General features: G+C 61.3%; 53 protein-coding genes and 1 tRNA gene (2 of these 54 running past the window's edge). 21 read left to right on the forward strand and 33 right to left on the reverse strand.

The window, feature by feature from the left end; translation table 11 throughout:
• The 3 genes from Q8K08_RS17400 to Q8K08_RS17410 all read right to left on the reverse strand — a co-directional run.
• Window positions 1–1,085 carry the 5' portion of a carbohydrate ABC transporter permease gene (locus tag Q8K08_RS17400; RefSeq protein WP_305250952.1) on the reverse strand. Its footprint begins 58 nt before the window's first position, so 1,085 of the gene's 1,143 nt are visible here — the first part of the coding sequence; the start codon lies at window positions 1,083–1,085; its stop codon lies off the left edge, out of view.
• A 1-nt stretch (window position 1,086) separates the two neighbouring features.
• Window positions 1,087–2,325 (reverse strand): carbohydrate ABC transporter permease, encoded by a 1,239-nt coding sequence (locus Q8K08_RS17405; protein WP_305250954.1) that lies wholly within the window; start codon window positions 2,323–2,325, stop codon window positions 1,087–1,089.
• 126 nt (window positions 2,326–2,451) lie between these two features.
• The gene (locus Q8K08_RS17410; protein WP_304803241.1) at window positions 2,452–3,804 is read right to left on the reverse strand and encodes an ABC transporter substrate-binding protein; all 1,353 of its coding nucleotides are present in this window, start codon (window positions 3,802–3,804) and stop codon (window positions 2,452–2,454) included.
• 286 nt (window positions 3,805–4,090) lie between these two features.
• On the opposite strand from Q8K08_RS17410, the gene Q8K08_RS17415 reads away from it, so the two are divergent.
• From Q8K08_RS17415 to Q8K08_RS17425, 3 genes are read left to right on the forward strand one after another with little or no spacing between them, the layout of a single operon-like run.
• Window positions 4,091–5,119: a substrate-binding domain-containing protein gene (locus tag Q8K08_RS17415; protein ID WP_304803243.1), complete on the forward strand. Its 1,029-nt coding sequence runs from the start codon at window positions 4,091–4,093 to the stop codon at window positions 5,117–5,119.
• Between the two features lie 29 nt (window positions 5,120–5,148).
• Entirely contained in the window at window positions 5,149–6,504 is a 1,356-nt protein-coding gene (locus Q8K08_RS17420) for a GH1 family beta-glucosidase (RefSeq protein WP_305250955.1), read from the forward strand.
• A complete protein-coding gene (locus Q8K08_RS17425) occupies window positions 6,501–7,475 on the forward strand; it encodes an ROK family protein (RefSeq protein WP_304803248.1) in 975 nt (324 codons plus the stop codon). Before Q8K08_RS17420 ends, Q8K08_RS17425 begins: the two co-directional genes overlap by 4 nt.
• A gap of 144 nt (window positions 7,476–7,619) precedes the next feature.
• On the opposite strand, the gene Q8K08_RS17430 is transcribed toward Q8K08_RS17425, so the two are convergent.
• Both Q8K08_RS17430 and Q8K08_RS17435 read right to left on the reverse strand, forming a co-directional pair.
• On the reverse strand, window positions 7,620–8,279 hold the full coding sequence (locus Q8K08_RS17430; RefSeq protein ID WP_304803250.1) for an alpha/beta hydrolase: 660 nt from the start codon (window positions 8,277–8,279) through the stop codon (window positions 7,620–7,622).
• The gene (locus Q8K08_RS17435) at window positions 8,279–8,908 is read right to left on the reverse strand and encodes a DNA-3-methyladenine glycosylase (RefSeq protein ID WP_305250956.1); all 630 of its coding nucleotides are present in this window, start codon (window positions 8,906–8,908) and stop codon (window positions 8,279–8,281) included. The genes Q8K08_RS17430 and Q8K08_RS17435 overlap by 1 nt, the downstream gene beginning before the upstream one ends.
• A gap of 99 nt (window positions 8,909–9,007) precedes the next feature.
• Between Q8K08_RS17435 and Q8K08_RS17440 the strand changes: the two genes are divergently transcribed.
• Window positions 9,008–10,213 (forward strand): MFS transporter, encoded by a 1,206-nt coding sequence (locus tag Q8K08_RS17440; protein WP_304803254.1) that lies wholly within the window; start codon window positions 9,008–9,010, stop codon window positions 10,211–10,213.
• A gap of 65 nt (window positions 10,214–10,278) precedes the next feature.
• Here Q8K08_RS17440 and Q8K08_RS17445 read toward each other — a convergent pair whose 3' ends face one another.
• The 4 genes from Q8K08_RS17445 to cysS form a co-directional block, all read right to left on the reverse strand.
• Window positions 10,279–11,040 carry a squalene/phytoene synthase family protein gene (locus tag Q8K08_RS17445; protein ID WP_304803256.1) on the reverse strand — a complete coding sequence of 254 codons (762 nt, stop codon included), beginning with the start codon at window positions 11,038–11,040 and terminating at the stop codon, window positions 10,279–10,281.
• Window positions 11,037–11,741, reverse strand: coding sequence for a trans-aconitate 2-methyltransferase (locus Q8K08_RS17450; protein WP_305250957.1), 705 nt, complete (start codon window positions 11,739–11,741; stop codon window positions 11,037–11,039). Before Q8K08_RS17450 ends, Q8K08_RS17445 begins: the two co-directional genes overlap by 4 nt.
• Entirely contained in the window at window positions 11,738–13,372 is a 1,635-nt protein-coding gene (gene cimA / locus Q8K08_RS17455; RefSeq protein ID WP_304803260.1) for a citramalate synthase, read from the reverse strand. Before cimA ends, Q8K08_RS17450 begins: the two co-directional genes overlap by 4 nt.
• 78 nt (window positions 13,373–13,450) lie before the next feature.
• Complete coding sequence (gene cysS, locus Q8K08_RS17460) at window positions 13,451–14,881, reverse strand: cysteine--tRNA ligase (protein ID WP_304803262.1); 1,431 nt, start codon at window positions 14,879–14,881, stop codon at window positions 13,451–13,453.
• Between the two features lie 245 nt (window positions 14,882–15,126).
• Between cysS and Q8K08_RS17465 the strand changes: the two genes are divergently transcribed.
• On the forward strand, window positions 15,127–15,978 hold the full coding sequence (locus tag Q8K08_RS17465; RefSeq protein ID WP_305250959.1) for a YgcG family protein: 852 nt from the start codon (window positions 15,127–15,129) through the stop codon (window positions 15,976–15,978).
• Between the two features lie 17 nt (window positions 15,979–15,995).
• On the opposite strand, the gene Q8K08_RS17470 is transcribed toward Q8K08_RS17465, so the two are convergent.
• The 8 genes from Q8K08_RS17470 to Q8K08_RS17505 form a co-directional block, all read right to left on the reverse strand.
• Entirely contained in the window at window positions 15,996–17,795 is a 1,800-nt protein-coding gene (locus tag Q8K08_RS17470) for an ABC-F family ATP-binding cassette domain-containing protein (RefSeq protein WP_305250960.1), read from the reverse strand.
• Between the two features lie 130 nt (window positions 17,796–17,925).
• On the reverse strand, window positions 17,926–18,714 hold the full coding sequence (locus tag Q8K08_RS17475) for an SseB family protein (protein ID WP_304797671.1): 789 nt from the start codon (window positions 18,712–18,714) through the stop codon (window positions 17,926–17,928).
• A 1-nt stretch (window position 18,715) separates the two neighbouring features.
• Window positions 18,716–19,330, reverse strand: a complete 615-nt coding sequence (locus Q8K08_RS17480; protein ID WP_305250961.1) for a uracil-DNA glycosylase family protein — start codon at window positions 19,328–19,330, stop codon at window positions 18,716–18,718.
• Window positions 19,297–20,370, reverse strand: coding sequence for an ABC transporter ATP-binding protein (locus Q8K08_RS17485; RefSeq protein WP_304797692.1), 1,074 nt, complete (start codon window positions 20,368–20,370; stop codon window positions 19,297–19,299). The genes Q8K08_RS17480 and Q8K08_RS17485 overlap by 34 nt, the downstream gene beginning before the upstream one ends.
• A gap of 29 nt (window positions 20,371–20,399) precedes the next feature.
• Entirely contained in the window at window positions 20,400–21,206 is an 807-nt protein-coding gene (locus tag Q8K08_RS17490; protein ID WP_305250962.1) for an ABC transporter permease, read from the reverse strand.
• Between the two features lie 10 nt (window positions 21,207–21,216).
• Window positions 21,217–22,098: an ABC transporter permease gene (locus Q8K08_RS17495; protein ID WP_304797678.1), complete on the reverse strand. Its 882-nt coding sequence runs from the start codon at window positions 22,096–22,098 to the stop codon at window positions 21,217–21,219.
• Between the two features lie 151 nt (window positions 22,099–22,249).
• Complete coding sequence (locus Q8K08_RS17500; protein WP_304797680.1) at window positions 22,250–22,504, reverse strand: hypothetical protein; 255 nt, start codon at window positions 22,502–22,504, stop codon at window positions 22,250–22,252.
• 221 nt (window positions 22,505–22,725) lie between these two features.
• Window positions 22,726–24,129, reverse strand: a complete 1,404-nt coding sequence (locus Q8K08_RS17505) for a PLP-dependent aminotransferase family protein (protein WP_304797682.1) — start codon at window positions 24,127–24,129, stop codon at window positions 22,726–22,728.
• 104 nt (window positions 24,130–24,233) lie between these two features.
• On the opposite strand from Q8K08_RS17505, the gene Q8K08_RS17510 reads away from it, so the two are divergent.
• Window positions 24,234–24,446: a DUF1127 domain-containing protein gene (locus Q8K08_RS17510; protein WP_304797684.1), complete on the forward strand. Its 213-nt coding sequence runs from the start codon at window positions 24,234–24,236 to the stop codon at window positions 24,444–24,446.
• 131 nt (window positions 24,447–24,577) lie between these two features.
• Here Q8K08_RS17510 and rpsI read toward each other — a convergent pair whose 3' ends face one another.
• The 3 genes from rpsI to Q8K08_RS17525 form a co-directional block, all read right to left on the reverse strand.
• Window positions 24,578–25,069, reverse strand: coding sequence for a 30S ribosomal protein S9 (gene rpsI / locus Q8K08_RS17515; RefSeq protein WP_304797686.1), 492 nt, complete (start codon window positions 25,067–25,069; stop codon window positions 24,578–24,580).
• 2 nt (window positions 25,070–25,071) lie between these two features.
• Window positions 25,072–25,536, reverse strand: a complete 465-nt coding sequence (gene rplM, locus Q8K08_RS17520) for a 50S ribosomal protein L13 (protein ID WP_304797688.1) — start codon at window positions 25,534–25,536, stop codon at window positions 25,072–25,074.
• A 142-nt stretch (window positions 25,537–25,678) separates the two neighbouring features.
• A complete protein-coding gene (locus Q8K08_RS17525; RefSeq protein ID WP_305250964.1) occupies window positions 25,679–26,416 on the reverse strand; it encodes a GNAT family N-acetyltransferase in 738 nt (245 codons plus the stop codon).
• 105 nt (window positions 26,417–26,521) lie between these two features.
• Between Q8K08_RS17525 and msrB the strand changes: the two genes are divergently transcribed.
• Window positions 26,522–26,917, forward strand: a complete 396-nt coding sequence (gene msrB, locus Q8K08_RS17530) for a peptide-methionine (R)-S-oxide reductase MsrB (RefSeq protein ID WP_304804696.1) — start codon at window positions 26,522–26,524, stop codon at window positions 26,915–26,917.
• 18 nt (window positions 26,918–26,935) lie between these two features.
• Here the strand turns inward: msrB and Q8K08_RS17535 are convergent, their stop codons facing one another.
• A complete protein-coding gene (locus Q8K08_RS17535; protein WP_322573537.1) occupies window positions 26,936–27,433 on the reverse strand; it encodes an outer membrane protein assembly factor BamE in 498 nt (165 codons plus the stop codon).
• A 231-nt stretch (window positions 27,434–27,664) separates the two neighbouring features.
• Here Q8K08_RS17535 and Q8K08_RS17540 point away from each other — a divergent pair, with 231 nt between their 5' ends.
• The 8 genes from Q8K08_RS17540 to Q8K08_RS17575 all read left to right on the forward strand — a co-directional run bounded on the left by Q8K08_RS17540 (window position 27,665) and on the right by Q8K08_RS17575 (window position 33,489).
• Window positions 27,665–28,270, forward strand: coding sequence for a DUF177 domain-containing protein (locus Q8K08_RS17540; RefSeq protein WP_305250965.1), 606 nt, complete (start codon window positions 27,665–27,667; stop codon window positions 28,268–28,270).
• A 157-nt stretch (window positions 28,271–28,427) separates the two neighbouring features.
• Window positions 28,428–28,634: a 50S ribosomal protein L32 gene (gene rpmF, locus Q8K08_RS17545; RefSeq protein WP_103333526.1), complete on the forward strand. Its 207-nt coding sequence runs from the start codon at window positions 28,428–28,430 to the stop codon at window positions 28,632–28,634.
• A 27-nt stretch (window positions 28,635–28,661) separates the two neighbouring features.
• Window positions 28,662–29,789, forward strand: coding sequence for a phosphate acyltransferase PlsX (plsX, locus tag Q8K08_RS17550; RefSeq protein ID WP_304803934.1), 1,128 nt, complete (start codon window positions 28,662–28,664; stop codon window positions 29,787–29,789).
• Complete coding sequence (locus Q8K08_RS17555) at window positions 29,786–30,757, forward strand: beta-ketoacyl-ACP synthase III (RefSeq protein WP_305250966.1); 972 nt, start codon at window positions 29,786–29,788, stop codon at window positions 30,755–30,757. The genes plsX and Q8K08_RS17555 overlap by 4 nt, the downstream gene beginning before the upstream one ends.
• A gap of 92 nt (window positions 30,758–30,849) precedes the next feature.
• Complete coding sequence (gene ihfA / locus Q8K08_RS17560) at window positions 30,850–31,152, forward strand: integration host factor subunit alpha (RefSeq protein WP_304803938.1); 303 nt, start codon at window positions 30,850–30,852, stop codon at window positions 31,150–31,152.
• A gap of 36 nt (window positions 31,153–31,188) precedes the next feature.
• Window positions 31,189–32,175, forward strand: coding sequence for a MerR family transcriptional regulator (locus Q8K08_RS17565; RefSeq protein ID WP_305250967.1), 987 nt, complete (start codon window positions 31,189–31,191; stop codon window positions 32,173–32,175).
• A gap of 77 nt (window positions 32,176–32,252) precedes the next feature.
• Window positions 32,253–32,330 (forward strand) — tRNA-Pro (locus Q8K08_RS17570).
• 82 nt (window positions 32,331–32,412) lie between these two features.
• Entirely contained in the window at window positions 32,413–33,489 is a 1,077-nt protein-coding gene (locus tag Q8K08_RS17575) for a 2'-deoxycytidine 5'-triphosphate deaminase (protein WP_305250968.1), read from the forward strand.
• Here Q8K08_RS17575 and Q8K08_RS17580 read toward each other — a convergent pair.
• From Q8K08_RS17580 to Q8K08_RS17620, 9 genes are all read right to left on the reverse strand, one after another.
• Window positions 33,486–35,048: a trimethylamine methyltransferase family protein gene (locus Q8K08_RS17580; RefSeq protein ID WP_305250969.1), complete on the reverse strand. Its 1,563-nt coding sequence runs from the start codon at window positions 35,046–35,048 to the stop codon at window positions 33,486–33,488. The two genes, Q8K08_RS17575 and Q8K08_RS17580, sit on opposite strands and share 4 nt — an antisense overlap.
• 191 nt (window positions 35,049–35,239) lie before the next feature.
• A complete protein-coding gene (locus tag Q8K08_RS17585; RefSeq protein WP_305250970.1) occupies window positions 35,240–36,889 on the reverse strand; it encodes an alpha-D-glucose phosphate-specific phosphoglucomutase in 1,650 nt (549 codons plus the stop codon).
• The gene (gene glgX / locus Q8K08_RS17590) at window positions 36,886–39,012 is read right to left on the reverse strand and encodes a glycogen debranching protein GlgX (protein ID WP_305250971.1); all 2,127 of its coding nucleotides are present in this window, start codon (window positions 39,010–39,012) and stop codon (window positions 36,886–36,888) included. Before glgX ends, Q8K08_RS17585 begins: the two co-directional genes overlap by 4 nt.
• The gene (gene glgA / locus Q8K08_RS17595; protein WP_305250972.1) at window positions 39,009–40,433 is read right to left on the reverse strand and encodes a glycogen synthase GlgA; all 1,425 of its coding nucleotides are present in this window, start codon (window positions 40,431–40,433) and stop codon (window positions 39,009–39,011) included. The genes glgX and glgA overlap by 4 nt, the downstream gene beginning before the upstream one ends.
• A gap of 81 nt (window positions 40,434–40,514) precedes the next feature.
• Window positions 40,515–41,786 carry a glucose-1-phosphate adenylyltransferase gene (glgC, locus tag Q8K08_RS17600; RefSeq protein WP_304797015.1) on the reverse strand — a complete coding sequence of 424 codons (1,272 nt, stop codon included), beginning with the start codon at window positions 41,784–41,786 and terminating at the stop codon, window positions 40,515–40,517.
• 78 nt (window positions 41,787–41,864) lie between these two features.
• Window positions 41,865–44,045 (reverse strand): 1,4-alpha-glucan branching protein GlgB, encoded by a 2,181-nt coding sequence (gene glgB / locus Q8K08_RS17605; protein WP_305250973.1) that lies wholly within the window; start codon window positions 44,043–44,045, stop codon window positions 41,865–41,867.
• A 43-nt stretch (window positions 44,046–44,088) separates the two neighbouring features.
• Window positions 44,089–46,482, reverse strand: coding sequence for a glycogen/starch/alpha-glucan phosphorylase (locus Q8K08_RS17610; protein WP_305251091.1), 2,394 nt, complete (start codon window positions 46,480–46,482; stop codon window positions 44,089–44,091).
• A 278-nt stretch (window positions 46,483–46,760) separates the two neighbouring features.
• Window positions 46,761–47,108, reverse strand: a complete 348-nt coding sequence (locus Q8K08_RS17615; RefSeq protein ID WP_304803326.1) for a DUF5368 domain-containing protein — start codon at window positions 47,106–47,108, stop codon at window positions 46,761–46,763.
• A gap of 12 nt (window positions 47,109–47,120) precedes the next feature.
• On the reverse strand, window positions 47,121–48,488 hold the full coding sequence (locus Q8K08_RS17620) for an FAD/NAD(P)-binding oxidoreductase (RefSeq protein ID WP_305250974.1): 1,368 nt from the start codon (window positions 48,486–48,488) through the stop codon (window positions 47,121–47,123).
• 208 nt (window positions 48,489–48,696) lie between these two features.
• Between Q8K08_RS17620 and Q8K08_RS17625 the strand changes: the two genes are divergently transcribed.
• From Q8K08_RS17625 to Q8K08_RS17650, 6 genes are all read left to right on the forward strand, one after another.
• Entirely contained in the window at window positions 48,697–49,131 is a 435-nt protein-coding gene (locus Q8K08_RS17625) for an Rrf2 family transcriptional regulator (RefSeq protein WP_304803321.1), read from the forward strand.
• A gap of 159 nt (window positions 49,132–49,290) precedes the next feature.
• The gene (gene gap, locus Q8K08_RS17630) at window positions 49,291–50,292 is read left to right on the forward strand and encodes a type I glyceraldehyde-3-phosphate dehydrogenase (protein ID WP_304803319.1); all 1,002 of its coding nucleotides are present in this window, start codon (window positions 49,291–49,293) and stop codon (window positions 50,290–50,292) included.
• A 28-nt stretch (window positions 50,293–50,320) separates the two neighbouring features.
• Window positions 50,321–50,464 (forward strand): hypothetical protein, encoded by a 144-nt coding sequence (locus Q8K08_RS17635; protein WP_304803317.1) that lies wholly within the window; start codon window positions 50,321–50,323, stop codon window positions 50,462–50,464.
• Between the two features lie 87 nt (window positions 50,465–50,551).
• Window positions 50,552–51,553 carry a type I glyceraldehyde-3-phosphate dehydrogenase gene (gene gap / locus Q8K08_RS17640; protein ID WP_304803315.1) on the forward strand — a complete coding sequence of 334 codons (1,002 nt, stop codon included), beginning with the start codon at window positions 50,552–50,554 and terminating at the stop codon, window positions 51,551–51,553.
• Window positions 51,554–51,646: 93 nt separating this feature from the next.
• Complete coding sequence (locus Q8K08_RS17645) at window positions 51,647–54,208, forward strand: cation:proton antiporter (RefSeq protein WP_305250975.1); 2,562 nt, start codon at window positions 51,647–51,649, stop codon at window positions 54,206–54,208.
• Between the two features lie 136 nt (window positions 54,209–54,344).
• A complete protein-coding gene (locus Q8K08_RS17650) occupies window positions 54,345–54,515 on the forward strand; it encodes a hypothetical protein (RefSeq protein ID WP_304804122.1) in 171 nt (56 codons plus the stop codon).
• Between the two features lie 55 nt (window positions 54,516–54,570).
• Here the strand turns inward: Q8K08_RS17650 and coaD are convergent, their stop codons facing one another.
• The 3 genes from coaD to Q8K08_RS17665 all read right to left on the reverse strand — a co-directional run.
• On the reverse strand, window positions 54,571–55,071 hold the full coding sequence (gene coaD, locus Q8K08_RS17655; RefSeq protein ID WP_304804125.1) for a pantetheine-phosphate adenylyltransferase: 501 nt from the start codon (window positions 55,069–55,071) through the stop codon (window positions 54,571–54,573).
• 160 nt (window positions 55,072–55,231) lie between these two features.
• Window positions 55,232–55,672, reverse strand: coding sequence for a CBS domain-containing protein (locus tag Q8K08_RS17660; RefSeq protein ID WP_304804127.1), 441 nt, complete (start codon window positions 55,670–55,672; stop codon window positions 55,232–55,234).
• A 53-nt stretch (window positions 55,673–55,725) separates the two neighbouring features.
• On the reverse strand, window positions 55,726–56,283 hold the 3' portion of the coding sequence (locus tag Q8K08_RS17665) for a LysR family transcriptional regulator (protein WP_304804129.1). 363 nt of this gene lie beyond the right edge of the window; only the last 558 of its 921 coding nucleotides appear in the window; the start codon falls outside the window, past its right edge; it ends in the stop codon at window positions 55,726–55,728.

A 56,283-nucleotide genomic window follows, 5' to 3' on the forward strand; every position in this document is an offset into this window, starting at 1 on the left:
ACCAGCAGCGGTACCGCGATGCTGATAAACGCCGCCGTTGCCAGAATTTCCCAGTTGCCGCCGCGCGTGCCTAACAGCTCTACAATCTGCTTGGTCATCACCGTGGTTTGGCCCGATGAATCGATCAGGAACACCAGCGACACCAACAAATCATTCCACGTCCACAGGAACTGGAAGATCGCAAAAGAGGCGAGCGCCGGGAAAGACAGAGGCAGGATGATCTTGGTAAAGATCTGGAAATCCGACGCACCATCGACCTTTGCACATTCGATGATGTCACGCGGCAAACCAACCATGTAATTTCGCAACAAATAGATCGCCAACGGTAACCCGAACCCGGTATGGGCCAGCCATGTACCAAGGTATCCCTTGCCGATGCCAATCTCGTTGTGCAGCTTCAGCAGCGGAATCAACGCCAGTTGCAGCGGCACCACCAACAGGCCGACGATGGCCGCAATCAACAGCGCACGGCCCGGAAAATCCATCCATGCCAAGGCATAAGCGGCAAAAGCTGCGACAAGGATCGGGATGATGGTGGCCGGGATCGTCACCGTCAGCGTGTTGAAAAACGCCTTAGACATGCCATCGGTGTTGCTCGGCTCAAACAGGATCGCGCGGTAATTCTGAAAGGTGAACTCTGGCGGGGTGGCGGCGGTGCTGAAAATCCGCGGCAGACGCGCACCGGCGGTCGTCTGGGGGCTCGACAGCACATAGGCGCCATCGGGAGCCACGGTCAGCGTGACCCCATCGCCCAACTCTACCACATCGCCGGGTGCATTCGCCTCTGGCGCAGTGGATGTGGTGCCCCATGCAGACACCTCGGCATTGGTGGCCGTAAACAGCCGCCCCTCAATCACGAAGCGCCCGTCCACCTCTAGTTCGGTGCCGCCCACGCGAATGGCGGGCACCTGACGTTCCTGTGTCGACAGAGCCGACCACCAGCCCGAAGTTGCGATCTGATCCGCCGTGCGGAAAGACGACACGAACAGCCCCAGCGTTGGGAACAGCCACAGCGCCACGAGCACCGCCATCGAGATATGCACGGCCCATGTCAGGCCCGATTTCTTGCCGACAACGTTATCCATATTAACGCATCTCCTTGCGGGCGTTGTAGACGTTCCAGATCAGGATCGGCGTCACCAAAAGCATGATGATCATGGCCGATGCGGATCCCACGCCCCAGTCATTGGCGCGGAACAGCTTGTCATACATGTAATTGGCCAGCACTTGGGTTTCCCACTGGCCGTTGCTCATCGCAAAGACGATATCGAAGACCTTCAGCACAACGATGGTGATGGTGGTCCAGACCACAACGATGGTGCCCATGATCTGCGGCACCTTGATCTTGAAGAAGATCTGAAACGGGTTTGCGCCATCGACAATCGCGGCCTCGATCGTGTCTTCGGGCACACCGCGCAACGCTGCCGACAGGATCACCATGGCAAAACCGGTCTGAATCCAAACCAGTACGATCATCAGGAAAAAGCTGTTCCAGAACGGAATGGTCAGCCATGTTTGCGGCACACCATAGGGCAGATCGGTCCCCGCCAGCCCGATGGCCGAGCGGACAGACATAAAGATCAGCCACAGCGCCGCCGCACCAACCAACAAGCGCAGCGGAATGGTGCCGCCGCCAACCGGGCCAGATGGCTTTATCATCGGGCGCACGAACACCCACGCCACAAGCCCAACCGCTGCGGCAAAGGCCAGAAGACCCAGAATCGGCACGATTTTCAGGAACAGAACCGACATCGGCCCCCCCTGAAACGCCAGCCAGACTGCGTTCATGATGCCGATTTGCTCCTGATCGACCGGGCGGGTGTCATAGACCAGTTTCCAGATCACCGCCGCACCGACAAAGGAAATCGCCATCGGCATGAAGATCAGAGATTTGGCCAGATTGCCCCAGCGAATGCGGTCAGACAGTTGCGCCGCGAGCAGGCCGAACGCGGTCGACATTGCAGGCACCACAATCAGCCAAAGCATGTTGTTTTTCAAGGCTTCCCAGAACTTCGGCTCGCCAAACATCTTGGTGTAGTTGTCAAAGCCGACCCATTGATAACCGCCGCCCGGCACCCGTTGCGTCAGCGACAAGCGCAGCGTTTCCACCACCGGATAGGCAAGATACACCGACAGCGCGATCAGGGCGGGCATAAGGAACAGCCAGGGCCGGATCATGTTGGCGCGGTTGATGTTGCGCCCCGCATTCGGACCGGAGGGCGGAAACAGCACCTTGTCCAGAAACAGATTCGAGAAATAGAAGTAGCTGACGCAACCGCCAACGCCGATGATAATGGTGATCAATCCCTGAAGTGCCGGTGACATGGCGCCTCATCCCCCCTTTGTGGTTCCCCCGTCTGTGGCCAGTGTGTCCCGGCTCTCGTTTTTGCACTCACCGCCCCAAGGGCGGAAGAAAATCCCCGGCGGCAAGCGTGCCACCGGGGGGAAGTCTTACTTCAGGCCATCCCAGGATTGCTGGATCGCATCGGCCACGTCTTGCGCCGATTTGCCGCCTGCGTAATCAACCATACCGGTCCAGAACGCCCCGGCACCCACGCCACCCGGCATCAGGTCCGATCCGTCAAAGCGGAAGGTGTCGGCGCTCAGAAGGATTTCGCCCATGCCTTTCAGGGTTTCATCGCCGTAAAGATCGACGTTCACGCCCTTATGTGGTGTCAGGAAGCCCGATTGCGCCATCCACACCTCATGTGCGGCAGGCACTTTCAGCCAGTCAATGAACGCCCGTGCGGCCGGGCTGTCCTTGGTGATACCAAAGAGAGTGCCAGCACCCAGAACCGGCTTGCCGAGGTCTTTTCCAGCATAGGCCGGGAAGTAGAAGAAATCGGCGTCTACGCCCATTTCCGTGCCCTCAGGGAAGAAGGACGGGATGAACGATGCCTGGCGGTGCATCATGCACTGTGGCGGTGACGAGAACAGACCCTTCGGGCTGTCGCGGAAGTCGGTAGTGGCAACGGCCCCACGACCCCCGGCCACGCGGCCGTCTTCGATGAACCAGCCGAATTCTTCGATTGCGGCCACAACTTTCGGATCGTTGAATTTCAGGTCATTGCTGACCCAGGCATCATAATCCGCTGGGGTGTTCACGCGTAGCATCATGTCTTCGACCCAGTCGGTCGCTGGCCAACCGGTCGCGCCGCCCGACCCCAGACCCACGCACCATGGCGTCACGCCATCGGCGACCATCTGCTCGGTCAGGGCCTTGAGGTCCTCCATGGTTTCGGGCACGGCGTAGCCCGCGTCATCAAAGTTCTCGGGCGAGAACCAGACCAGCGATTTCAGGTCGACCTTGTAGAAAAAGCCGAACAGCGCCGGGTTGCCATCGGGGCCGGGGAATGACGCAAGGTCAACCCAGGACTGGCCTGCGGCATAGTTCTCGCTCAACCATGCCGCATCGGCATCGGTCAACGCCGCCACTTGGCCAAGGCGCGCCAGATCAGCGGTCAGGCCGGGTTGCGGGAACACCGAGATGTTCGCGGCAGACCCTGCTTCGGCATCGATGCGCACCTGTGTCTCGAAGCTGTCAGAGCCGACGTATTTCACGTCAATGCCCGTTGCCGCCTCGAAATAGGCCAACATTGATACGACCAAGTCCTGGTCTGGGCCAAGCCATGGGCCTGCGATGGTCAGTTCTTGTCCGGCAAGGTCGCCATGCGCGGCTTTGAATTCTTCAAAGGACGCCCAGTTAAAGGCTCCCTCACCGATCGGAAACTTAAGGTCTTGCGCAAAAGCGCCACCCGCCGTCAAGGCCAGCGCGGCAACGCTGACAGTCATTTTCAAATTCATATGCAGTCCTCCCGGATGACCCCGCCCATCTTGGTGGGGCGCTGTGCCAACAGCGGCCCTCGGGCGACCTATAAGAATCGCCCTCAAACCGCTTTGGATGGCTCACCTTTGCCGATGACCCGCCACCTGTCAATCCAAAGCGCCTTCAACCGGGGCAAATCGCCACTTTTGCAGGCGCAGCATTGACCTATAACGATTACGCGGATGTCGCTTTACCTTTGACCTCATGGCGCGGGCTGGCTAAGGTCGGCTCCGATTGAAACCGTTTTGGGCACATGCCGATACAATGAACCTCAAGGAGCTTGCCTCGCGTCTGGGCCTGTCGCCCACAACCGTCAGCCGCGCGCTGAACGGCTACCCCGAGGTGAACGAAGCCACCCGCGAACGGGTCATGGCGGCTGCCAAGCGGCACAACTACCATCCCAATACCCGTGCGATTCGCTTGGCCACGGGGCGCGCCATGGCTATCGGGCATGTGATCCCAGTGGCCACACGGCATGAGATCGTGAACCCGGTATTTGCCGATTTCATCGCCGGTGCAGGCGAGACCTACAGTCGCAATGATTACGACATGGTGCTGTCCGTGGTTCCCGATGAACAGGAAGAAGCCGCCTATCGTGGCATGAAATCCAAGGGCAATGTCGATGGCGTCATTGTCCACGCGCCCAAAATGAACGACGCGCGCATTGGCCTTTTGCACGACATTGGCCTGCCCTTCGTGGTGCACGGTCGCGCGACGGGCACCACCCTGCCGTATAGCTGGCTTGATGTGAACAACCGCCGCGCCTTTCAGCGCGCGACCGAATTTTTGCTGGATCTGGGCCATACCCGCATAGCCCTGGTCAACGGGCTGGAGTTCATGGATTTCGCCATCCGCCGCCGCACTGGCTATATCGACGCATTGTCCACCCGCGGCATTGCGCCAGAGCCCGCGTTGATGTCATCGGATGAAATGACGGAAATAGCGGGCCACCGCACGGCACGCCGCATGCTGGCGCTCTCCACCCCTCCCACAGCCTTTCTGGTCGCCTCGATGATTTCGGGCATGGGTGTGCGGCGCGCATTGGAAGAGCAAGGCTTGCAGATGGGGCGCGATATAAGTGTCATCATTCACGACGACGACCTGAGCTATATGAAAAACGGGGATGACGTCCCGATCTTTACCGCCACCCGGTCTTCGGTGCGTGATGCCGGACGACTGGCAGCGGAAATGCTGCTCGACATGATCGCCAGTCCCGGCCCCGGCCCGCAGCAGCGCCTTCTGGAGGCAGAGCTGATCATGGGTCAGTCCACCGGTCCTTGTTTGAAGCCCTGATCCCAAGACCAGAAACGAAAGCCCTTTCCATGTCCTTGACGCCTCCTCTGTCGCGTTTCGACTTTCCGCCCGGATTCCTGTTCGGTGCCGCCACCGCCGCCTATCAGATAGAGGGCGCGGGTTTTGGTGGTTGTGGCCCCTGCCATTGGGATACCTTTGCCGCCACCCCTGGCAATGTGGTGCGCTGCGAAGATGGTGCGCGGGCCTGCGACCATTATCACCAATGGCCCGCCGACCTTGATCTGCTGGCTGCCGCCAACATGGACGCCTACCGTTTTTCCACCTCGTGGGCGCGGGTGATGCCTGATGGCGTCACGGTGAACCCCGAGGGCATGGATTTCTACGACCGTCTGGTCGATGGCATGCTCGCGCGCGGTCTGCGCCCGTTTCAGACGCTGTATCATTGGGAAATGCCCTCGGCGCTTGCTGACAAAGGCGGCTGGACCAACCGCGATACTGCCGCGCGCTTTGCCGATTTTGCGCAAAAGATCACCGAACGCCTTGGCGACCGCGTGGCCAGCATAGCGACAATCAACGAGCCATGGTGTGTCGCATGGCTGTCGCATTTCATCGGCGCCCACGCGCCCGGCCTGCGCGATATTCGCGCCACCGCTCGCGCCATGCACCACATCCTGCTGGCGCACGGCATGGCGGTAGAGCGTCTGCGCGATGCGGGTCAAAAAAACCTTGGCATCGTCCTGAACTTTGACTACGCCCAACCCGCCACCGACAGCGCCGCAGACAAGCAGGCCGCCGCCCGATGGGACGGTATCTTCAACCGCTGGTACATCGAGGGCATCACCAAACAAACCTATCCCGACACTGTAATGGAGGGGCTGGCCCCTCATATGCCGGAAGGCTGGCAGGATGACATGCCCCTGATCGGGCAAGAGCTCGACTGGCTTGGCGTAAATTACTACACCCGGCACCTGCACGCCCATGATCCCGCCGCCGCTTGGCCACATCTGCGCGACGTGCCCGGCCCCCTGCCGAAAACCCAGATGGGCTGGGAGATCTACCCCGACGGTCTGCAACATTTCCTGACCCGGATGGCGCGCGACTATGTCGGCGATCTGCCGATCTATGTGACCGAAAACGGCATGGCAAATGCGGACCAGATCACCGGCACCACTGTCACCGATCAGGTCCGTGAAGATTTCCTGTTTGCCCATCTCGCCGCCACCAAACGCGCGATTGCAGACGGGGCCAATGTGCAGGGCTTTTTCTATTGGTCGCTCCTCGACAACTACGAATGGGCCGAGGGGTATGAAAAACGCTTTGGCCTCGTGCATGTCGATTTCGAGAGCTTGCAGCGCACGCCCAAATCCTCGTATCACGCATTGGCACGGGCTCTGGCCCGCAACGACCAAGGACACCTGCGATGACCCTGTCCATCCTTGCCGATATCGGTGGCACCAATACCCGCGTGGCACTGGCTGAAGGTATGCATGTCATAGAGGCCAGCGTGGCCCGCTTTGCTAATGCCGAGTACAAAGCACGCGGTCAGGATATCGCGGCGATCCTTGCAGATTACTTGCTCACCAGCGGCCAGACTGTGTCGGGTGTCTGCGTCGCGGCGGCTGGCCCGGTGCAGGATGGCGTGGCCACCATGACCAACCTCGATTGGGTGATCGACGCGGACAAGCTGCGCGCAGCGACGGGCGCTGTCCATGTGGCGATCCTCAACGATCTGCAAGCCCAGGGTCAGGCCCTTGGCCATATTGCGCCCTCCAAACTGCGCAAGGTGATTGACGGCCCGCACGCCCCCGGCGCGATGCTGGTGGTGGGCCTGGGCACCGGTGTGAACGCAGCCCCGGTGCATGGGGCGGGGGCCTCACGCGTGGTGCCGCCCTCGGAATGTGGCCATGTCAACATGCCGGTCCGGTCTGAAGAAGACCTCTCCCTGATGCGCTTTGTCGAAACCCTGTTGGCAGGGCGCGGCGAGGTCGCGCATTGCGGCGTCGAAGAGGTGCTGTCGGGCCGCGGCCTGATCAACCTGCATGCCTTTGCCGCCGAGCAAATCGGCGACTCCGCCGCGACCACGTCGGCGCAGGTCTTCACCGATCTGGAAAAGGGCCACCCGGCTGCCATTCACGCAGCCACACTCTACACCCGCATCCTAGCGCAAACCCTTGCCGATCTGGCGCTGATCCACCTGCCTTATGGCGGCATCTACCTGATTGGCGGGATGGCCCGCGCCATGACCCCGCATTTCGCAAGACTGGGCCTGACCGACCATTTCCGCGAAACCCGCCGTGTGGACCTATTGGAAAAAGACTTCTCGGTCACCGTGGTCGAAGATGATTTCGCCGCTCTCACCGGCTGCGCCGCCTACCTCGCGGCGCAAACGGCCTGAAACCTGCCGCTTTCATCTTGCAAAGATATTCACGGGGGTGGGGCGCCACAAGCGACCAAAGGGGGCTGACATCCCCCTTCTATCTTCGCAAATAAACAATGCGGCCCCACTTGGGGGCCGCTCAACAAGATCAGGTTGGCCAGATCAGGTTGGCAGACGTTCGCGCAAGAACTGCAAGGCCACGCCCAATCCGTCCGGCGCAATGCCATGCCCGGTGCCCTGCATCACATGGCCAAACACCTCAAACCCGGCCCCTATCAGCGCGTTTCCGGCCAATGACATATCGGCAAAGGGCACAACCGGGTCTTCGTCGCCATGGATCAGCAGCACCGGTGGCTTCACAACCGCCTCGGACCCCAGCAGATCCGGCACCAGCAACCGGCCCGAAATCGCCACAACCCCGGCAACGGGACGCGTCCGGCGCGGGGCAATATGCAGGCTCATCATCGCGCCTTGGGAAAAGCCAACCAAGGCCAGCGCCTCTGGTCCCACGCCCTCATCCGCCATGATCGCATCCAGATAGCCGTTCAGATCTTCGGCCGCGCGCAATAGCCCCGCGCGGCTGTCCGCCTCGCTTGATCCGTCCAGCCAGGGAATCGAAAACCACTGCCGCCCGAACGGGTTCCCGCTGCAAGGCTCTGGCGCATCGGGCGCGTAAAACGCCGTATCCGGCAAATGCGGCGCCAGCGGATCGGCCAGCCCCAACAGGTCCGCCCCATCGGCCCCATAGCCATGCACAAACACCACCACGCTTTTCGCGCGGCCCTGTGCCACCCCTTGCCGTGCCGATTGCAATGTCCGCATCACCGTATTCCTTCGCGCTCTTTTGCGACCCGGTAATAGGCCCAAAGCACCCGTGCCGCAACCGACCGCCACGGCATCCACGTCTGCGCCATCACGCGAAGGGCTTTTTCCGTGGGCCGCGCCTCCAGCCCATACAACAACCGCGCCGCCTCTTGCAGCGCCAGATCGCCGGGCGCGAACACATCCGCACGTCCCAGAGCAAACATTGCATAGATCTCGGCCGTCCATGCCCCGATGCCCGGCACCGCAACCAGTGTGGCGATGACCTGAGCATCCGGCTGCGCGCGAAGCGCGTCAAAATCGATCCCCGCCCGCGCGAGCGCCTGACCATAGCGCGCCTTTTGCCGCGACAGCCCAACCGCCCGCAACGTCTCATCACTGGCCACAGCCATGGCATCGGCCCCGGTCAGCCCTGCCGCCTCAAGCCGCGACCAGATCGCGCGGGCCGAGGCGACAGAAACCTGCTGCGACACAATCGCTGACAGCAGGGCCGCAAACCCGTCCGCCTGCCGCCGCAGCGGCAAGGGACCGCACAGCGCGACGGCCTCTGCCATCCGCGCATCGCGTGACGCCAGCCACTCAGCCCCCTCGCTGACGCACATGTCTGTCTGAATGATCCGTCCCACCATGCCGCCACCCTGCCCCGGCCTGCCCACACTCGCAACCCGAAGCTTGCGCCAAAACGCCTCTTGCCGACGCCTGCCAAACCCCCTACCGCTAGGGCCATCATGACCACAGACGCACTTGCCAAACGCAATGTCTTTGTCCTTGTCGCGGCGCAGGCCGTGCTGGGCGCACAGATGCCGATGATCTTCACCATCGCAGGATTGGCGGGCCAAAGCCTTGCGCCCAATGCCTGTTGGGCCACGTTGCCGATCTCGCTCACCGTGATCGGCTCGATGCTGACTGCCACCCCGATCTCGGCCTTCATGCAGCGCTATGGCCGCCGTGCGGGCTTTGTCGCGGGCGCCATCGGTGGGGCGATCGGGGCCGCGATCGGGGCGTATGGGCTGATGACCGGCAGTTTCCTTTTGTTCTGCATCGGTGGCCTTTTCACCGGCATTTATATGAGCGCGCAAGGCTTTTACCGCTTTGCCGCCGCCGACACCGCATCAGATGCTTTCCGGCCCAAGGCAATCTCGTGGGTGATGGCCGGGGGGCTGCTTTCTGCGGTGCTTGGCCCGCAACTGGTCAAGGCCACTGCCGAGGTGATGGTGGTGCCCTTCCTCGCGACCTATCTGGCGGTGATCGGGCTTAATCTTGTGGGGATGTTCCTGTTTCTTGGCCTGTCGATCCCAAAACCCAAACCCCCTGCTGTCGGCGCGCCCGTCGGGCGCACGCGGGGCGAGTTGATGCGCAACCCGACCATAGCGGTTGCGATGATCTGCGCCACCGTTTCCTATGCGCTGATGAACCTTGTGATGACCTCGTCGCCGCTGGCCGTTGTGGGGTGTGGGTTTGAAACCAACGACGCCGCCGATGTGGTGACCGCCCATGTGCTGGCAATGTATGCCCCCAGCTTCATCACCGGCCATATCATCGCACGCTTCGGGGTAGAGCGGGTGATCGCCCTTGGTCTGATCATCCTTGCAGGATCAGGCGCTGTGGCGATGGCCGGAGTAGAGCTGGAGAACTTCTTCATCGCCCTGATCCTGTTGGGGGTTGGTTGGAACTTTGGCTTCATCGGTGCCACCACCATGCTGACCTCTGCCCAACGGCCCGAAGAGCGCGGGCGACTGCAAGGGTTGAACGATCTGATCATCTTTGGCGGGGTGTCTGTCGCCAGCTTCTCATCAGGCGGATTGATGAATTGCTCGGGCGGCTCGGTCGAGGCCGGTTGGCAGCTGGTCAATATGGCAATGTTGCCGTTTCTGGTGGCGGCAGGCGGTGCGTTGATCTGGCTGTGGATGCGCCCGCGCGAGATGCGGGGCTGACAGCGCTCGTGGCCGGGTTGGGGAGCCTCCGGCGGGAGTATTGGGAAAGCAGCAATGCGCAGGTGTCAGAACAGACCGGTAGTGGCTTGCCAGAGCAGGCGGCCGCGCCGCGCAAAATCTGACAAGATCAGCTGGCCTTCGGCCACTGCCGCCGGGTCACGCGCGGCTTGCTTCAAAAGGCCCTCGGCCTGCCAGCCCGGCAGCAGCGCCGGGCGCAGCGCGCGGGGAACACCCGCATGACGCGCCGCATTCAGCCGGATCAGGCCACGCAGCGCCAGTTGCGCCACGGCTTCCGGGCGACCGTCGAGCAGGGGAATGCGTCCGCGCGCCGCAAGGTCCGGGATCGCACGCAGGTAGGCCGCAAGCCCCGCCGCCCAGCCATAGGCGCGCACCGCCGCTTCGGCCCCTGGCCCGGCACCCAAGGCACGGGCCGACGACCACATCAGCCCCGCAGCAGTATCCTCCAGATAAGCGTCCATCGCCGCCTGATCCTCAAACGGATCGCGGTAGATATCCCAGCGCCGTGCCTCGATCATCCGGTCCAGCACATCGCGCGGCAAAGAGGCCTCAACGATCAGGGCATGCAGCGGGGCCGCCACCTCATGCGCACGGGGGGTGGTGGGCTCTGCCACCACATCACGCCACCATTGCAGCCGCATTTCGGCAATCATCGGCTCTTTGCTTACCCATGGCGCGCGCGCCACCTCAAGGTTCAGCGCATAAAGCGGCAACAGCCGCGCCCGCGCGGCCACAGGGGCGGCCAGCAAAGCGGCAAAGCGATCAGGGTCACCGCGTTGCACAAGGGCTGCGCAAGCATCAAGGCTCATGCCGGGGCCACCACGCTGAGGTAATAGCCATAATCGCCGCCATGGGCGCGCCACAGCTCGATCTCGGCCTGAGTTTCATTCAGCACTTGTGCCATCTCGGCATCTGCGTCATGGCGCAATGCCGCCACACGGTCCGACAGCGGGCCGTAATATGCCTCCCATGCCGCTGCGCCCAACCAGCGCGCGCCAAGGATACGGTAGCCTGCGCCTTCGATCCGCGCGATATGGCCGGGAAGGTCCATCATGCCGGGATAGTCCTGCTGCCAGAACGCACGTGCCGCCGGGGCCGGACGCGGCGTGCGCCACAGGCAATCGGAGAACGCCACAACACCACCGGGGTCGACATGATCACGCCAGGCAGTCAGTGCTGCCGACACGCCGGGACCATAGGCAGCCCCCGCCGACCAAATCAGGTCATAGACCCCGTCCGGCGCCAGCATATCGCCAACCCCGGCTGTGACATCGGGCTGTTCCCGACGGATACGCTCGATAAACGGGGCGTGCAGGTCCAGCCCCTCCAGCCGCGCCGCCGGGCGTTTGGCGCGCAACAGCGCCAGATCTGCCCCCGGCCCGCAGCCCGCATCAAGGATCCGCGCCCGTGCAGGGGTTTTCGCCAGATCCAGCGCCCAGGCCAGCGAGTCTGCGTCACCGGGCGCTTCCCGGGGCAGACCCGAATGCAGAGCGAAAAACGCAGCCTTCATTCTGCCGCGTCCTGTGCGGGCTGGCCCAGATCGCGGATCAGTTTCCACTGGATCGCATCCAGAAGCGCCTCAAACGATGCGTCGACTATATTGGGGCTGACCCCAACGGTTGACCAGCGCCGCCCCTGCTCATCCTCGGAATCGATGATCACCCGCGTCACCGCTTCAGTACCGCCTTGGGTGATACGCACCTTGAAATCGACCAGCTTCATTGTGTCAATGCAGTGCTGATACGGTCCCAGATCTTTCGCAAGCGCCTTTGCAAGGGCGTTGACCGGGCCGCGATCGGTGCCGGTCTCATCCATCGACTCGCTGACCGACAGCATCTTGCGCCCACCGATCTTGACCACCACCACCGCCTCGGACAGGCTGATCATGCGGTCATATTTGTTTTTTCGGCGCTCCACCGTCACCCGGTAGCGCTTGACCTCGAAAAACGTGGGGCACTGGCTTAACTCGCGCCGCGCCAGAAGCTCAAAGCTGGCTTGCGCCCCGTCATAGGCATAGCCCTGATCCTCGCGCTCTTTCACCACCTCCAGAATACGCCCCAGTGCCGCGTTCTTTGGGTCCACCACCAGCCCCGCCTGCGCCAGACGGGCGCGCAGGTTCGACTGGCCCGCCTGATTGCTCATCGGGATGATCCGGTCGTTGCCTACCACGACGGGCGGCACATGCTCATAGGTGGTGGGGTCCTTCAGGATGGCACTCGCATGCAGCCCTGCCTTATGGGCAAAGGCAGATGCCCCCACATAGGGCGCGGCCCGCAGCGGCACCCGGTTCAGGATATCATCCAGCATCCGGCTGGTTTTAAGCAAATCCCCCAGCGCCTTTTGGCTCACCCCGGTTTCAAACCGGCTGGCATAGGGCTCTTTGAGCAGCAAGGTCGGGATCAGCGTCACCAGATTGGCATTTCCGCAGCGCTCGCCCAACCCGTTCAGCGTGCCCTGCACCTGCCGCACGCCCGCATCAATCGCAGCCAGAGAGCAGGCCACCGCATTGCCGGTGTCGTCATGGCAATGAATGCCCAAGCGATCCCCCGGAATGCCGCTTGCGATCACCTCAGCCACCACCCGCCCCACCTCGGCAGGCAGCGTGCCGCCATTGGTGTCACACAGCACCAGCCAGCGCGCGCCCGCCTCATGCGCCGCGCGCAGGCATGCCAGCGCATAGGCCGGATTGGCGCGGTAGCCGTCAAAGAAATGCTCGGCGTCAAACAGCGCCTCGCGCCCGCGGGCGCACAGGTGCGCCACACTGGCCCTGATCGCCTCAAGGTTTTCGTCGAGCGTGCAACCCAATGCGGTTCTCACATGAAACTCATGGGTTTTACCGACCAGACACACCGCCCGCGTGCCCGCATCCAGAACCATCGCCAGCACATCATCATTCTCGGCCGAGCGCCCGACCCGCTTGGTCATGCCAAACGCCGTCATCACCGCCCGCATCGGCGGCGCCGCGTTGAAAAACTCTGAATCCGTCGGATTGGCCCCCGGCCAGCCGCCCTCGACATAGTCCACACCAAGCGCGTCCAAAGCCTGCGCGATCAACACCTTCTCCGCGACCGAGAACTGCACCCCTTGGGTCTGCTGCCCATCGCGCAAGGTGGTGTCATAAAGATACAACCGCTCACGCATCCCCGGCTCCATTTTCTGTTTTCAAATATCCTCGGGGGGCGCGGGGGGCAGAAAGCCCCCCGTCTCCTGCCAGTGACGTCATCGCAACGCCTCCAGCTTGGCGGGATCGAAGTCAGGGCCGGGAACAAGCTCTACCCCAGCCTTGGACATGCGAACCTCAACTCCAGCAGCAATGAGCGCGACTTTTAGCGCATCGACTTGCGTAAAGTTTTTCTTAATCTGAGCTTCAGTTCTCAACTCGGCAAACTGCTGCACCAACCGACCAAGGATATCCACCGCAGAAACGCGTGCATTGCCATCGACTGATCCGGTGATGCTGACATAATCATTCCCAGATTCACGGGCAGACATTGACCCCAAAATTGGCAAAAAATCAAAACCGAGGAAGGCAGCAGATGCTTTCAAGCTGGAGCTATCTTTTGCTTTTGCCAACTCATGCAAAGCTGTGATCGCCCCCGCTGTGTTCAAATCGTCCGCCAGTGCCTCAATTACCTTTTCTGATACTTTCCCGCCCTCGGCGTTTTGAACAAGCGCCCGCCATTTCCACAAAATGTCCTCCGCCTCCCGCGCCTTCTCCGCCGTCCAGTCCATCGGTTTCCGGTAATGCGTGCTCAGTAGCACAAACCGGATCACCTCGCCCGGAACGCCCTGTTCCAGCAAATCCCGCACCGTAAAGAAGTTGCCCAGGCTTTTGGACATCTTCTTGCCCTCCACCAGCAGCATCTCGTTGTGCATCCAGACCTGCGCGAACGATCCGTGGTCATGGGCGCAGGCGCTTTGAGCAATCTCGTTCTCATGGTGCGGGAATTGTAGATCCAACCCGCCGCCATGAATGTCGAAACTCTCACCCAACAACTCATAAGCCATGGCCGAGCATTCGATGTGCCAGCCCGGACGCCCAAACCCCCATGGCGACTCCCAGCCCGGCACGCCCTCACCCGATGGCTTCCACAGCACGAAATCCATCGGGTCTTCCTTGAACGGCGCCACCTCGACCCGCGCGCCTGCGATCATGTCATCGACAGACCGCCCCGACAGCGCACCATATTCGGCATAAGACCGCACCCGGAACAGCACATGGCCATTCGCGGCATAGGCATGGCCCTTGGAAACCAGCGTCTCAATCATCGCGATCATCGCGCCGATGAACTCGGTTGCGCGTGGCTCGTGATCCGGGCGCAGCGCGCCAAGCGCATCCATATCCGCGTGATACCAGCCGATCGTCTCGTCGGTGATGTCGCGGATGTCGCGCCCCGCATCGGCCGCCTTGGCGTTGATCTTGTCATCCACATCGGTGAAATTGCGGGCGTAAGTGACACGATCCGCGCCGTAAACATGGCGCAGCAAGCGGTACAGCACATCAAACACCACGACAGGCCGTGCATTGCCCAGATGCGCCCGGTCATAGACCGTCGGCCCACAGACATACATCCGCACGCGCTTTTCGTCCAAAGGCGTAAACACCTCCTTGCGGTGGGTCTTTGAATTGGTCAGCTTGATCGTCACCATATCCGGTCCCTTCAGGCGAAACGGCATCCCGGCGCGGGGTCTAGCAATTTCCGTAAGCTTTGGAAATGTGGACAAGCACCCGCGCGACCAAAGGTCAGCAGGTAATGCAGCAGCAAATGATGCCTTGCGTTGTCATGCGATATCTTTAGCGCGCCCCCCGCCCCGCGCCAAGCCCCAATTGCATCCCCGTTTGCAGACTCGACCAAAGCTGACATGATGCGCCAACCCATACCGGAGTCTTTCCCATGCTGCGCGCCCTGCTTGCCCTGTTTCTGCTCTGGCCGCTCAGCCTGACTGCGCAAACCCTGCCCGAGCCGCTGTCCGACACCATCAGCGATTACGCCACCATATTGCCCCCCGAGGTCGCGGCCCGCGTGACCCAGACCCTGACCAAAGGCCGGACCGATACAGGGGTTCATGTCGTGCTGGTGACGATGGAGCGGATTGCCGACTATGGCGGCGCAGGTCAGCGTATCGAGGATTACGCCAAGAAGTTGTTAAACCAATGGGGCGTGGGGGATGCCGCGCGCGACGATGGCATCCTTATCCTTGTCGCCCGAACCGACCGCGAAATGCGCATCGCTTTGGGCGCGGGCTATGAGGTGATGTGGGACAACGCCGCACAGCGCGTGATCGACCGACACTTCCTGCCCGCCTTTCGCGCCGATGATTACGCGGGTGGCATCGAGGCAGGCGTCGCCGCCACATTCGATCTGATCGCGACGCCGTTTGTTGCCGGAAATCCACCCCCACCCGATCCCCAAAAGACATGGGAAGACATTCTGCCCCTTGCCGTCTTCGGCCTGTTCGCCACCGCCATCATCGGAATTTTCGCCCGCTCAGCCCTTGGTGATGCCTTGATGCGGTTCAAATCCTGCCCAAGCTGCGGTCAACGCGGCCTGTCCAGAACCCGCGACATCCTCAGCCGGGCCACACGGTCCAGCTCTGGCCATGGCATGATGCACACCCGCTGCTCATCTTGCGGCTGGGACAGGTCTGAACCTTATACCATCGCGCAACAGTCCCGCAGCTCCGGCTCATCGAGTGGCTTTGGTGGCGGGTCGTCTTCGGGGGGCGGTGCGTCAGGGCGCTGGTAGGCGCCCTGATCCGACCCTCAGGCGCGTTCTTCCAGTGCCAGCCATTCGGCCTCGGCGGCCTGCAATGCGATCTGGCGTTCGGTCAACGCCTCGGTACCCTTCTTGAACTTCACCGGGTCCTTGGAATAAAGATCGGGCACCGCAAGGAATTCCTCCAGCTTCACGATCTCGGCCTCCAGCCGCGCGATGATGGGGGGCAGATCATCCAGCCGCTTGCGCTCGGTGAATGACAGTCCGGTGTTCTTTGACGGCTTTGGCTGATCCTTGACCGGGGCCGATTTGGCAGCCTTTGCGGCAGCCGCCAACGCCTCGGGCCGCTGAGACGCATAATCCGACCAGCCACCGGGATACGCGGTCGCTCGCCCGTTGCCCTCCATCGCCACCGTCGCTGTCGCAATCCGGTCGATGAAATCGCGGTCGTGGCTGACCAGCAGCACCGTGCCGTCATATTCGCCCAGCACGTCTTGCAACAGATCCAACGTTTCCACATCCAGATCGTTGGTCGGTTCGTCCAAAATCAACAAGTTCGATGGCCGCGCCATCAGCTTGGCCAGCAACAACCGCGCCTTCTCGCCACCCGACAAACTGCGCACGGGGGCACGCACCTGCCGCTCGTCAAACAGAAAATCCTTCAGATAGGCGACCACATGCTTCGGCGTGCCGCGCACCATCACCTGATCGGAAGCCCCCGACACCGCCATCAGAGGATCGCCCGTCAGGTTCTCCCACAGAGTGGCATCCGGGGCAAGTTGCGCGCGGGTCTGATCAAACACCGCGATCTCCAGATTGGTGCCAAGGATCACCGACCCCGCATCCGGCGCCACCTCCCCGGTCAGCATCTTCAGCAACGTGGTCTTGCCCACCCCGTTCGGGCCAACAAAAGCCACCCGGTCGCCACGCAGCACCCGCAGATCAAAGCCTTCCAGAATGGTCTTGTCGCCAAACCACTTGCCTATGCCGCGGGCCTCGATCACCCGCTTGCCGCTGGTGGTGCCCGATTCCATCTCCAGCGCCGCCGTGCCCTGACGGCGGATTTGGCTCCCGCGCTCCTCGCGCAGCGCGGCAAGGGCCCGCACCCGGCCCTGGTTGCGCTTGCGCCGGGCTGAGATGCCCTCAACCGCCCATTTCGCCTCGGCCTTGATCTTGCGGTCAAGCTTGTGACGGGCGTCGTCTTCTTCGGCCCAGACGGTTTCGCGCCACTCCTCGAACCCGTCAAACCCGCTTTCGCGTCTACGCACCTCGCCCCGGTCAATCCACAGCGTCGCCTTGGTCAGCGCGCGCAAAAACGCCCGATCGTGCGAAATCAGCACAAATCCGGTGCGGGTCGACAAAAGTTCCGCCTCCAGCCACTCAATCGCCTGAATGTCCAGATGGTTGGTCGGCTCGTCCAGCAGCATCAACTCCGGCGCCTCAGCCAACAGCTTGGCCAGTGCCGCGCGCCGCCGCTCGCCCCCCGAAGCGGTTGCAACCGGCGTCTCGGGGTTGAACTTCAACCCTTCGGCCACCATCACCACCCGGTATTCCTCGCCCTCCGCCAGGGCACTTGCCGCAAAATCGCCAAGTGTCTCAAACCCGGACAGATCAGGGTCCTGTTCCATATAGCCGACGCTCACGCCGGGCGAGACAACCCTGATCCCGCGATCCACCTCAACCAACCCGGCCATCACCTTCATCAAGGTCGATTTGCCAGATCCATTGCGCCCGACCAGCGCCACCCGGTCACCGGGCTGAACCACCAGCGACAGGTCGTCAAATACAGGGTTCCCGCCAAAGGTCAGCGAGATGTCGGAGAGTTGTAAAAGGGGTGCGCGTGCCATGCGCCGTCAGGTATGCGGGCGCAGCATCCGCGTCAAGCCACCACTTGCCGAAGGTGCCCGCCCTGAAAGGCCCTTTACCATTTTCTGTTCCTAAATATCCCACGGGGGTGCGGGGGTGTGAAACCCCCGCTTACACCAGCCGAGGCGGGCGCTTCGGGTCCATACCGGGGGCCGAACCGGGGGCCGGCCTCTCCTCCACCTCCGGCAGATCGAACCGCAATGCCACCCGCGCCATCGCCACCACCGCAGGATCGGCGGAATGCAGAAACGCCACGTCCAGCTCCCCGGCTTCAATCCCGGAAAACACCAAGGCTTCTGACGCCGCACGCGCTAATGCGGCTTCCGCCCCCGGTGCCACATCCAGATAGGCCAGCATATGCCCACGCCGCCCGCCACGATAGGTCACCGCCGCGAGCAAGGCACCCGAGGCCAGACCCGCCGCCCGCGCCAGCTTTGCGTCGAGCCCGGAAATCAGCGCCTCTGGCACGGCGGGCGCGTGGAACTGCTCGGGCAGCGCCTGCACCTCCTCCGGGCCCTCGTCCAGCGTTTCAGCCAGCCAGTCCATCGCTTCCGGTGGCAAGAGCATCTCGGACGGGGCCACCCCAAGGTTCACCCCCAGCCCGATGCCCTGCCCTTTCAGCAAGCCCGCGATAACCCGGCCCGGCAAGGCGGCATAGGGTGCGATGCCTCCGGTAAACCCGGCCAGCCGTTCTTCGCGGTCAAACACCAGCACAAAGCGGCCGTCTTCCAGATCAAACACCTTGGGGTCCAGCGTCTCGCCCTGCGCCTCGCGCTCCAGCAAAAGGAACATCTCGCCATCGGCCAGCCGCTCAAAGAACCGCAGGCGCAGCGCTTCGTTATCAGGGTTGGCATGCACGGCGGCATGGGCGGCATCCAGCAGGCTTACGATCTCGGTCATCTCAATTCTCCATCACCCCGGCCACCGCGCGTCGTAGCGTAGGCAGCAACTCGGCCGCAAACCATGGGTTGCGTTTCAGCCACCCGGTATTGCGCCATGACGGGTGGGGCAAGGGAAAGATGCCGTTTGCCGCATGCTTGCGCCAATCCGCCACTGTCGCGGTCACAGCGCGCGCGCCCAGATGCCAGCGCATTGCGGCGCCCCCGACCAACAACGTCAGGCGCACATTGGGCAAATCCGCCATCACCCGCGCCCGCCATGTCTGCGCACAAATCCCCGGCGGCGGCAGGTCAGCGCCGCGCGCATCATAGCCCGGAAAGCAAAACGCCATCGGCACAATCGCCACCAAGGTACGGTCATAGAACGCAAGGTGGTTCAATCCGCACCAATCGCGCAACCGGTCCCCTGACGGATCGGTAAACGGCTGGCCCGAGGCATGAACCCGCGCGCCCGGTGCCTGCCCCGCAATCAACAGCCGCGCAGATGGTTGAAACCAAACCACCGGGCGCGGGGCGTGGGCAGTTACCGTCGCGGCAAACCGTGCCCTACACAGATGACACGCTGCAATCTCAGCCCCAAGGGTCAGCGGAACAGCACCAAAGCGCTTGGGCTCCATGCCACATCCACCTTTGTGCCCACGTCCAGGATCGGGCGACCGGGCGTGTTGCGCATCGACAGCCGCACTTCGACATCAGTGCCACCCAGATAGACGTCGTAATAGGTCATGTCGCCGAAATAGATAACCTCGTCGATCACACCATCCACCGTGCGTTCAGTCGTGGTCTGGCCGGGATACATCAGCGTCAGCGTCTCGGGACGCAGGCCCACCATCGGCGCATCGCCCTGCCCGGCGGGGCATTGATCCATCTCCAGTATCGCGCGGCCCAGACCCTTGGCGTCAACCTCGATCTGGCCGCCCGTTTCAGAAATCACCACCGCAGGGATAAAGTTCATCGTCCCGATAAAATCTGCGACCTTCTTGGAATTGGGGCGGCGATACAGTGTTTCGGGGTCGGCAAGCTGCGCGATCTCGCCCTCAAACATCACTGCGATGCGGTCTGACATCACCAGCGCTTCTTCCTGATCATGCGTCACCAGCACAAAGGTGATGCCCACCTGCCGTTGCAGCTTGATCAGCTCTACCTGCATGTGTTCGCGCATTTTCTTGTCAAGCGCCGACAACGGCTCGTCCAGCAACAAAACTTTGGGCTTCAGGATCAGCGCGCGTGCCAAGGCCACCCGCTGCCGCTGACCGCCCGACAGCGCATGCGCCGCACGCGCCCCATAGCCTTTCAGACCGACCATCTCCAACGCTTCTTCCACCGCTTTGGCCTTATCGGCCTTGCTGCGTGGATCACGCCGCAGGCCAAAGCCCACATTCTCCCCCACGCTCATATGCGGGAAAATCGCGTAAGACTGGAACACCATATTGGTCGGCCGGTTGTTGGCAGGCACCTTGGCCATATCCTTGGCATCGATCAGCACAGCGCCTTTGTCGATGCCCTCAAAGCCGGCAATAGTGCGCAAAAGCGTGGTCTTGCCACAGCCAGACGGCCCCAGCAGCGAGAAAAACTCACCCGCACGGATTGTGCCATTGATCCCGCGCAAGGCGTGGTAATCGCCATAGTATTTATGGACATCCCGGAATTCGATCATGGTTTGTCTTGGCATCGTGGGTTTGTCGCTCACAAGAAGCCTCCGGTATCTTTGCCGCCGGTTTTCGCGATGCCGCGACGGCGAAAGAACTCTGCGATGGAAAGAAGGGTGACAGACACCAGCACCAGAATGGTGCCAAGCGCCATCATGGCGGGAACTTTGGCCGGAAAGCGGAACTGGCCGTAGATATAGGACGACAACACGGTATCGGCCCCGGCGAGGAAATAGGCGATGATGAACTCGTCCAGACTGATGGTGAAACAGATCAGCAAAGAAGAGATGATACCGGGCGCCACCAGCGGCAGAATGATCAGCCGGAAGGTGGAAACCGGACCTTCGCCCAAATCATAGGCCGCTTCTTCCAGCGACTTATCAAGCGATTGAAAGGCCGAAGACAGGATCGCCACCGCAAAGGGCGTGGTGATCAGCACATGGCCCAGAATGACCGTGAAAATCGACAGCGGCACAGAAATGGCCAACAGCACAACCAGCAGTGACATCGCCACAATCATCTCGGGCAAGACCAACGGCAGCATGATCAGCCCGACCAGCCCCCCCTTGCCCGGAAAGCTGTAGCGCGTGCTGGCCCGCGCGCCGAACACGCCCAGAACGGTGGCAATCACGGCGGTAGAGCTGGAAATGATCATCGAGTTTCTCAGCGCCTGCCACAACTGGCGATCCGCCCACATGTCGGCAAACCAGTTGGTGGTGAAGCTTGACAGCGGGAAAGCAATGATCCGGCTGTCGTTGAACGCAAATATCGGCAACAGCACAATCGGCGCATACAGAAAGATCAGGTAGCCAATGGCATAGGCGCGCAAGCCCGGAGATTTCATCACCACACCCCTACTTTGCCGGCCCAAGGAAGCGTCGGTTCGCCAGCACAAAGGCCACCGAAATCACCGCCACGATCAGCATGGCCGATACAGCAATCGCCGACCCCAAAGGCTTGTTGTTGATCTTGAGCATCTGCACTTCCATCATATTGGCAATCATCGGCAGTTTACCGCCGCCAATCAGATCGGGCGTCACATAGTCACCAATGGTGGGGATAAACACGATCAGCACCGACGCAATCACGCCGCCCATCGACAGCGGCAATGTCACCCGCCAGAAGGTGCGCAAACGCGACTCGCCCAGATCCTGCCCGGCCTCCAGCAAGCTGCGGTCAATCTTTTCGAGCGCCACAAAGATCGGCAGAATGGCAAAGGGCGCATATGCATGGGCCAATGTGACCACCAAAGCGCCGACATTATAGTTGATCCATGTCAGCGGCTCGTCAATAATCCCGATACCCAACAGCCCCGAATTGATCACCCCGTTGTAACCAAGGATCACCTTCCACAAAAACACCCGGATCAGATAGCTGGTCCAGAACGGAATGGTGATCAGGAACAGCCAGAGCGCTTTCTTTGATGGCTGCACGTGAAAGCTGACGAAATAGGCGATGGGATAGGCGATCACTACCGTTACCACCGTCACCGACAGGGCCACGATCAACGACCGCAACATGATGGCGCGGTAGACCGGGCCGGTCCAGACCTCGATATAATTGGCCAGCGTGAAATCCCACGCGATCATGCCGCGCCCGCCGGTCAGCAGCGAATACAAGACCACCGTGCCCAAGGGCGCCGCCAGCAGAAGCACCGCATAAATCGCCGTCGGGCTGATCAACATCAACCCGGAACGCGCTTCGGACCGGAGCAAAGCAGAATTAGATTTCGCCATGTCACCCCCTGTTGTGACAGCCGCCTGTCGCTGTGTCGCGACTTTGATCAAATGTTAGGCACAAGCACACAGGGCTGGCAAGGGGCCATGTTCACGCCATCAAAAAAGCCGGACCAACGGCCCGGCTTTGCATAATAACAAGGCGCAGCTCTCAGCCCGCAATTCGTTCAATTGCAATGGCGCGCTTTTTCAGCTCGTCATAAAGCGATGGCACGACCCGAAGCGATCCAACCGCCGCGCGCAAAGCATCGGACAAGCGCGCCTCGCTCGAGGCACCAGATACCCGCCAGACCATGCGGCGTGCTACCCCATCATCATACACAATCTCGGTGGCGCCAGCACGCTTGCGATAACCCAGAAAATCAGCCCCGCCATGCGGAGCATGGAAAGTGGTTTGCTGTCCCATATTAGGGTCCGTCCTGTCTTTTTATTTCGCACGTCGTTGCGTGCATCTGCTCGTTATATTGGCAAAATGCCGCAGTCCGGTGTCAACCGTCAAGCGCCCAGCCTGCGTTGGGCGATCACGAATTCGAAATGCACAAGAATGGAGGTCTCTGTGCAACAGCCGCCATGGATCAGCCACGCCCCCGCCACAAGCCTGCCACAATCGCGCCACAATTGGCCCGGCTACACCATAAGGTCCGCAGGCGGCTCTGCCAGCAAGCGGGCCAGACGGGCGATTCCGTCCTGAAACTGGTGCATCGGCACATTTCCGGTCAGCGCCACCCGCACCGCATTGGGTGCGCGGCCGTGGATCAACGCATATTCATCGGCTGACCGCACCATCACCCCCGCCGCTTCGGCATGGGAACAAAAGCTGCTGGCGCGCCACCCCGAGGGCAGGCGCAAAAAGATGAATTGCAACCCCGGTTGCCAACCCAGATCAAAGGCCCCCAGCGCATTGACCGCGAATTGCAGCCGCGTTTCCAGATCGATCTGTACCAATGCGCGCAACCGTGCGCCCTCTCCCGATTGCAACAAATGCAGCACAATCGCCTCAATCGGGCGCGACAGCGCGAAAAACGCATGCTGCGCCGTCAACCTCCCGGTCTGGCCCATCCCGACAGGGGCCACCATATAACCAAAGCGCAGACCTGCAGAGATGCTTTTGGACAGGCTGCCCACATGCCAGGTGCGCTCGGGTGCCAAGGCGCGCAACGCGGGCAACGTATCAGATGCTACGGAATAGCAATCATCATCAAGGATTTGCAGATCGTAGCGCCGGGCAATATCAACTATGGCTTGCCGCCGCTCCATCCCCATCCGCCCGGTGGTCGGGTTCTGCGCCTCGGCGGTCAGGCAAAGCACTTGCGCGCCATGACGGCGGCAGGCCTGTTCCAGCGCGTCGGGCAACATGCCCTCATCGTCCATCTCTACTGCGACCACCTCGGCCCGCGACAGGCGCGCGGCGTGGCGAAAACCGGGATAGGCCAGTTCTTCGGTCAGAACCACCGGACGATCCCCGCGCAGGCAGCACATGAAAATCAGATTGATCGCATTCTGCCCGCCATGTGTCAGCACAATATCATCCGCCGACAACGGCCCCAGAACCCGCTCTGACACCCAGTCACAAATCGCCTCGCGCAGTGGCAGTTCGGCGCGTTGGCTGGGGTAATCGACCCAATCGGTATCCGTGTCAGCCCCCACCGCGCGCAACGCCGCCGCAATCGCCGCACCCTGCCCCACATCGGGCAGGATTGGTGCGCGCAGGTCCACCTTACCTTGCAAACGTGCCGGGTCGCGGTCGATAAACAGCGCCTGCGTTGGCCCCAGACGCGGCGCACTTGCGGCAACAAAGGTGCCCCGGCCAACGGTGGCCGCCAGCATTCCCTCTTGGGTCGCAAGACTGTAGGCGCGCGCCACGGTGCCCGGCGTGACCTTGAGTTGATACGCCAGTTCGCGAACGGTTGGCAGTTGCGCCCCCGTCGCCAACGCGCCCGAGCGGATCGCCTCACGCAGGGCGCGGGTCAGGGCCAGATACTTGGGGCCGTCTTCGTCAGACAGCTTCGGAAGCCATATTGTATCAGCCACAATGTTCCTCTGGCGCTTTGTTTTCGGACTTTGTATCTTTATCATATGGCAATTCGCGCCATTGTATCAACGCAAATTTAATGCACAGCAAAAAGGAACCTGTCATGTCTCGCGTCGAAACGCTGGTCTTCCGCCCCGCCTCTCTCCCTCCGCTGTCGCGGCTGGTGCTGGCCGCTGCGGTCCGCGTTGTCACATGGGAGAACCGCCAACGCACCCGAAAGGGGCTGAAACGGCTTGATCGGCACCTGTTGCGCGATGTGGGACTTGATCCAATCACCGCCGAGGCCGAAGCCAACCGCCGGTTCTGGGAGCCGTAAGCCCCAAATCGGCAAAGACTTTCCCCTGACTGGGCCGGATATTCCGGCCCATTTTTTTATGCCGTAGGGTCACATAGAAAAGCAAAAAGGCCCGCCAAACGGCGGGCCTTTCCAAAACTGGTATCCAGAGATCAGCGCTTGGAGAACTGGAAGGATTTACGGGCTTTCGCCTTGCCATACTTCTTACGTTCCACAACGCGGCTGTCGCGGGTCAGGAAGCCAGCGGCCTTCAGTGCGCCACGCAGACCGGGCTCATACAGTTGCAGGGCTTTCGAGATGCCGTGCTTGACCGCACCCGCCTGACCGGACAGGCCACCACCAACAACGGTGGCCATCACGTCAAACTGACCTTCAACATTTGCGATGGTGAAAGGCTGCTTCAGGATCATCTGCAGAACCGGACGGGCGAAATAAGCCGCCATTTCCTTGCCGTTCACAGTGACCTTGCCGGTGCCGGGCTTGACCCAGACACGGGCAACAGCGTTTTTACGCTTGCCGGTAGCATAGGACCGACCCAGCGCATCACGCACGGCCACACGAGGAGCCGCAACAGGCGCCGCCACGTCAGCAGAGGTGCCGGAGACGGCCGTCTTCAGATCGTCGAGAGATTTGATATCAGCCATGATCACGCGCTCCGGGTGTTCTTGGGATTCAGCGCCGCGACGTCGAGGACGGTCGGCTGCTGAGCTTCATGCGGATGGTCCGCACCAGCGTAAACGCGCAGGTTCGTCATTTGCTGACGGCCCAGACGGTTGCGGGTGATCATACGCTCAACGGCTTTGATCACGACACGCTCGGGATGCGCGCCTTCCAGCACCTGCCGCGCGGTGCGCTGCTTGATGCCGCCTGGGTGGCCGGTGTGCCAGTAATAGATCTTGTCGGCGCGCTTGTTGCCGGTCATCTGGATCTTGTCCGCATTGATTATGATGACATTGTCACCCATATCCATGTGCGGCGTAAACGTCGGCTTGTTCTTGCCGCGCAGGATGTTGGCGACGATCGTGGCCAAGCGACCCAGAACGATACCTTCGGCATCGATCAGGATCCACTTTTTCTCGATGTCCGCCGGTGTAGCGGTAAAAGTTTTCATCGGTGGTTTCCCATAGAGGATAGGCAGGGGTTGCCCCCCGGTAACTCGGATGGCGGCTTATCGCGCATCAAGGATGCAGCGTCAAGCGCCGTAAGCAACATAAAACTTATATAAATCAAGTGTTTGCAAAAGTGGTATTATGCTACCCCACACTTTCCGCCGCAATCAGACGCAAAGCCCGCGCCCGAGCGGCCGGGATCGCAGCGATCTCTACGCCGGTCAGCACATGCAGCGTATCAAGCTGCCGGTCGATCACCGCATGATCGCTGACCCAGCCGCCCATCGACAGATAGGTGCGCAGCAAGGCGGGCAAGGGCGTGGGCTGTGCAGGCCCCAGATCGCACAGCGCAATCCGTTCGGGCGCACGTGGTCCGGGTCGCCATGACTCGGGCGCGACACGGGCGCTCAGCCCGGCAAGCGCACCCGCGTGCGGCGCAGGGTCCACCCCCGCAAAACTTGAGCATCCGAACAACAGACCGACCCCGGCCGCATCCACCATCCGCGTCATCGCAGCCCAGGCAAGGCGCAATATATCGGGGTCGTGCTGATCGGGGGCCAGACAAAACCGGCCCAACTCCAGCATGGCCCCCGGAAACCGAGTCAGCCGCGACAGATCATAAAACTGCGCGGCATATGACTGGCCCAACGTGCTGCCATCAAACATCTGCACCCGGTAGCAGGCCACAAAGGCGCCGGTGCCGCTTTCCTCGACCAGCACATGCCGGGCCAGATCGTCAAAGGCATCTGCATCAAGCCCATCGTCGCGCGCCCTGCCCCGCGCGGCCCAGAACGCCACATGCCGCAGCCGCTGTGCCGCCGCCACATCATCCGCACTGGCGGCAAGCCGCACCTGGTAGCGCCCTCGCGACAATGGCTTCACGCCGCCCTCCATCACCCTTGGCACCTGACACGGCCAGCCCTAAATACACTCCCAAACGTGCTGATCTGCACACAGGTCAGCCGCACAGAACCACAGGAGATGGCTATGGACAAGGTTGTGAAATCGGATTCCGAATGGCAAGAGATGCTGTCGGACCTCGCCTATAGGGTTACGCGCAAACATGGCACCGAACGCGCGTTCAGCCATGACAACTTTCCCAAAGCACCGGGCACCTATCGGTGTGTGTGCTGTGATGCGCCCCTGTTCGACCAGTCCACCAAGTTTGAGTCAGGCACCGGCTGGCCCAGCTTTTTCGCACCAATCAGCAGCGATCTGGTGGGCGAGACCGAAGACCGCAGCTGGTTCATGCGGCGGACCGAGGTGCATTGCAACCGCTGCGACGCCCATCTTGGGCATGTCTTCCCCGACGGACCTGCGCCCACGGGTCTGCGCTATTGCATGAACGGGGTCGCCCTGACCTTTGAGCCGGAAACCGACTGACCTGCCAACGGCGTCGGATCAGTTGCCCAGCAACTGACCCGCGCTCAGACGGCCAAAGCTGGAGAACAGCTGCGCCAACACGCCAAGACCTTTGACGCTGGTTTCGGTAACACGACGCGAAAGCGGCACGATCTGCCCGTCTTCCAAACCGAAACGCTCGACATTTTGCAAAACGCCACGCTCGCTGAAGGTCAGCGCCACAACCTGACGGTCGATTTCCTGCGGAGCGAATCCGCCGCGCTGTTCCCAGCGGCTTTGCACATAGAACCAGCCAGTGTCATTCAACAGACCCGAGGTTGACGGGCGCCCCACCTTTGGCGCTGCGGTCTCGCGGGTGTCTTTTCCGACGACAAGCTGGGCCAGATCTTCCTCGGCCGGCACATAGCCGTGATTGCGGTAGATCGGTGAACAGGCGGTCAATGCGGTGACAAGGCACATAACTGCCACCCCCCGCATCACAGTGCGGAAAGATAAAGCCGCCGGCTTGCGGTCGCGCCGCGCTGTCGTCAATGCCATCCGTCTCAATCCCTACCCCAGCGTTACCGCACGACCCGGCCCAAAATCCACCAGCAGGCTTGCCAAGCGGAGTGTCGCCGCTTAGGTGCCGGATGAAGAAGAACCGTCTCCTGAGGCAAAGGCTTACAGAAGGACGCGGGCCGGTTCAAGAATGGAACGCGTCTGCCAGCGTCTGGAACGCGTCCTGTGCCCTCTGTGCCGGCTTCAAGTGAACCAAAGGTGATCCTCGCCATGAAAAAACCAGCCACACCCGGCTTTGTGCCCGAAGCAATGTCAGCACCGCCCGCTTTAAGTCATCCGTTTCGCAGCGGCGCATTGTCGATGCGCAAACCCACGCGCTTTGATCTGACGCCCGACGCCGCCACGCGCAAGGCCGCAGCGGTGGAACTGGGCCTGATCTCGGTGCCTGCCCTGCGCTTCAAGGGAGAGATTCGTCCCGCCCCCAACCGCGATTTCGTGCTCGAGGCTCATCTGACCGCGATCGTGGAACAGCCTTGCGGAGTTACCCTTGCCCCCGTGCGGGCCGAAATCCGCGAGACCGTGCGCCGGCGCTATGTGTCGGATTGGGTGGAACCGCAGGGCGACGAGGCGGAGATGCCCGAAGATGACACCGCCGAAGCGATGCCCGAGGTGATCGACGCCGGACTTGTCGCACTGGAGGCACTGGTGCTGTCGCTACCGCTCTATCCACGGGCCGCCGGGGCTGAACTGGGCGAGATTGTCGCCACCCCGCCCGGGGCCGCGCCCTTGCGCGACGAAGACCTGAGGCCCTTTGCTTCGCTTGCCGCGCTGAAAGACAAAATGGGTGGCGGAACCGAGGGCGGCACAGAGGGGTGATGTGCAACCAATCGCAGAATGGGGCTTGCACCGCGCCCAGATAAATGTATGTTCCGCGCCTCATTCGGGGTGTGGAAACGCGCCCCCGGCGGCGCTATCCGCTAGAAGAATCGTCAAGTAAAACAGGGGCATGTCCCCACTACCCAAAGGTTGCGACATGGCTGTCCCGCAGAACCGAGTCACTAAATCCAAGCGTAACATGCGTCGTGCTCACGATGCGTTGGTCGCTGGAAACCCCGCTGATTGCCCCAACTGTGGCGAGCTGAAGCGCCCGCACCATGTGTGCGGCGCCTGCGGTCACTATGACGCCCGCGAAGTCGTGGCGACCACCAAAGACGTCGATCTGGACGAGGACGCGGCGTAAGCCGCGCCCTGACGGCGCACCCTGCCCATGGCAAGCGGACCGCAAAATCCGGCAACGGACAAGCTTGACGGCAGGGCTTCCACAGTCATTTCGGTTGATGCCATGGGCGGTGACCGTGGGCCGGCGGCTGTTGTCGCCGGTCTTGGCTTGTCTGCGGCCAAGCATACGGATGTGCGCTTTATCCTGCACGGCGACGGCGCCACGCTGACCCCATTGGTCGCGGCGCAACCCGGTCTTTCGGACCGGGTTCTGGTCGTTCATGCAGACCGCGTCGTCACCATGAACGACAAACCAAGCCAGGTCATGCGCCACGGAAGCGGCACCTCGATGTGGTCGGCGATTGACTCTGTGAAATCGGGCGCAGCGCAGGCGGCGGTGTCTTGTGGCAATACCGGCGCTTTGATGGCGGTGTCGATGATCCGCCTGCGAAAGATCCCCGGCGTCAACCGCCCCGCCATCGCTTGTTTATGGCCCAGCCGGAACCCCGGTGGGTTCAACCTGATGCTGGATGTAGGCGCAGGTATCGAGGCCGAGGCCGAAGATCTGTTGCAATTCGCCGCCATGGGCGCGTCTTACGCCCGCAACGGTCTAGCGCTGTCACGCCCGCGTGTCGGTTTGCTGAATGTCGGCACCGAAGAACACAAAGGCCGGGCCGAGCTGAAAATCGCCCATGACCGCATGGTTGAGGCCGCCGAGGCCGGTGGCTTTGAGTTCGTCGGCTTTGTCGAGGGCGGCGATATTCCGGGTGACCGCTGCGATGTGATCGTAACCGACGGCTATACCGGCAACATCGCACTGAAAACCGGCGAAGGCACCGCCAAGCTGATCGCAGATTTCCTGCGCGAAGCCTTTGGGGCTGGGCTGTTGTCAAAATTCGCGGCGCTTCTGGCGATGAACTCTTTGAAACGCCTGCAAAAACGGATTGATCCGCGCCGGGTCAATGGTGGAGTGTTTCTGGGGCTGAACGGCACGGTCGTCAAATCGCACGGATCAGCGGATGAAACCGGGGTTGCCGCCGCGATCGGGCTGGCGATTCAGCTTGCCCGCTCTGGGTTTGTGGACCGGCTGGCGGCGCGTGTCGCCTCGACCGGAAAGAAAGTGGCAGCAGAGACTGTCGGGGAAGATACCCCACGAAAAGACGAGGCCAAATCATGACAATACGCGCTGTTGTGGCGGGCGTGGGCCATTATCTGCCCGCCCGCGTTGTGGCCAATGCCGATCTGGAGGCGTTGGTCGAAACCAGCGACGAATGGATCAGGTCGCGGTCCGGGATCGAGCGTCGGCATTTCGCAGCCGAGGGTGAGATGACCTCGCATCTGGCCACCCATGCGGCGCGCGCCGCGTTGAGCGATGCCGGATTGGTCGCCGATGATATTGATGCGATCATCCTTGCCACCTCTACCCCCGATCTGACCTTTCCTTCGGTCGCCACCATGGTGCAGGCCGAATTGGGCATGACGCATGGCTTTGCTTTTGACGTGCAGGCGGTGTGTGCGGGATTCGTTTTTGCACTGACCACCGCCAATGCGCTGATCCTGTCGGGTCAGGCAAAACGCGTGCTTGTCATCGGGGCCGAGACGTTCAGCCGGCTGATGGATTGGAACGACCGCACCACCTGTGTCTTGTTTGGCGACGGCGCGGGCGCTTTGGTGCTCGAAGCCCAGGCCGGCACCGGCACCAGCACCGACCGTGGCATTCTGGCCAGCGATCTGCACTCGGACGGTCGGTTCAAGGACATCTTGTACGTCGATGGCGGCACAAGCACCGGCACCACTGGCCACCTGCGGATGGCGGGCAAAGAGGTGTTCCGGCATGCCGTTGAAAAACTTGCACAAACTGCCAATGCGTGTCTGGACAAGGCCGCGATGACTTCGGCCGATGTGGATTGGATTGTGCCACATCAGGCCAATATCCGCATCATTGAGGGCACTGCGAAAAAGATGCAGCTGCCGATGGATCGTGTGGTGGTGACCGTGCAGGATCACGGCAACACTTCGGCCGCGTCCATCCCGCTGGCCCTGTCGGTTGGCCGCGCGCGCGGCCAGATCAAACAAGGCGACCTGATCGTGACCGAGGCGATTGGTGGCGGTCTGGCATGGGGATCGGTAGTTCTTCGCTGGTAACCGCGAATTAAAGACGCCCTTCAAGTGTCTGATATTGACTCGCAAATCGTGACAGCGCATCCTTTACCTCAAAACCCCGGGGGGATTTGCGAATGAGCGAAAAAACACTGACCCGCATGGACCTGTCAGAAGCCGTTTTCCGTGAAGTAGGGCTAAGCCGGAATGAATCGGCGGAACTGGTCGAAGCTGTTCTGCAACACATGTCTGACGCGCTCGCCTCGGGCGATCAGGTCAAGGTTTCGTCCTTTGGCACCTTTTCGGTCCGCGACAAGTCGGCCCGTGTTGGTCGCAACCCCAAAACCGGGGATGAGGTGCCGATCAGCCCACGCCGTGTGCTGACCTTCCGCCCGTCTCATCTGATGCGCGACCGTGTGGCTGCCGGTAAAAAGAAGTAAAAGAAGTAATCGTATGTCGGCAGGAGAGCGCGGCGCATGAACAAATCGCCCGACGCCTTTCGCACTATCTCAGAGGTCGCTGACCTGCTGGAAACGCCGGCTCACGTCCTGCGGTTCTGGGAAAGCCGATTTCCACAGATAAAGCCCGTCAAACGTGCCGGGGGGCGTCGCTATTACCGCCCCGCGGATGTGGCCTTGCTGACAGGCATAAAACGCCTGCTGCACGAAGATGGCATGACCATCCGCGGAGTGCAGAAAATCCTGCGCGAACAAGGTGTTCGCCATGTGTCCGGTGTGGATGAAGTGGCCGAGGGTGACGATGATGCAGCTCTTGCCGCCGCCCTTGCCGCAGCCACCGGAACGCCAGAACCAGATGCGCCCCTGCCGTTGGATGAGGTGGAGACCGCTCAGATCATCGCGCTGCAGGCTGCCCTGCGCCCGCCGGTTCAGGAATCTGTTGAGACCGTAGCAGAGCAAGAGGATGAGCAAGACACTGAGCGTGGTGACCTGCAAGTTGACTGGCAAAGCGACACGCTGGCGGAAGATGACGCTCTGGCAGACCTGCCTGACCCGCTCCCCCCCGGTGGCTATTCCGACGAGTCTCCAGATGACTTACGCCCCGATGTCGCAGTGCCGCCAGCGCCCGTCACCTCTGCTCCCGTGGTGGCAGATCTGTTCGCGCGGCAAGCCCCAACAATGGCCCCACCACCGCCAGAGCCGGTGTCCGAAGCCCCAATGGCGGTCTGGGCCGACGAGTCCGATCTGCCCCCGGACACAGCCGACACCGACCACGCCCCGCCACCTGCGCCGACACTGAAAATCACCCGCATCGGTGCGGCCACGCCGCCGCCCCCGGTGGCCGAGCAGCCCGTCGCCCTGTCTGGCCCGACCCTCGCCCAAAGACTGCGCGCACGCTCTGCCGACACGCTGACGACGGCTGAGCGTCAACAGCTGGCCGAAATCCGCGAACGGGCTGTCGCCTTGCATAACCGCATGACCGGACCGTCGCGAGTGCAGGGCTAACGCCGTCGCATTTGGGGTATATTCGATGCTTTCCCGCTTGTGCCGCCTGCGAATATCAGTATGTATCCCCGCATGTTCGGGCCGTAGCGCAGCCTGGTTAGCGCGTCCGTCTGGGGGGCGGAAGGTCGAGAGTTCGAATCTCTCCGGCCCGACCATTTCCAAAACCGCCCGCTTGGCCCTGTGCCTTGCGGGCGGTTTTCATTTTGGCCCCATCGGGCCGCTGCGGAGGGTTCTGCAATGCCATTGACCGGGGTTCTTGCCGCCCAGCACCTGCGCCAGATGATTGCCGATGGCGTCATCAGCGCCCTGCCCGCGATCCTGCCAGAGCAGGTGCAGCCTGCCAGTCTTGACCTGCGGCTTGGCACCACCGCCTACCGGGTGCGCGCGTCGTTTCTGGCAGGCAAGGGCCGCCCCGTGGCCGACCGTCTGGCAGAGTTTGAGATGCACCGCGTTGATCTAAGCGCTGGCGCGGTGCTGGAAAAGGGCTGTGTCTACGTGATCCCACTGATGGAAAGGCTGTCTCTGCCCCCCGGATTGACGGCAGTGGCCAATGCCAAATCCTCGACCGGGCGGCTCGATCTGCTGACCCGGACCATCACCGATGGGGGCACTGAATTTGACCGGATCACCGACGGATATGACGGCCCACTTTACGCCGAAGTATGCCCTCGGTCATTTTCCGTACTGGTACGCGCAGGCCAACGCTTGAACCAGATCCGGTTTCGTCAGGGTCAGGCGGTGCTGTCAGATTCCGACCTTGCCGCGCTGCATCTGGTCGAGCCGCTGGTCGATGGAACCCCCGTGATATCCGAGGGCCTCGGTTTTTCGGTTGATCTGCGCCCGGCCTCGGGTGATCTGGTTGGCTACCGCGCCAAACCCCACACCGGCGTAGTTGATCTGGACCGTATCGGCCATTATCCGGCGTCCGAGTTCTGGGAAGAAATCCGCACCACCGAAGGCCGCATCATACTGGACCCCGGCGCGTTCTACATCCTCGTCAGCCGCGAGGCGGTAACGATCCCGCCCGATTACGCCGCCGAAATGGCGCCTTATCTGGCCATGGTTGGTGAATTCCGCGTGCATTACGCGGGCTTTTTCGACCCCGGCTTTGGCCATGCAGCCGCAGGGGGTGCCGGGTCGCGTGGTGTCCTTGAAGTGCGCTGCCACGAGGCACCCTTTGTGCTGGAACACGGGCAGGTCGTGGGCAGGCTGGTGTATGAACGGATGGCAGAGCGCCCCGATGCACTTTATGGCGAAAAAATCGCCTCAAACTATCAGGGTCAGGGCCTGAAACTGGCCAAGCAGTTCCGCTAATACCACGCGTCTGGCGCCGATTCCTTGGCTTTGGCAATGAAATCATGTAGCCCGTCGCGAATGTCCTTATCCAGCGCGGGCTGTTCATACTCAGCCAGCCGCTTTTTCCAAGCCCGATTGGCGCGGGTTGCAGCATCAAGGCCGCCTGCGGCTTCCCATTTTTCAAACGGCTCGTTATCCGCCAACCCCGAATCCCAGAACGCGGTCTGGTAATTGGCCATCGTATGCGCGCAACCGAAAAAGTGGTTGCCCGGCCCCACCTCGGCAAAGGCATCGACGGCCAAAGTGTTGTCGTCGATCTGCACCCCATCCAGATAGCTGTGCAGAGCGCCACACAGATCATCGTCGAGCATGAACTTCTCGTAGCTCATGCTGAGCAGACCATCCAGAAATCCCGCCGAATGCAGGATGAAATTCGCCCCACAATGGATGGCGGCCAGCATGCTCATGGTGCCTTCCGTCATCGCTTGCGCATCGGGCAGCTTTGAGGTGGTGAAATTGCCCGAACAGCGCAGGGGCAGGTTCAGCCGTCGCGCCAATTGCCCGATCACCATAGAGCCGATCGCAGGCTCGGGCGTGCCAAAGGTGGGGGAACCTGACCGCAGGCTCATGGACGACAGGAAGTTGCCAAAGATCACCGGGGCACCGAGGCGCTCCAACTGCGTCAGCGCGCAACCCGCCATCGTCTCGGCCAGGGATTGCGCAATAGCACCCGCGTTGGTCACAGGCCCCATCGCTCCGCCGAGGATGAACGGCACCACCACCGCGGCCTGATTGGCACGCGCATAGGCACGCAAGCTGCGCGTCATGGTGCCATCCCAGACCAGAGGTGAATTGACATTCACATTGCCCAGAATGACACAGTTCTGATCGACAAAATCCGCGCCAAACAGAATGCGCGCCATGTCGATACTGTCTTCCGACCGATCTTCAGCGGTGACCGATCCCATAAAGGGCCGGTCACTCAGTTCAATATGCGCCATCACCATATCCAGATGGCGCTTGTTCACCGGAATATCGGTCGGCTCGCAGATTGTGCCGCCGGAATGGTGGAAATTCGGGCTGGCCTGCGCCAGTTTGATGAAGTTGCGAAAGTCCTCCAGCGTGCCAAAGCGGCGGCCATTGTCGAGATCCATGACGAAAGGGCTGCCATAGGCCGGGGCAAAGATCACGTTGCGCCCGCCGATGCGAATGGAATGGGCCGGATTGCGGGCATGCTGGGTGAACTCGGCCGGGGCTGTGCGCAACACCTCGCGCAACATCCCCGGCGGGAACCTGACCAAAAGCCCCTCCACCTCGGCGCCCGCGCGCCGCCAATGGTCCAGCGCGACAGGGTCATCGCGAAACTCGATTCCGGTTTCGGCCAGAATCCGATCCGCCGCCGCCTCGATCCGCACAAGGTTTTCTTCAGACAATATGTCATAGGTCGGGATGCCGCGCACGATATAGGGTCGCCCGTGTCCCGTCGCCTTTTGCGACCGTTCAACCTGACGCGCCTGCCGCCCCGACCTCACCCCCAGTTGCGTCATCGCCCTGTCCCCCAATTCGTACCTGCTCATGACACGCTGACCAGAGGGCAATGTCCAAGACAATGCCGACCGATAAGGGTCGGTTTTCGCCATGACACCGGATCGCTGCGGAAAGCTGCGCCTCCGGCGGGAGTATCTGGCAAGCAGCAATCCCCTCGCGCTGCGCTGCCTGAATTGCTGCTTTCAAAATACTCCCGCGCGGAGCGCTGCAGCCCTTTGGTTCAGGTCACCACATCAGGTGTGCTGCGCCCGGTAAACTCTGCCAGCCGCGCCAGCGTCTGTGCCGCGCGGATGACCGGGGCAAGCGCGGCTTGCGGGTCGTGGTCAAGCCCGTCGGGGCCGGGGGTGTAGCGTTCCAGATAGACCCGCAAGGTTGCGCCTTCGGTGCCTGTGCCCGACAGGCGCATGACAATGCGGCTGCCGTCTTCAAACAAGATGCGCACGCCCTGTCTGGTGCTGACCGAGCCGTCAATCGGATCGGTGTAGGCGAAATCGTCGGCGGCGGTAATGGCCATACCCTCAATCCCCTGTCCGGGCAGACCGGGCAGGCTGGCGCGCAGTGCTGCCATCATCGCATCGGCCTTGTCGGTGGCGATCGCCTCAAAATCGTGGCGGCTGTAGTAGTTGCGGCCATAGGTCAACCAATGGTCGCGCAGAATATCGGCCACGGATTGTTTGCGCACAGCCAGAATGTTCAACCACAACAGCACCGCCCAAAGCCCGTCCTTTTCGCGCACATGGTCGGACCCGGTGCCAAAGCTCTCTTCGCCGCACAGTGTCACCTTGCCCGCGTCCAGCAGGTTGCCAAAGAATTTCCATCCCGTGGGCGTTTCAAATTTGGCAATACCCAGCGCATCGGCCACCCGGTCGGCAGCGGCAGAGGTGGGCATCGACCGCGCCACCCCGGCAAGGCCGTGCGCATAGCCCGGTGCCAGATGCGCATTGGCCGCCAGCACTGCCAGACTGTCAGAGGGAGAAACATAGATGCCGCGCCCCACCACCATATTGCGATCCCCGTCGCCATCGCTGGCCGCGCCAAAGTCGGGCGCGTCTGCCCCCATCATCTCGGCCATCAGCTCATGTGCCCATGTCGGGTTCGGGTCGGGGTGCATGCCGCCAAAATCGGGCAAGGGGGTAGCGTGGGTTACAGTGCCCGGTGTCGCGCCAAGACGGCACTCCAGAATCTCGACCGCATAGGGGCCGGTCACCGCGCACATTGAATCCATCCGCATCCGAAAGCCGCCTTTGAACAAAGCGCGCAGGGCCGGGAAATCGAATAGCGTTTCCATCAGATCGGCATAATCGGCAACCGGATCGACCACATCGACAATCATGCCGCCCAGATAATGCCGCCCTACCGTGTTCAGGTCCACATCCTGCGCCTCAAGTATCTTGTATTCGGTGATCTCGGTCGTGCGCTGATACATCGCCTCGGTCACGCCTTCGGGTGCGGGTCCGCCGTTGGGCATGTTGAACTTGACACCGAAATCTTCGGTCGGCCCGCCGGGGTTGTGCGAGGCCGACATGATGATGCCGCCGTCAGTCTTGTTCAGCCGGATCAGGTGGCTGGCCGCCGGTGTGGACAGCACGGCACCCTGCCCCACGATCACCCGTGCCGCCCCATTGGCAGCCGCCATCCGCAAGATGACCTGTGCCGCCCGGTCGTTGAAGTAGCGCCCGTCACCGCCCAGAACAAAGGTCTTGCCAACCCCGTTCTGGTCGCGTGCCCCCACGACGTCGAAAATCGCCTGCGTGAAGTTTTCAAGGTAATGCCGCCCCATGAACACGGGTGTTTTTTTGCGCAAACCAGAGGTGCCCGGCTTTTGTCCGGCAATCGGTTGTGTGGCAACAGTTGCGGGGGTGGTGATCATTGGTTTTCTCCCTGTGTTCGCCCCGGATCAGAGGTCGACCGAAACATCAGCACGGATTGCGCGGGTAAGGCGGCGGGCGCAGGTCCGCTGGTCAGATCGGGGCGCGTGGTATCCATCACCAGCGCCCATTTGGCTGAAGTCGGCAGGGTCAGCGGCACCGCCCCCCCGCAGTTGAAATATGCCAGAACCGCGTCGCAGGACGGATCGTGCCCTTCGGCGGCCATCCTCAGCTCCACCCCAAGCGCGCGAAAGGCCGGGTCGTGCCAATCTTGCGGGGTTGGGTTGGTGCCATCGGGCTTAAGCCAGTTCACATCCGCCAGCCCATCGGCGGCGCGCTTGCGGGCGTGCAGGAACCGGCGCTGCCGCAGCACCGGATGCGCCCGGCGCAAGGCCGCCAGATGAGCGACAAAATCGGTCAGCGCATGATCCGGCTTTGACCAGTCGAGCCATGTCACCGCATTGTCTTGCGCATAGGCGTTGTTGTTGCCGCCCTGACTGTGGCCCAGCTCATCCCCCGCCAGCCACATCGGCACGCCTTGGCTGAGGAACAACGTGGCGGCCAGGTTGCGCTTGCGCAAGGCGCGCGCTGCAAGAACTGCGGGGTCATCGCTTGGCCCCTCCACCCCCATATTGTCGGAGTGGTTGTCAGAATGGCCATCGCGGTTGTCTTCGCCGTTGTCCCAGTTGCGCTTGACGGTAAAGCTGACCAGATCTTCCAGTGTGAACCCGTCATGCGCGGTCAGAAAATTCACCGACGACGTGGCCGACCGTCCGGAATGGTCAAACCGCTCGGCGCTGCCCAACAGCCGTTTGGCAAGGTCGGGCGTCAGCCCCGCATCCCCACGCCAGAACCGCCGCACTCCATCGCGGAACTGGTCATTCCATTCGTGAAACGGATGCGGATATTGCCCCAGCTGATAGCCGCCGGGGCCAATATCCCAAGGCTCGGCGATCAGTTTCACCCGGCTGAGCACCGGGTCCTGGCGGATCGCATCGAAGAACCCGCCATTGGGGTCAAACCCATGTGGCTCTCGCCCCAGCACGGTGGCCAGATCAAAGCGGAACCCGTCCACATGGCAAACTTCGACCCAATAGCGCAAGCTGTCCATCACCATGCGCAAGACCATCGGATGCGTCAGATTCAGCGTGTTGCCGGTGCCGGTGTCGTTGACATAATACCGGCCGCCATCGGCCAGCCGGTAATAGCTGGCGTTATCAAGGCCGCGATAGCTCAGCGTTGGCCCCATCTGGTCGCCCTCGGCGGTGTGGTTATAAACCACGTCCAGAATAACCTCGATGCCCGCCGAATGCAGACGGCGCACCATGGTCTGAAACTCCCACAAAGCGCCCTTGGCCATATAGCGGGGTTCAGGCGCAAAAAACGACAGCGTGTTATAGCCCCAATGGTTTCGCAGCCCTTTGGCCACCAGAAAGCGGTCATCCGGAAAGGCCTGCACCGGCAGCAACTCCACCGCCGTCACCCCCAGCTTTTGCAAATGCGCAATCACCGGGTCAGAAGCCAGCGCGAGGTAGCTGCCCCGCAACGGCTTGTCCACGCCGGGGTGCAATTGGGTCAGCGCCTTGACATGCGCCTCATAGATCACCGTTTCCGACCGGGGCGTGCGCGGGGCGGTATCATCGCCCCATGTAAAGGATGTGTCCGTCACCACGGCCTTTGGTACGGCAAAGGCGGAATCGCGGGTATCAAACGACAGATCGCCACGCGGCGAGCCGATCTTGTAGCCCATCACCGCATCTGACCAGCGCAACCGCCCCTCCAACGCACGCGCGTAAGGGTCCAGCAGCAGCTTGTGCGGGTTAAACCGGTGCCCCTGCTCGGGCACATACGGGCCATGCGCGCGGTAGCCATACACCGTGCCCGGCGTCAGCCCGCCAACATGCATGTGCCAGATGTCGCCATCGCGTTCCTGAAACGGCAGACGCACCATTTCCTTGCGCCCGTCGGATGAGAACAGACACAGCTCGATCATCTCGGCATGGGCCGAGAACACGGCAAAGTTCACGCCATCGCCGTCCAGCAAGGCCCCCATCGGCCATGGCCTCCCGGCCGACACCGCATGTCCCGGCAGACGCGCGGGCAAAGGAGTCAGCCCTGGCGTCATGCCAGCAGCCTGCCATAAAGCGCCGCATAGGCCGCGGCCGAGGTTTCCCAGCCCACCGGATGCATCATGGCGTTCTTTTGCACCTGCGCCCACAGTTTAGGCTGGCCATAGACCTCCACCAGCTTGGTCAGCGCCTGACCAAAGGCCAGCGCATCGGTCGGATGAAACACCACCCCCGTGGCCACCCCCGCCGCAAGGGTCGCAGGCGACACACCAATCACCGTATCGGCAAGCCCTCCGGTCGCCGCCACCACAGGCACAGTGCCGTAGCGCAAACCATACATCTGCGTCAGCCCACACGGCTCGAACCGCGATGGCACCAGAACCGCATCAGCGCCCGCAAACATCTGATGGCTCAACGCCTCATTATAGCCGATCCGCACCGCCACCCGCCCCGGATGGTCGTCAGCCAGCCCCCGTACCGCAGCCTCCAGCGCCGGATCGCCAGAGCCAAGCACAATCAGCCCGCCCCCCGCCGCGATGAACTCGGGCACCACGTGTGGCAGCAGATCAATGCCCTTCTGATCGGTCAGGCGGCTGACCACGATGGCCAAAGGTCCCGGCACATCCAGACCAAAATCGGCACACAGAGTCGCGCGGGCCTCCGCCTTACCCGCCATTGCCTTAACACTGAACGGCACAGCCTCTGCCTCAGGCGACCAGATCGCGGTATCCACCCCGTTCAGAATGCCCGACACCCGCGCACTGCGCGCCGCGATCACACCTTGCAGACCCATGCCAAACTCGGGCCGCATCAACTCGGCCGCATAGGTGGGGGACACGGTGGTGATCCAATCCGCCGTCACCAACCCGGCCTTCAGACTGGACAACCCACCATAATACTCCAGCCCCGCCGGGTGAAACTGCGCGGCGGGCAACCGCAATTCAGTCATCAGGCTAGACGGCGCCCAGCCCTGAAATGCAATGTTATGCACCGTGATGACCGATTTAACCGCCCCCGCGCCCTGATATGCCAGATAGGCCGGCGCAAACCCGCCCTGCCAGTCATGCGCGTGCAGCACATCGGGCCGCCATCCCGCAATCCCCTCACGCGCGATCCGTGCGCCCATCCAGGACAGGGCGGCAAAGCGCTGCGGATTGTCCCACCAATCCCCCCCCGGCCCACCATAAGGCCCGCCGTCCCGGTCATACAGATGCGGCGCATCCAGAACCAACAGGTCAATTCCTTCAACCCTGCCCGCATAAACCGTGCCGTCGCCCCCGAACAACCCCGACTCATGCAACACCGCGTCCATCTTTTCCAGCAAAGGCCGCAACGCGCGGTACGCCGGGATCAGCACTTTCATCTCCCAACCAACCGCAGCCAAAGCCTGCGGCAAGGCGCCAACCACATCGGCCAGCCCCCCGGTTTTGACAAAGGGCACGCATTCCGACGCGACTGACAGAACCCGACCCTTCATCTCACCCTCATTTTCTGTTTTCAAATATCCTCGGGAGGTCCGGAGGGCAGACAGCCCTCCGGGTTATCCACCCGCGCCATCCTATCCCAGCTTGCGCGCCCGCGCATCCAGCATATCCTTCGTGATCAGCACGATACCAGCCTCGGTGCGCCGGAACCACTTGCCATCTTCTTCCGGGTCTTGCCCAACCACAAGCCCCTCGGGAATGATCACGCCCCGGTCAATCACACAATTCGTCAGCTCCGCCCGGCGGTTCACAATAACCTGCGGCAAGGCCACCACATGATCCAGCGCGCTGTAGGAATGCGTGCGGCACCCGGTGAACAGCAGCGAATTGCGCACCTCAGACCCCGAAACGATGCAATCACCCGACACCAGCGACGAAATCGCCATCCCGCGCCGCCCGTCGGTGTCATGGATGAACTTGGCAGGCGGAGAGATCTCGGCATAGGTCCAGATCGGCCAGCTGTTGTCGTAAAGGTCCAGCTTGGGCACAAAATCGGTCAGGTCGATATTGGCCTGCCAGAACGCATCAATCGTGCCGACATCGCGCCAATAGGGTTCATCCTCCAGCCCTGCCGTCACGCAGCTGTCGGCGAATTTATGCGCCACCGCTTTGCCGTTCTTCACGATCTGCGGAATGATGTCATTGCCGAAATCATGGCTGGAATTCGGGTCTTCGGCATCGCGGATCAACAGGTCGCGCAGCAGATCCCAGTTGAAGACATAAATCCCCATCGAGGCCAGTGCATTGTCAGGATCACCAGGAATGCTGGGCGGGTCTTTGGGCTTTTCCAGAAACTGGGTGATGTTCATGTCCTTGTCGACATGCATCACGCCAAAGGCGGTGGCCTCCATCCGCGGCACGGTCAGGCAACCGATGGTGACATCCGCACCAGAGGAGACATGCTGTTGCAGCATGATCTCGTAATCCATCTTGTAGATATGATCCCCGGCCAGGATGATCACATATTTCACCTTATAATCGTCAACAATATCAATATTTTGGGTCACAGCGTCCGCCGTGCCCAGATACCATTTGTTTTCATCCACCCGCTGGCTGGCGGGCAGGATGTCCAGATACTCGTTGCGCTCGGCCCGGAAAAAGCCCCAGCCGCGCTGCATGTGCCGGATCAGGCTGTGCGCTTTGTATTGCGTGGCAATTGCCATTTTGCGGATGCCGGAGTTCAGCGCGTTTGACAGCGCAAAGTCAATTATCCGGGTCTTGCCGCCGAAATAGACTGCTGGCTTGGCGCGTCGATCGGTCAGTTCTTTCAGACGGCTCCCCCGCCCGCCTGCCAGAACGAATGCCATGGCCTGAGATGACAGCCTCGTGTTCGGTTTTGCCTTCATGGTCCCCTCCCTGTGCTGGCGCTTTGCCAGCGGTCCCTGTTTTGTCAGCCAAGGCTGATGGTCTCTAAGCTTGCCCGCTTATGCCGACGGGCCCTGTTTCAGATAGACAGCCGACAGCGGCGGCAATGTGACAAGCGCCGACCATGGTCTGCCGTGACACTGCACCTCCTCGGCGGTGACACCGCCCAGATTGCCGCGATTGCCGCCGCCATAGGCCGCCGCGTCGGTGTTCAGCAACTCGGTCCACTGCCCGCCAGATGGCAGCCCCACGCGATACTGGCGGTCCACCGGGGTCATGTTGACCAGGGCCACCACCAACGGATCGCCCGCAGCGCCCTTGCGGACCCAGGCGTAGACGCTGGCCTCGGCATCATTGGATTCGATCCACTCAAACCCCTCGGGGCGGGTGTCATTGACATGCAGCGCAGGCGTCTCGCGGTACACCCGGTTCAGGTCGCGCACCAAGGCCTGCATCCCGGAATGTGCTGGGTTTTCAAGTTGATGCCAGTCAAGGCTTTGATTGTGGTTCCACTCCGCCCCTTGGGCAAATTCGCAGCCCATGAACAGCAGTTTCTTGCCCGGATGCGCCCACATGAACCCGTAATACGCGCGCAGGTTGGCGAATTTTTCCGCACCAGATCCCGGCATTTTGGCCAGCATGCTGCCCTTGCCATGCACAACCTCGTCATGGCTGATCGGCAGGATATAGTTTTCCGACCACGCATAATGCAGGCCAAAGGTCATCATGTGGTGGTGAAATCTTCGGTGGATCGGGTCTTTGTGCATGTAGGATAGGGTGTCGTTCATCCAGCCCATATTCCACTTGAACCCGAACCCAAGCCCGCCATGGTTCACCGGGCGCGACACGCCCGGAAAGGCGGTGCTTTCCTCGGCCACCGTCATCACGCCGAGGGATTCGCCGTAAGCCACAATGTTCATGCGTTGCAGCATTGCGATGGCTTCGTAATTCTCGCGACCGCCATCCCGGTTTGGCACCCATTCACCATGTTTGCGGCTGTAATCGCGGTAGAGCATCGACGCGACTGCATCGACCCGCAAGCCGTCGATATGGAATTCCTCCAGCCAATACAGAGCGTTACTAACCAGAAAGTTCTGCACTTCCGTCCGGCCATAGTTGTAGATCAGCGTGTTCCAGTCGTTGTGAAATCCCTCGCGCGGATCAGCGTGTTCGTACAGCGGCGTACCGTCAAACTGCCCCAAACCATGTGCATCGGTCGGGAAATGCCCCGGCACCCAGTCAAGCAACACGCCAAGGCCCTTCTTGTGCGCGGCATCTATGAACGCGCGGAATTCGGGCGGCGTGCCATGGCGGATTGTGGGGGCAAACAGACCAACCGGCTGATAGCCCCAAGACCCGTCAAAGGGAAACTCTGACACCGGCATCAGCTCGATATGGGTAAATCCCATATCTGATGCATAATCAACGAGTTGCTCGGCGAGTTCAATGTAGCTTAGCATCCTGTCACCCGGCGCGCGCCGCCATGATCCCAGATGCACCTCATACACGGAAATCGGCGCATCGATGTTTTGCCGGGTATGGCGGCTGGCCATCCATTCACTATCGGTAAACGTGCCCGAAATTGTCCTGACGACAGAGGCATTTGCGGGCGGATGTTCAGACCCGAAACCGACCGGATCAGCCTTGAGCGGCAGCGTTTGGCCGCCTTGTCCCCGGATCTCATACTTATAGGTCGCGCCTTCGCCCAGATCGGGCACAAAGGTTTCCCATACCCCCGTCGCGCCGCGCCTGCGCATCGGGTGGCGGCGGCCATCCCAAATGTTGAAATCACCCACGACTGAGACCCGCTCGGCATTCGGCGCCCAGACCGCAAAATGCGTACCCGCCACACCGTCATGCGTGATCAGATGCGCACCCAGCACCTGCCACAGGCGCTGGTGCGTACCTTCGCCAAGCAAGTATTCATCCAACTCTCCCAGCACGGGACCAAAGCGGAACGGGTCTTCAAATTCCCATGTGGTGCCATGGCCTGTGGCACGCAGCCGATAGGCCGCCTTGCGTGGCAAGGCGCACAGGAAAAGCCCCTGCCCCCAATGGGTTGCCTCAAGTTCCTGACCTGACTTTCCGGTCAGGACCGAAAGGGACTCGGCCCCAGGCACAAAGGCAGTGACCACCCATTTTCCGCCGCGCTTATGCGGGCCAAGCACCGAAAACGGATCGCCATGCCGCCCCTCGACAATGGCCCAGGCTTCACTTTCGTTGATCAGAGCGTCGGCCATGCTGTCTCCTCCCAAAGTCAGCGCGCCCGGACCGCCCCGGCGCTCAAAGCGCCGAGGTTACGTTCCAGACGTCATTCATATAGCTGCGGATCGTGCGGTCAGAGGAAAAGAACCCTGACCGCGCAGTGTTCAGGGCCGCCATCTTTACCCAGTTATCGCGGTCGGCATAGGCGGTATCCACCTGCGCCTGCGCCACGTCATAGGCATCGAAATCGCTGGCCACGAGGAAGTAGTCGTGGTGCCAGACGCGGTGAACCAGATCGTGGTAGCGGTCCTTTTCGCCGGGGCTGAAACGGCCCTCTGCAAGCATTTGCAGCACGTCTTGCAGGGTCTGGCTGGCCTCGATCGCCTTGCGGGCGTGGTCGGGGTCGCGGCGCCGGGCCATCGCCTCTTCCGTCGTCATACCGAACAGGAAGAAGTTTTCATCGCCAACCTCTTGCAAAATCTCGACATTCGCACCGTCCAGTGTGCCGATGGTCGGCGCGCCGTTGATCATGAATTTCATGTTTCCGGTGCCCGACGCTTCTTTCCCGGCGGTCGAGATCTGTTCCGACAGGTCCGCCGCAGGGATCAGCCGTTCGGCCATCGAGACATTGTAATTGGCGGGATAGACGATCTTCAACAGATCGCCCGTCACCGGGTCATTGTTAACAACAGTTGCCACATCATTGATAAGACGTATGATTTCCTTTGCCACCGCATAGCCGGGGGCCGCCTTGCCGCCAAAGATCTTGACGCGTGGCACCCATTTGGCATTGGGGTTCTGGCGGATCGCCTCCCAATGGCCAATGGTTTGAAGAATGTTCAAAAGCTGGCGTTTGTATTCATGGATGCGCTTGATCTGCACATCAAACAACGCGTCCGGGCTTACGGTGATGTCTTCATGCGCGGCCAGCCAGTTCGACAGGGCCACCTTGTTGGCGCGCTTTGCCGCATCAAAGTCAGCGCGGAACGCTTTGGTTGCAATCGGTTTTTCCAGACCCTTCAGCAGATCAAGGTTGTCTTCCCAACCAGACCCGATGCTGTCAGTGATCAGCCCGGACAATGGCTTGTTGCACATCTTGAGCCAGCGGCGCGGGGTCACGCCATTGGTCTGGTTGATGATCCGGTCGGGGTGCAGGGCGTGCAGTTCCGGGAACAGGTTTTGTTTGACCAGATCGGAATGCAGCGCCGAGACGCCGTTGACCTTATGCGCCATGATGAATGCCAGCTCGCCCATCCGCACCTCGTGGTGCTTGACGATGCCCACATAATGCGGGCGGGCGTGGTGTTCGGTTTTGTGCCAGTGGTCGATCTGTTCCACAATCTGCATGTGACGCGGCAGCACGTTTCCAAAGGTGAAGGTCGCCCAACGCTCTAGCGCCTCGGGCAGCAGGGTGTGGTTGGTATAGCCAAGGCAGGACCGCGCCAGCGGCAGCGCGTCAGCAAAGGGCACGGCGTGTTCATCGACCAGCAGGCGGATCAGCTCCGGCCCCGCAATCGCCGGGTGGGTGTCGTTCATCTGGATCGCAACATAATCGGGCAGTTTGCGCAGATCAGATTGAGAGCTGAGGAAGCGGCGCAGAATGTCTTGCAGCGCGGCAGAGGTCAGGAAAAATTCCTGCTTCAGACGCAATTCCTTGCCCTGATAGGTGGTGTCATCGGGGTAAAGCACGCGGCTTAACGTGCGCGCCAAAGCCTCTGGCTCTGCCGCCGCCGCGTAGTCACCGCGATTAAACCGCTCAAGGTCAAACATCGTGGTTGGCTGCGCGCCCCACAGTCGCAGTGTGTTGGCCCATTTGCCCTGCCAGCCGACAACCGGCGTATCATACGCCGTCGCCATCACCGATTCCCCCGGCACCCAGACATCGTGGCCGCCCTTGTGTTCGATCTGGCCCTTGAACGGGATCACATAGGCCGCCTCGGGACGGGCAAATTCCCACGGATGGGCTTGCTTCAGCCAGTCTTCGGGGGTTTCCACCTGCCGCCCGCCCTCAAACCGCTGGCGGAACAACCCGTGCTCATAGCGGATGCCATAGCCATAGGAGGGGCAGCCCAGTGTGGCCATTGACTCCATGAAACAGGCCGCCAACCGCCCCAGACCGCCGTTCCCAAGCGCGGCGTCCGGCTCGTCCTCGATGATCGCACGGAAATCCTGACCGAAGCTTGCCATCACCTCTTCGGCAGACTCGCGCAGGCCAAGGTTGACGGTGGCATCTTCCAGAATGCGCCCGATCAGAAATTCCATCGACAGGTAATAGACACGCTTGTGATCCGCCGCCCATGTCTTGCGGGTTGACGCGAACCACGGTTCGACAATCTGGTCGCGAATGGCAAACGACAGCGCCATGCGCCAATCGTAGATGCTGGCATGATCGGCATCTTTGCCCAGCGTAAAGGCCAGATGCCGCAGGATGTTGGCTTTGAGCGAGGTCGGGGTTGGGCTGAGATCGTTCATCGGGTTCCACAGGTTGGGGTTGCGGCACATCGCGGTCAGGCTAGACCCGTGACACGCAGGGTCAAGCGCCCCAAGTATGCCACAGACCTCACCCAGACTGCGTGTCGCGAAGCCTGACCTAACAGTTACCGCAAACATTGCCCAAACGCACGGAATTAAAGATATTTAATAACAATTACTTACATGTTTCAAAGCGCTTTGAAAAATCAAGTGCATGACGCAAGGTTCGCCGCGACGCGCAAAGCGTCGCGGCGCGGTCCTTGCCTAATCCAAAGGCGTCAGGTCGGTTTTCGCAGCAAAGACTGTGCAGTATAGACCAAAATAGCGAGGCCAACCGCCCCCGCAGCCGCCACAGCCAACAGCACCAGCACATCAATCGGCCCGCCAATATCGCGAAACCCCGATGAGGTGATGCCCTGCACAAACAAGACTGCCGCAATCGCACCAAACGGCATCGACAGTTGCGCAAGGAAAAACTTGCGCATCGACATCTGGCGGTCGCGCAGCAACACAAAGACATAGGCCGCCGTGATGACCACAGCCGCCACCAGCATCACCCAGAACAGGCTGCGCCCGAACATTTCTTCCCAGACCGCAATCAGCGTTTCCAGTGTCAGTTGTTTCATGATTTCCCCTCCTCAGGCTTTGCCGCGCAGCATGGCGTTATAAGTTGGCTTCAATGCCGTTTCCTTCATCAGCCAGCTGATCCACAGCTCTTCCAGTGGCGCAATCACGCCCGGAAAGGACGGCACCAGATTGTCCTGATAATCAAACTCGATCAGCATGGCGCGACCGATCCGGGTAATCATCGGGCAAGAGGTATAACCGTTGAAGGTCTCAGTCCCTTCTTTGCCCTGAATGCTGGCGATCAGATGATCTTCGATCACCGGAATATGCCATTTCACCGAGGCGGCGGTTTTGCCCTTTGGCACGCCGTTGATATCACCGATGCCAAAGACATTGGGGTAACGCAAATGGCGAAGGGTGGATTGATCCACCTCGATCCAGCCTTGCCCCACCCATTTGTCGGCCCAAGACAGGCCGGACTCTTGCACCACCTTTGGCGCAACCATCGGCGGGATCACGTTGATGAAATCGTAGGCGATGGTGTGTTCCACAGCGGCGGTGTCAACGATGGCACCGTCCTTGATCGACTGCACCGCCGGGGTGACAAAGGTTGCGGTCTTTGCACTGGCATCAATGCCCTTAAGCACGTGATCCCACCGCACATCAACGCCCCGGTCACGGAACAGCAGTTTGAGCTTTTCATTGACGATCGGCACGCCAAACAATGCCTTGTTGTTGGCGGCGTAGATCATCTGGCTTTTGTCGCGCGTGCCTTTGCGGCGCAGATAGTCATCGGTCAGGAACGCATATTTAAGCGGCGCTCCGGCGCATTTCATCTCTGTCGCGGGGCGGCTGAACAGCGCTGTGCCACCGGTGTCGGTAAAGGCATCCATTGCCCGCCATGTGGCTTCGGCATAGTCCGGCCCGGCATACACCGCGCCGATGCCGTCTTTGCCGACCTGCGCCAGATCAAACCCTTCAACCCCGCCCCAGTTCAGCGTCAGGCCCGCCGCGACAATCAGGTAATCATAGTCCAGTTTGGTGCCGCCCGTCGTGGTGACGGTCTGCGCCTCTGGGTCTATGTTGGCGGCGTATTCCTCGACCCAGTTGATCGAGCGCGGCAGCCAGTCGCCGGTGCCCGATACCGAATAGCCTGCCGGTTTCAACCCCGCTGCAATCAGCGTGAACCCCGGCTGATACCAATGGTCTTTGCGACCGTCGACGATTGTGATCTCGGCTCCGTCCAGCCGTTCTGCCAGACGGTTGGCCATGCCGGTGCCCCCGGCCCCGGCACCCACAATCACAATGCGGGCTTTGCTGCGCACCGTCTGGGCGCGCGCCGGTTTCATGGCGGCTGAAAGCGCCAACCCACCAGCCGCCAAGCCAAAGAAACCCCGGCGGGATGGCAACAAGGCCCGTGGGTAGAATGATTCGGTCATTTGCGGTCCTCCCAATTCAATTCATGCATATGAATGTATACATTTGGCAAACCTTGATCCAGATCAAACGCTGACGCCCTGCGCCGTAAAATATTCAAGGCTAATGCAAGTTTATTCGTACACGCCCCATGACGAGATGATCTGGATCAATGCTGCTGGTGCGCCTGCCCGGCACGCTGAAACCCGGATGCGACGCAGCGGGGACCAAATGCGACTGACCACACGAACCAACCTTGCCATGCGGACATTGATGTTTTGTGCAGCGAACCCCGACCGGATCGTGCGCAAACGCGAGGTGGCGATCGCTTGCAATGCAAGCGAAAACCATCTGGCACAGGTTATCCATCTTCTTGCGCAACATGGCTTTTTGCATACCGTGCGAGGACGGTCAGGCGGGCTTAGACTGGGCCGCAGCCCGGATCTTATCTCGGTGGGGGATGTGTTTCGCCATTTCGAGGCCGGGCTTCCCTTTGCGGAATGCTTTTCTGAGGGTCATTGTGAATGCCCCCTCGTCGGCTCGTGCCGCCTGAAAGCCACGCTCGGTGCGGCGCTTGGGGCATTTTATGCGCAACTCGACACAGTGTCGGTTGCCGATCTGATGCGCGACAACTCCGAACTGCACAGCTTGCTGAGAGTGGCCTGATCCAGACCGGGCCTTACCAGACGCCCAAAGCAAAGCATGCCGCACGTTAGCGCAAACAGCGTAGGTTTGCGCTAACATCATGATACTGTGTCGTTTTTGGCCTATGCAGGCAGATTTTCGCCTTGTATCCGACCTGCATCATTCTTGCAGGAGACGCATATGACCATCACCGTCGGCATCAATGGCTTTGGCCGCATCGGGCGCTGCACCCTGGCGCATATCGCGGAATCAAACCGCAACGATGTGCAGGTGGTGGCGATCAACGCGACGGGGCCGATTGAAACCAACGCCCACTTGCTGAAATACGATTCGGTGCATGGTCGCTTTCCTGGTGTGGTCAAGGTCAGCGGCAATACGCTGGATCTGGGCCGTGGGCCGATCCGAGTGCAAAGCACTTATGAACCCACAGAACTGGATTGGGAGGGCGTTGACGTGGTGCTGGAATGCACTGGCAAGTTCAACGACCGTGACCGCGCCGCCGTTCACCTGACGCGCGGGGCCAAACGGGTGCTGGTCAGCGCCCCCGCCAAGCGCGCCGATATGACGGTTGTGTATGGTGTCAACCACCGCGCACTGACCGCCGATCATCATGTGGTGTCGAACGGGTCTTGCACGACCAACTGCCTTGCTCCGCTTGCCAAGGTGTTGAATGACGCCATCGGCATCGAGTCTGGCATCATGACCACGATTCACAGCTATACCGGTGATCAGCCGACGCTGGACCGCCGCCACGCAGACCTGTATAGGGCCCGCGCGGCTTCCATGGCGATGATCCCGACCACCACAGGCGCCGCAAAAGCCTTGGGCGAGGTGCTGCCGGAACTGGCGGGCAAGCTGGATGGCACGTCGCTGCGGGTGCCGACCCCCAATGTCAGCGCGGTGGATCTGACCTTTATCGCCGCCAAATCTGTCACCGTGGATGACGTGAACCAGATCGTGCGCGAGGCCTGCGCCGGCTATATGGGCATGGTGATGTCGTATGATCCCGAACCCAAGGTCTCTATCGACTTCAATCACACGCCGCATTCCTCTATCTTCGCCCCGGACCAGACCCGTGTTGTGGGGCGTTCCGTTCGCGTTCTGGCGTGGTATGATAACGAATGGGGCTTTTCCTGCCGTATGGCCGATGTGGCTGGCGTGATGGGACGGCTTTTAAACTAGGGGGCTGCGGCCCCAAAAGGGGACGCGCTTGACAGACCGGATTGCCCTGAGCCTTGGATTGATCATCTTGGCCGCCATCGCCGCCGATCTGGTGCTGAACGAAGCCCGCGCACTTATGTTTCTTTTGGTGAAATTCACCGATATGGTCGAATGGCTGGCATTCTGGCGCTGATCGCGCCAGTCTGCCGTTGATCTTTTCCGCTAACTGATGATGTTAGCGCTAAACGTGACATTTGAGTCGCTATCATAGGAGATTGCCATGACGGTCAAGGTTGCCATAAACGGGTTCGGGCGCATCGGGCGCAATGTGCTGCGCGCGATCATTGAATCGGGGCGCACCGATATTGAGGTTATCGCGATCAACGATCTTGGCCCGGTTGAAACCAACGCGCATCTGTTGCGCTTTGATTCCGTGCATGGTCGCTTTCCCGGCACCGTGACCACTGGCGAAGACTGGATTGACGCCGGTCGCGGTAAAATCCGTGTAACCGCTCTGCGCAACCCTGCCGACCTGCCTTGGTCGGATGTGGATGTGGTGATGGAATGCACCGGCATTTTCACCTCGAAAGAAAAGTGCCAGGCCCATCTGGAGAACGGCTCCAAGCGCGTTCTGATCTCGGCCCCCGGTGAGAATGCAGACAAGACGATCGTTTACGGTGTGAACCATCACACGCTGACGAAAGATGATGTCGTGGTGTCGAACGCATCTTGCACGACAAACTGCCTTTCGCCCGTCGCCTTTATTCTGAACGAGGTGATCGGCATTGAAAAAGGCATGATGACCACGATCCACAGCTATACCGGCGACCAGCCGACGCTGGATACCATGCACAAAGACCTGTACCGGGGCCGTGCGGCTGCGCTGTCGATGATCCCGACCAGCACCGGGGCTGCCAAGGCCGTTGGTCTGGTGTTGCCCGAGCTCAAGGGCAAGATGGACGGCTTTGCCATCCGCGTGCCCACGCCGAATGTGTCGGTTGTTGACCTTAAATTCATCGCCAAACGTGCAACGTCGGTTGATGAAATCAATGCCGCGATCAAATCAGCAGCAGACGGCAAGCTGAAGGGTATTCTTGGCTATACCGAGTACAAGAATGTCTCGTCTGACTTCAACCACGACCCTCATTCGTCGGTGTTCCACATGGACCAGACCAAGGTGATGGATGGCACGTTCTGCTCCATCCTGACATGGTATGACAACGAATGGGGTTTCTCGAACCGGATGGCCGATACGGCTGTTGCCATGGGCAAGCTGATCTGACGATCACAACCATCGCGCAACTGTTTCGGGCCGGTCACCAATCGTGACCGGCCCTTCCTTTTTCTCGGGGGGACAAAGGGTTATCATCACGACATGGACCTGATCGTTTTTCTTGGCATTCTGTCCGGCCTGTTTCTGGCCATCGCCCTGTCCGAGCCGCTTGCGGCCCGGTTACGCTTGCCTGTAACCGTGATTCTGGCCGCAGTTGGCATTGGTCTTGGGGCGGCGGCGGCGTGGTTTTTTCGGACTGATGTGACCGACGCACTGAACCCGCTGGCTTTGGCCATCCTGAACCTGCCGATCTCATCCGATCTGTTTATCTACATCTTTTTGCCGGTCCTGATTTTTCAGGTCTCGCTGACGCTGAACCTGCGCCGGTTGCTGGATGACTGGGTGCCGGTGCTGGTGATGGCGGTGGTGGCTGTGGTGGTTGCGACCTTTGTGATCGGCATGGCGCTGAAGCCCTTTACTCCACTGCCGCTGATCGCCTGTCTGCTGATCGGCGCGATTGTGTCGACCACCGATCCATCGGCGGTTGTCAGCATCTTTCGCGCAACCCCTGCCCCGCAGCGTCTGGCCCGGATTGTTGAAGGCGAAAGCCTGCTGAACGATGCCGCCGCCATCGCGCTGACATCGGTATTTCTGGTCGCCGTCGCCGCCCGCGATGCCGAGCCGAACATCGGGCTGGCTCTTTTGCAACTGCCATGGCTGATCGCCACCGGAGCGGCTACCGGCTGGATGATCGGACGGCTGGCGGTGCAGTTGATGGGGTGGATGAACCCTTGGCCGCTGGCACAGGTGTCGATCAGCTTTGCCACGCCCTTTGTCACCTTTCTGCTGACTGATCAGGTGATCGGCGCCTCTGGCGTGGTGGCGGTTGTCGCTGCGGGGATGACCATGAACTTTTCGGCCCCCGGCCGGATCTCGCCGCCTGCTTTGGCGCAGTTGCGCGATGCCTGGGCGCTGATCGCCTATTGGGCGGGCGGGCTGATCTTTTTGCTAGCCGCCCTTTTGGTGCCGCGCGTGCTGGCCTCGATCCGGCCCGCTGATATCGGACTGATCGCGGTTGCTGTCATTGCCGCCTTTGTCGCCCGTGCCATCGTGCTGTATGGCATCTTGCCCCTACTGACCGCCGCGCGCCTGTCGCCACAGGTGGATTCGCCCTATCGGATCGCGATCCTTTGGGGTGGGTTGCGCGGCGCGGTAACCCTTGCCTTGGCGCTTGCCGTCACCGAAAACCCGGCGATTTTTGTCGAAACCAAACGGCAGGTGGGCATCGTTGCCACCGGTTTTGTGCTGTTCACTTTGTTGGTGCAGGGCACCACGCTGCGGTGGGTCATCTCTTTGCTTGGGCTGGACCGCTTGTCGCCGCTGGACCGCGCGCTGTCGGATCAGGTGGTGGCGGTATCATTGCAAGAGGTACGCGAAACGGTGGCAGAAACCGCGCGTGAAATGGACCTGACCCCGGCGATTGTGCGGGATGAGGCGGTACGCTTTGGCGAGCGGCTGAACACCGCGGTCGAACGTGCGGATGAAGCGCGCGACATTCTGGAAAAGGACCGGGTGACGCTGGGCCTTCTGGCGCTTGCCGGGCATGAACGTGATCTGATCCTTGAGGCGTTTCAGGAAAACCTGATGTCGGCGCGTCTGGCGGACCGGATGCTGGCCGACGCCGACCGCCTGATTGAGGCGACGCTGACCGAAGGTCGCTCGGGCTACCGGGCGCAGGCCCGTCGTGCGCTGATGGCAAGCCGAACCCTGCGCGCCGCAGAATGGCTGCACAACCGCTTTCGCCTGAAACCACCCTTGGCCCGCCTGACCGAAGACCGGTTCGAGGCGCTGGTGGCACATCGGCAGATGTTGCGCGCCCTGACCGGGTTTATCGAGACGCGGATCGTGCGCATCCACAGCCGCCGCGTGGCCGGTCTGCTGCACGATCTGATCAAGCGCCGCATTGAGGATACCAACCGCGAGATGGACGGTCTGCGGACCCAGTTCCCCGGCTATGCCGAAGAGCTGGAACGCCGCCTGATCCGCCGTCTGGTGATCCAGCGCGAAGAAGCCGAATATGACCAGATGACCGCAGACGGTCTGATCGGACCAGAATTGCGCCTGTCCTTGCGCGACCAGACCGAAGGCAGCCGAGCCGCCCTTGCCGAGCGGCCGCGGCTGGATCTGCGCCTGCAACGCAGCGACATCGTGCGCAGTTTCCCGCTGTTTTCCGATCTGGAGCCCGCATCACTGGCGCAACTGGCCCGCCAGATGAAAACCGTCTACGCCAAGCCCGGTGATATTCTGATGCGCAAAGATGACAAGCCCGACCGGGTCTGGTTCATCGCATCGGGCGCGGTCGAGGCGGAACAGGCCAGCAGCCGCTTTCTGCTGGGCCGGGGCGAGATGTTTGGCCAGTTGTCGCTTTTGCTGCGCCGCTCCCGCCGGGCGCGGGTGACGGCGATCAGCCACACCACCTTGCTGACGCTAGAGGAATCCCGGTTCATCGAGCTTTTGCGCCGCGCCCCGCAACTGTGCAGCGCCGTGCAGGCCAGTGCGGAAAAGCGCGGCGTTGCCCTGGATGTCAGCCAGTTGCCACAGGTGGGCGCGGCCGCCCCGGCAAAGCCAAGCTGGCTGCGCCGCGTCACCAGCCCCGCGAAATAGGATCCAGACAAGTCATGCGCCGGCTGCATGGGGCTGCGCGCTTTTTGCGGGTTGTTAGCGCTATCGGCCGCACCCATCTTTGGCTCAGGCGGCAAGGAACATCCGGTTCACCGCCTTTGTGAAAAGGAGAGATAGAATGATCTCTGTATATGAAATGATCCGCGACGCCGCTGCAACCTATGCGCGCTTTCGCAAGACCCGCGACGAAATTGCAAACCTGCCGCTGGATGTGGCACTTGACCTTGATCTCTACCCCGGCGATGCCGACCGCATCGCACGGCATGCAGTTTACGGCCAAGCCGCCTGAGCACGCGCTTTAAAAATCCTGAAACGGGGCAGCCGCCCCTTTTTCAGTGGCCGGATTAAAGCCGGGTGCCAAACCTTTGGCGAAGCGCCGCATCTACGGGCGGGGTTACGAATTTTGAGACATCCCCCCCCAGCCGCGCGATTTCCTTGACCAGTTTGCTCGCAATCGCCTGACGCCGCGCGTCGGCCATCAAAAACACCGTCTCGATGCTGGAATCCAGCGCACGGTTCATGCCAACCATCTGAAATTCATACTCGAAATCCGCCACAGCCCGCAGACCACGCACAATGACCGAAGCCCCCACATCGCGGGCGCAGTCGATCAACAAATTTTCAAACGGATGCACCACAATCTCGCCACCCGTGCGCGCGGTGATGGCGGCACATTCCGCCTCTACCATGGCCACCCGGTCCTCAAGGCTGAACAGCGGGCCCTTGTCGCGGTTGATCGCGACCCCGATCACCAGACGGTCAACAAGCGCCATGGCGCGCTGAATGATATCAACATGCCCCAGCGTGACAGGGTCGAATGTGCCGGGATAAAGGCCGATGCGCATGAGATCCCCCGTTTTCAAACTCCGGGCACGCAACAATATTAGGCAGCGGATTGCAAGCGCGAAAGTGCCCTTCGCGGCGGCGGTGCATCGCTCGCTTTGGGCGATCTTCGCCAAGCCTGCGCTTCAGCGAAAACCCCTAGCGGAGCGGCAAAGTGCCCGGTCAGAACCCCTTTATCATGCCTTCCAGCGCGTCTTTTTCCGCAGCCAGTTCCATCAACCGCGCCTTGACCACATCACCAATCGAAATCAGCCCGACCATTTCATCGCCAGCCGCATCGACCACTGGCATATGGCGGAACCGGCCCGTGGTCATCCGCTCAAGCACCGAATCCGCGCTTTCGGCGCATTTGCAGCATTGCACCGCCTTGGTCATAATCGCCTCGACCGGGGCGATCAGGCAGACATTGCCGTTGCGCGCCACCTCGGCCACGATATCGCGCTCTGACACAATGCCCAGAATGGTCTTGCCATCGCTGGACACCACCACAGTGCCGATCTTCCGCGAGGCCAATATCTCGGCCACATGGCTGACATCGGTTCCAGGCGGTACCGTCGTCACCTCATTGCTGGCTTTCAACTTCAGAATTTGCTGCACAATCATCTTTGTTCTCCCTCGACGCGTCAGGTAAAGGGTCAGCCCGCGCTGACAATCTGTCAAGCGTCCTGTGGCCCGAAGACGCCAGAGGTCAGGGATTCCAGCCGATGAACCTCGCGCCGGATGCCGTCTGCCAACAGGTTGGCAAAGCGGGCGAGCCGGGCCGAATGGGCGTCCCCCTCATGGCGGATCAGCCAAAAGGCGCGTGTCAATGACAGCGCGCCCGGCAACACCTTGACCAGTTCCGGCGCAAAGGGCAGCGCAAAATCATGCGCCACGCCCACGCCAGCGCCTGCGCGGAGCAGGTTCAACTGCACCGACACCGAATTTGACGCCATCGCCGGCGCGTTGGCCCCAAGCCCGGTCAGGTAGTCCAGTTCTTTGTCGAAAATCATATCCGCGATATAGCCCACCACCCGGTGCGCCCGCAGATCGGCCAGATTGCCCAAAACCGGCGCCGAGGCCAGGTAATCCGGGTGCGCCGCCAGATGCAGGCGGTAATCGGTCAGCTTTTGCACCGTCAGGCGCCCGGCCGCCGGACGACTGACACCAATCGCCATATCCGCTTCGCGCCGCGACAGGTTGAACACGCGCGGCAGCGCCACGATCTGCACTTC

It is taken from the genome of Pseudotabrizicola sp. (genome assembly GCF_030684215.1).
In the GTDB taxonomy this organism is placed as follows: Bacteria; Pseudomonadota; Alphaproteobacteria; order Rhodobacterales; family Rhodobacteraceae; genus Pseudotabrizicola.

Excerpts from the sequence above, each read along its gene's own strand:
- Q8K08_RS17425 (WP_304803248.1), top strand. The coding sequence starts at position 6,501 with ATGACCCTGTCCATCCTTGCCGATATCGGTGGCACCAATACCCGCGTG.
- Q8K08_RS17535 (WP_322573537.1), bottom strand. The coding sequence starts at position 27,433 with ATGGCATTGACGACAGCGCGGCGCGACCGCAAGCCGGCGGCTTTATCT.
- Q8K08_RS17450 (WP_305250957.1), bottom strand. The coding sequence starts at position 11,741 with ATGAAGGCTGCGTTTTTCGCTCTGCATTCGGGTCTGCCCCGGGAAGCG.
- cimA (WP_304803260.1), bottom strand. The coding sequence starts at position 13,372 with ATGCGTGAGCGGTTGTATCTTTATGACACCACCTTGCGCGATGGGCAG.
- Q8K08_RS17645 (WP_305250975.1), top strand. The coding sequence starts at position 51,647 with ATGGACCTGATCGTTTTTCTTGGCATTCTGTCCGGCCTGTTTCTGGCC.
- Q8K08_RS17485 (WP_304797692.1), bottom strand. The coding sequence starts at position 20,370 with ATGATCGAATTCCGGGATGTCCATAAATACTATGGCGATTACCACGCC.
- Q8K08_RS17430 (WP_304803250.1), bottom strand. The coding sequence starts at position 8,279 with ATGCGGACATTGCAATCGGCACGGCAAGGGGTGGCACAGGGCCGCGCG.
- rpsI (WP_304797686.1), bottom strand. The coding sequence starts at position 25,069 with ATGGCTGATATCAAATCTCTCGACGATCTGAAGACGGCCGTCTCCGGC.
- rplM (WP_304797688.1), bottom strand. The coding sequence starts at position 25,536 with ATGAAAACTTTTACCGCTACACCGGCGGACATCGAGAAAAAGTGGATC.
- Q8K08_RS17580 (WP_305250969.1), bottom strand. The coding sequence starts at position 35,048 with ATGAGCAGGTACGAATTGGGGGACAGGGCGATGACGCAACTGGGGGTG.
- glgX (WP_305250971.1), bottom strand. The coding sequence starts at position 39,012 with ATGACGCCAGGGCTGACTCCTTTGCCCGCGCGTCTGCCGGGACATGCG.
- Q8K08_RS17435 (WP_305250956.1), bottom strand. The coding sequence starts at position 8,908 with ATGGTGGGACGGATCATTCAGACAGACATGTGCGTCAGCGAGGGGGCT.
- Q8K08_RS17415 (WP_304803243.1), top strand. The coding sequence starts at position 4,091 with ATGAACCTCAAGGAGCTTGCCTCGCGTCTGGGCCTGTCGCCCACAACC.
- Q8K08_RS17445 (WP_304803256.1), bottom strand. The coding sequence starts at position 11,040 with ATGAGCCTTGATGCTTGCGCAGCCCTTGTGCAACGCGGTGACCCTGAT.
- Q8K08_RS17480 (WP_305250961.1), bottom strand. The coding sequence starts at position 19,330 with ATGGAGCCCAAGCGCTTTGGTGCTGTTCCGCTGACCCTTGGGGCTGAG.
- Q8K08_RS17405 (WP_305250954.1), bottom strand. The coding sequence starts at position 2,325 with ATGTCACCGGCACTTCAGGGATTGATCACCATTATCATCGGCGTTGGC.
- Q8K08_RS17420 (WP_305250955.1), top strand. The coding sequence starts at position 5,149 with ATGTCCTTGACGCCTCCTCTGTCGCGTTTCGACTTTCCGCCCGGATTC.
- Q8K08_RS17585 (WP_305250970.1), bottom strand. The coding sequence starts at position 36,889 with ATGATCACCACCCCCGCAACTGTTGCCACACAACCGATTGCCGGACAA.
- Q8K08_RS17625 (WP_304803321.1), top strand. The coding sequence starts at position 48,697 with ATGCGACTGACCACACGAACCAACCTTGCCATGCGGACATTGATGTTT.
- glgC (WP_304797015.1), bottom strand. The coding sequence starts at position 41,786 with ATGAAGGCAAAACCGAACACGAGGCTGTCATCTCAGGCCATGGCATTC.
- plsX (WP_304803934.1), top strand. The coding sequence starts at position 28,662 with ATGGCAAGCGGACCGCAAAATCCGGCAACGGACAAGCTTGACGGCAGG.
- gap (WP_304803315.1), top strand. The coding sequence starts at position 50,552 with ATGACGGTCAAGGTTGCCATAAACGGGTTCGGGCGCATCGGGCGCAAT.
- Q8K08_RS17440 (WP_304803254.1), top strand. The coding sequence starts at position 9,008 with ATGACCACAGACGCACTTGCCAAACGCAATGTCTTTGTCCTTGTCGCG.
- Q8K08_RS17500 (WP_304797680.1), bottom strand. The coding sequence starts at position 22,504 with ATGGGACAGCAAACCACTTTCCATGCTCCGCATGGCGGGGCTGATTTT.
- Q8K08_RS17475 (WP_304797671.1), bottom strand. The coding sequence starts at position 18,714 with ATGACCGAGATCGTAAGCCTGCTGGATGCCGCCCATGCCGCCGTGCAT.
- Q8K08_RS17660 (WP_304804127.1), bottom strand. The coding sequence starts at position 55,672 with ATGATTGTGCAGCAAATTCTGAAGTTGAAAGCCAGCAATGAGGTGACG.
- rpmF (WP_103333526.1), top strand. The coding sequence starts at position 28,428 with ATGGCTGTCCCGCAGAACCGAGTCACTAAATCCAAGCGTAACATGCGT.
- Q8K08_RS17490 (WP_305250962.1), bottom strand. The coding sequence starts at position 21,206 with ATGAAATCTCCGGGCTTGCGCGCCTATGCCATTGGCTACCTGATCTTT.
- Q8K08_RS17495 (WP_304797678.1), bottom strand. The coding sequence starts at position 22,098 with ATGGCGAAATCTAATTCTGCTTTGCTCCGGTCCGAAGCGCGTTCCGGG.
- Q8K08_RS17610 (WP_305251091.1), bottom strand. The coding sequence starts at position 46,482 with ATGAACGATCTCAGCCCAACCCCGACCTCGCTCAAAGCCAACATCCTG.
- cysS (WP_304803262.1), bottom strand. The coding sequence starts at position 14,881 with ATGGTGACGATCAAGCTGACCAATTCAAAGACCCACCGCAAGGAGGTG.
- coaD (WP_304804125.1), bottom strand. The coding sequence starts at position 55,071 with ATGCGCATCGGCCTTTATCCCGGCACATTCGACCCTGTCACGCTGGGG.
- glgA (WP_305250972.1), bottom strand. The coding sequence starts at position 40,433 with ATGAAGGGTCGGGTTCTGTCAGTCGCGTCGGAATGCGTGCCCTTTGTC.
- gap (WP_304803319.1), top strand. The coding sequence starts at position 49,291 with ATGACCATCACCGTCGGCATCAATGGCTTTGGCCGCATCGGGCGCTGC.
- Q8K08_RS17615 (WP_304803326.1), bottom strand. The coding sequence starts at position 47,108 with ATGAAACAACTGACACTGGAAACGCTGATTGCGGTCTGGGAAGAAATG.
- Q8K08_RS17510 (WP_304797684.1), top strand. The coding sequence starts at position 24,234 with ATGTCTCGCGTCGAAACGCTGGTCTTCCGCCCCGCCTCTCTCCCTCCG.
- ihfA (WP_304803938.1), top strand. The coding sequence starts at position 30,850 with ATGAGCGAAAAAACACTGACCCGCATGGACCTGTCAGAAGCCGTTTTC.
- glgB (WP_305250973.1), bottom strand. The coding sequence starts at position 44,045 with ATGGCCGACGCTCTGATCAACGAAAGTGAAGCCTGGGCCATTGTCGAG.
- Q8K08_RS17650 (WP_304804122.1), top strand. The coding sequence starts at position 54,345 with ATGATCTCTGTATATGAAATGATCCGCGACGCCGCTGCAACCTATGCG.
- Q8K08_RS17575 (WP_305250968.1), top strand. The coding sequence starts at position 32,413 with ATGCCATTGACCGGGGTTCTTGCCGCCCAGCACCTGCGCCAGATGATT.
- Q8K08_RS17470 (WP_305250960.1), bottom strand. The coding sequence starts at position 17,795 with ATGGCACGCGCACCCCTTTTACAACTCTCCGACATCTCGCTGACCTTT.
- Q8K08_RS17540 (WP_305250965.1), top strand. The coding sequence starts at position 27,665 with ATGAAAAAACCAGCCACACCCGGCTTTGTGCCCGAAGCAATGTCAGCA.
- Q8K08_RS17410 (WP_304803241.1), bottom strand. The coding sequence starts at position 3,804 with ATGAATTTGAAAATGACTGTCAGCGTTGCCGCGCTGGCCTTGACGGCG.
- Q8K08_RS17620 (WP_305250974.1), bottom strand. The coding sequence starts at position 48,488 with ATGACCGAATCATTCTACCCACGGGCCTTGTTGCCATCCCGCCGGGGT.
- Q8K08_RS17465 (WP_305250959.1), top strand. The coding sequence starts at position 15,127 with ATGCTGCGCGCCCTGCTTGCCCTGTTTCTGCTCTGGCCGCTCAGCCTG.
- Q8K08_RS17565 (WP_305250967.1), top strand. The coding sequence starts at position 31,189 with ATGAACAAATCGCCCGACGCCTTTCGCACTATCTCAGAGGTCGCTGAC.
- Q8K08_RS17555 (WP_305250966.1), top strand. The coding sequence starts at position 29,786 with ATGACAATACGCGCTGTTGTGGCGGGCGTGGGCCATTATCTGCCCGCC.
- msrB (WP_304804696.1), top strand. The coding sequence starts at position 26,522 with ATGGACAAGGTTGTGAAATCGGATTCCGAATGGCAAGAGATGCTGTCG.